The 54,735-nt window shown below is 67.0% G+C and carries 55 protein-coding genes and 2 pseudogenes (2 of these 57 only partly in view); 33 read left to right on the top strand and 24 right to left on the bottom strand.

Annotated elements, in window-relative coordinates:
• Window positions 1-170 carry the 3' portion of a hypothetical protein gene (locus tag ACP3TD_RS01845; RefSeq protein ID WP_426765083.1) on the top strand. Its footprint begins 283 nt before the window's first position, so only the last 170 of its 453 coding nucleotides appear in the window; the start codon falls outside the window, past its left edge; the stop codon is at window positions 168-170.
• Here ACP3TD_RS01845 and ACP3TD_RS01840 read toward each other — a convergent pair.
• The 3 genes from ACP3TD_RS01840 to ACP3TD_RS01830 form a co-directional block, all read right to left on the bottom strand.
• The gene (locus ACP3TD_RS01840; protein ID WP_426765082.1) at window positions 167-1,000 is read right to left on the bottom strand and encodes a glycerophosphodiester phosphodiesterase; all 834 of its coding nucleotides are present in this window, start codon (window positions 998-1,000) and stop codon (window positions 167-169) included. The genes ACP3TD_RS01845 and ACP3TD_RS01840 overlap by 4 nt on opposite strands.
• Window positions 1,001-1,046: 46 nt before the next feature.
• Window positions 1,047-1,295, bottom strand: coding sequence for a hypothetical protein (locus ACP3TD_RS01835; RefSeq protein ID WP_426765081.1), 249 nt, complete (start codon window positions 1,293-1,295; stop codon window positions 1,047-1,049).
• Window positions 1,296-1,420: 125 nt separating this feature from the next.
• Window positions 1,421-2,239 (bottom strand): HAD family hydrolase, encoded by an 819-nt coding sequence (locus ACP3TD_RS01830; protein WP_426765080.1) that lies wholly within the window; start codon window positions 2,237-2,239, stop codon window positions 1,421-1,423.
• A gap of 277 nt (window positions 2,240-2,516) precedes the next feature.
• On the opposite strand from ACP3TD_RS01830, the gene ACP3TD_RS01825 reads away from it, so the two are divergent.
• On the top strand, window positions 2,517-3,050 hold the full coding sequence (locus ACP3TD_RS01825; RefSeq protein WP_426765079.1) for a hypothetical protein: 534 nt from the start codon (window positions 2,517-2,519) through the stop codon (window positions 3,048-3,050).
• A gap of 42 nt (window positions 3,051-3,092) precedes the next feature.
• Here ACP3TD_RS01825 and ACP3TD_RS01820 read toward each other — a convergent pair whose 3' ends face one another.
• Complete coding sequence (locus tag ACP3TD_RS01820) at window positions 3,093-3,374, bottom strand: hypothetical protein (protein WP_426765078.1); 282 nt, start codon at window positions 3,372-3,374, stop codon at window positions 3,093-3,095.
• A gap of 58 nt (window positions 3,375-3,432) precedes the next feature.
• Here ACP3TD_RS01820 and ACP3TD_RS01815 point away from each other — a divergent pair, with 58 nt between their 5' ends.
• The 12 genes from ACP3TD_RS01815 (at window position 3,433) to ACP3TD_RS01760 (ending at window position 15,048) form a co-directional block, all read left to right on the top strand.
• Entirely contained in the window at window positions 3,433-3,864 is a 432-nt protein-coding gene (locus ACP3TD_RS01815) for a LexA family protein (RefSeq protein ID WP_426765077.1), read from the top strand.
• A gap of 26 nt (window positions 3,865-3,890) precedes the next feature.
• Complete coding sequence (locus ACP3TD_RS01810) at window positions 3,891-5,171, top strand: Y-family DNA polymerase (RefSeq protein WP_426767107.1); 1,281 nt, start codon at window positions 3,891-3,893, stop codon at window positions 5,169-5,171.
• Window positions 5,172-5,240: 69 nt separating this feature from the next.
• A complete protein-coding gene (locus tag ACP3TD_RS01805; protein ID WP_426765076.1) occupies window positions 5,241-6,293 on the top strand; it encodes a D-2-hydroxyacid dehydrogenase in 1,053 nt (350 codons plus the stop codon).
• 19 nt (window positions 6,294-6,312) lie between these two features.
• Window positions 6,313-7,050, top strand: a complete 738-nt coding sequence (locus tag ACP3TD_RS01800) for a fumarylacetoacetate hydrolase family protein (protein WP_426765075.1) — start codon at window positions 6,313-6,315, stop codon at window positions 7,048-7,050.
• Between the two features lie 111 nt (window positions 7,051-7,161).
• Complete coding sequence (locus ACP3TD_RS01795; protein WP_426765074.1) at window positions 7,162-7,959, top strand: IclR family transcriptional regulator; 798 nt, start codon at window positions 7,162-7,164, stop codon at window positions 7,957-7,959.
• A 171-nt stretch (window positions 7,960-8,130) separates the two neighbouring features.
• Window positions 8,131-9,480: an MFS transporter gene (locus ACP3TD_RS01790; protein ID WP_056077150.1), complete on the top strand. Its 1,350-nt coding sequence runs from the start codon at window positions 8,131-8,133 to the stop codon at window positions 9,478-9,480.
• Window positions 9,477-10,391 (top strand): NAD(P)-dependent oxidoreductase, encoded by a 915-nt coding sequence (locus tag ACP3TD_RS01785; RefSeq protein WP_426765073.1) that lies wholly within the window; start codon window positions 9,477-9,479, stop codon window positions 10,389-10,391. The genes ACP3TD_RS01790 and ACP3TD_RS01785 overlap by 4 nt, the downstream gene beginning before the upstream one ends.
• Window positions 10,388-11,158, top strand: coding sequence for an SDR family oxidoreductase (locus ACP3TD_RS01780; RefSeq protein WP_426765072.1), 771 nt, complete (start codon window positions 10,388-10,390; stop codon window positions 11,156-11,158). The genes ACP3TD_RS01785 and ACP3TD_RS01780 overlap by 4 nt, the downstream gene beginning before the upstream one ends.
• Before the next feature lie 179 nt (window positions 11,159-11,337).
• On the top strand, window positions 11,338-12,519 hold the full coding sequence (locus ACP3TD_RS01775; RefSeq protein ID WP_426765071.1) for an ABC transporter substrate-binding protein: 1,182 nt from the start codon (window positions 11,338-11,340) through the stop codon (window positions 12,517-12,519).
• A 164-nt stretch (window positions 12,520-12,683) separates the two neighbouring features.
• Entirely contained in the window at window positions 12,684-13,757 is a 1,074-nt protein-coding gene (locus ACP3TD_RS01770; protein WP_426765070.1) for a matrixin family metalloprotease, read from the top strand.
• A gap of 33 nt (window positions 13,758-13,790) precedes the next feature.
• Entirely contained in the window at window positions 13,791-14,513 is a 723-nt protein-coding gene (locus ACP3TD_RS01765; protein ID WP_426765069.1) for a VIT1/CCC1 transporter family protein, read from the top strand.
• Window positions 14,514-14,562: 49 nt separating this feature from the next.
• The gene (locus tag ACP3TD_RS01760; RefSeq protein WP_426765068.1) at window positions 14,563-15,048 is read left to right on the top strand and encodes a hypothetical protein; all 486 of its coding nucleotides are present in this window, start codon (window positions 14,563-14,565) and stop codon (window positions 15,046-15,048) included.
• Here the strand turns inward: ACP3TD_RS01760 and ACP3TD_RS01755 are convergent.
• The 7 genes and pseudogenes from ACP3TD_RS01755 to ACP3TD_RS01725 form a co-directional block, all read right to left on the bottom strand.
• Complete coding sequence (locus ACP3TD_RS01755) at window positions 15,045-16,346, bottom strand: MFS transporter (protein ID WP_426765067.1); 1,302 nt, start codon at window positions 16,344-16,346, stop codon at window positions 15,045-15,047. The two genes, ACP3TD_RS01760 and ACP3TD_RS01755, sit on opposite strands and share 4 nt — an antisense overlap.
• Before the next feature lie 143 nt (window positions 16,347-16,489).
• On the bottom strand, window positions 16,490-17,899 hold the full coding sequence (locus ACP3TD_RS01750) for an MBL fold metallo-hydrolase (protein ID WP_426765066.1): 1,410 nt from the start codon (window positions 17,897-17,899) through the stop codon (window positions 16,490-16,492).
• A 172-nt stretch (window positions 17,900-18,071) separates the two neighbouring features.
• Window positions 18,072-18,245, bottom strand: a pseudogene (locus tag ACP3TD_RS01745) (thiol reductase thioredoxin); the annotation flags it as partial.
• Window positions 18,246-18,301: 56 nt separating this feature from the next.
• Window positions 18,302-18,598 carry a rhodanese-like domain-containing protein gene (locus tag ACP3TD_RS01740; protein WP_175317772.1) on the bottom strand — a complete coding sequence of 99 codons (297 nt, stop codon included), beginning with the start codon at window positions 18,596-18,598 and terminating at the stop codon, window positions 18,302-18,304.
• A gap of 43 nt (window positions 18,599-18,641) precedes the next feature.
• Window positions 18,642-18,983 carry a rhodanese-like domain-containing protein gene (locus tag ACP3TD_RS01735; protein ID WP_426765065.1) on the bottom strand — a complete coding sequence of 114 codons (342 nt, stop codon included), beginning with the start codon at window positions 18,981-18,983 and terminating at the stop codon, window positions 18,642-18,644.
• A gap of 25 nt (window positions 18,984-19,008) precedes the next feature.
• Window positions 19,009-19,767, bottom strand: a complete 759-nt coding sequence (locus tag ACP3TD_RS01730) for a sulfite exporter TauE/SafE family protein (protein WP_426765064.1) — start codon at window positions 19,765-19,767, stop codon at window positions 19,009-19,011.
• The gene (locus tag ACP3TD_RS01725; protein ID WP_426765063.1) at window positions 19,764-20,381 is read right to left on the bottom strand and encodes a rhodanese-like domain-containing protein; all 618 of its coding nucleotides are present in this window, start codon (window positions 20,379-20,381) and stop codon (window positions 19,764-19,766) included. The genes ACP3TD_RS01730 and ACP3TD_RS01725 overlap by 4 nt, the downstream gene beginning before the upstream one ends.
• Window positions 20,382-20,505: 124 nt before the next feature.
• Here ACP3TD_RS01725 and ACP3TD_RS01720 point away from each other — a divergent pair, with 124 nt between their 5' ends.
• Together ACP3TD_RS01720 and ACP3TD_RS01715 are read left to right on the top strand one after the other, a co-directional pair.
• Entirely contained in the window at window positions 20,506-20,763 is a 258-nt protein-coding gene (locus tag ACP3TD_RS01720) for a metal-sensitive transcriptional regulator (RefSeq protein WP_012630939.1), read from the top strand.
• A gap of 44 nt (window positions 20,764-20,807) precedes the next feature.
• Window positions 20,808-21,218 (top strand): DUF302 domain-containing protein, encoded by a 411-nt coding sequence (locus ACP3TD_RS01715; protein WP_426765062.1) that lies wholly within the window; start codon window positions 20,808-20,810, stop codon window positions 21,216-21,218.
• Between the two features lie 39 nt (window positions 21,219-21,257).
• On the opposite strand, the gene ACP3TD_RS01710 is transcribed toward ACP3TD_RS01715, so the two are convergent.
• The 4 genes from ACP3TD_RS01710 to ACP3TD_RS01695 all read right to left on the bottom strand — a co-directional run bounded on the left by ACP3TD_RS01710 (window position 21,258) and on the right by ACP3TD_RS01695 (window position 24,132).
• The gene (locus tag ACP3TD_RS01710; protein WP_426765061.1) at window positions 21,258-21,683 is read right to left on the bottom strand and encodes a hypothetical protein; all 426 of its coding nucleotides are present in this window, start codon (window positions 21,681-21,683) and stop codon (window positions 21,258-21,260) included.
• Window positions 21,684-21,767: 84 nt separating this feature from the next.
• Window positions 21,768-22,265, bottom strand: a complete 498-nt coding sequence (locus tag ACP3TD_RS01705; RefSeq protein WP_426765060.1) for a MarR family winged helix-turn-helix transcriptional regulator — start codon at window positions 22,263-22,265, stop codon at window positions 21,768-21,770.
• A gap of 91 nt (window positions 22,266-22,356) precedes the next feature.
• Window positions 22,357-23,295: a carbohydrate kinase family protein gene (locus ACP3TD_RS01700; RefSeq protein WP_426765059.1), complete on the bottom strand. Its 939-nt coding sequence runs from the start codon at window positions 23,293-23,295 to the stop codon at window positions 22,357-22,359.
• A gap of 42 nt (window positions 23,296-23,337) precedes the next feature.
• Window positions 23,338-24,132 carry an alpha/beta hydrolase gene (locus ACP3TD_RS01695; protein ID WP_426765058.1) on the bottom strand — a complete coding sequence of 265 codons (795 nt, stop codon included), beginning with the start codon at window positions 24,130-24,132 and terminating at the stop codon, window positions 23,338-23,340.
• An 81-nt stretch (window positions 24,133-24,213) separates the two neighbouring features.
• Between ACP3TD_RS01695 and ACP3TD_RS01690 the strand changes: the two genes are divergently transcribed.
• From ACP3TD_RS01690 to ACP3TD_RS01680, 3 genes are all read left to right on the top strand, one after another.
• The gene (locus ACP3TD_RS01690; RefSeq protein WP_426765057.1) at window positions 24,214-24,870 is read left to right on the top strand and encodes a cyclodeaminase/cyclohydrolase family protein; all 657 of its coding nucleotides are present in this window, start codon (window positions 24,214-24,216) and stop codon (window positions 24,868-24,870) included.
• A gap of 94 nt (window positions 24,871-24,964) precedes the next feature.
• Entirely contained in the window at window positions 24,965-25,888 is a 924-nt protein-coding gene (locus tag ACP3TD_RS01685) for an AEC family transporter (protein ID WP_426765056.1), read from the top strand.
• Between the two features lie 68 nt (window positions 25,889-25,956).
• Window positions 25,957-26,697 (top strand): SDR family NAD(P)-dependent oxidoreductase, encoded by a 741-nt coding sequence (locus ACP3TD_RS01680; protein WP_426765055.1) that lies wholly within the window; start codon window positions 25,957-25,959, stop codon window positions 26,695-26,697.
• A gap of 118 nt (window positions 26,698-26,815) precedes the next feature.
• Here the strand turns inward: ACP3TD_RS01680 and ACP3TD_RS01675 are convergent, their stop codons facing one another.
• The 3 genes from ACP3TD_RS01675 to ACP3TD_RS01665 are packed head-to-tail and all read right to left on the bottom strand — an operon-like array spanning window position 26,816 to window position 30,291.
• The gene (locus tag ACP3TD_RS01675) at window positions 26,816-27,799 is read right to left on the bottom strand and encodes a ribokinase (RefSeq protein WP_426765054.1); all 984 of its coding nucleotides are present in this window, start codon (window positions 27,797-27,799) and stop codon (window positions 26,816-26,818) included.
• A complete protein-coding gene (locus tag ACP3TD_RS01670; RefSeq protein WP_426765053.1) occupies window positions 27,796-29,223 on the bottom strand; it encodes an MFS transporter in 1,428 nt (475 codons plus the stop codon). Before ACP3TD_RS01670 ends, ACP3TD_RS01675 begins: the two co-directional genes overlap by 4 nt.
• Complete coding sequence (locus tag ACP3TD_RS01665; protein WP_426765052.1) at window positions 29,224-30,291, bottom strand: nucleoside hydrolase; 1,068 nt, start codon at window positions 30,289-30,291, stop codon at window positions 29,224-29,226.
• 253 nt (window positions 30,292-30,544) lie between these two features.
• Here ACP3TD_RS01665 and ACP3TD_RS01660 point away from each other — a divergent pair, with 253 nt between their 5' ends.
• The 3 genes from ACP3TD_RS01660 to ACP3TD_RS01650 are packed head-to-tail and all read left to right on the top strand — an operon-like array spanning window position 30,545 to window position 33,116.
• Window positions 30,545-31,150, top strand: coding sequence for a helix-turn-helix domain-containing protein (locus tag ACP3TD_RS01660; protein ID WP_426765051.1), 606 nt, complete (start codon window positions 30,545-30,547; stop codon window positions 31,148-31,150).
• On the top strand, window positions 31,143-32,033 hold the full coding sequence (locus ACP3TD_RS01655; protein WP_426765049.1) for an EamA family transporter: 891 nt from the start codon (window positions 31,143-31,145) through the stop codon (window positions 32,031-32,033). Before ACP3TD_RS01660 ends, ACP3TD_RS01655 begins: the two co-directional genes overlap by 8 nt.
• A gap of 45 nt (window positions 32,034-32,078) precedes the next feature.
• Complete coding sequence (locus ACP3TD_RS01650; RefSeq protein WP_426765048.1) at window positions 32,079-33,116, top strand: LacI family DNA-binding transcriptional regulator; 1,038 nt, start codon at window positions 32,079-32,081, stop codon at window positions 33,114-33,116.
• On the opposite strand, the gene ACP3TD_RS01645 is transcribed toward ACP3TD_RS01650, so the two are convergent.
• Window positions 33,106-34,584, bottom strand: a complete 1,479-nt coding sequence (locus ACP3TD_RS01645; protein WP_426765046.1) for a M1 family metallopeptidase — start codon at window positions 34,582-34,584, stop codon at window positions 33,106-33,108. The genes ACP3TD_RS01650 and ACP3TD_RS01645 overlap by 11 nt on opposite strands.
• 323 nt (window positions 34,585-34,907) lie before the next feature.
• Between ACP3TD_RS01645 and ACP3TD_RS01640 the strand changes: the two genes are divergently transcribed.
• The 3 genes and pseudogenes from ACP3TD_RS01640 to ACP3TD_RS01630 form a co-directional block, all read left to right on the top strand.
• Window positions 34,908-36,014, top strand: coding sequence for a GTP pyrophosphokinase (locus tag ACP3TD_RS01640; RefSeq protein ID WP_056077185.1), 1,107 nt, complete (start codon window positions 34,908-34,910; stop codon window positions 36,012-36,014).
• 172 nt (window positions 36,015-36,186) lie between these two features.
• The gene (locus tag ACP3TD_RS01635) at window positions 36,187-36,333 is read left to right on the top strand and encodes a lmo0937 family membrane protein (protein WP_156368333.1); all 147 of its coding nucleotides are present in this window, start codon (window positions 36,187-36,189) and stop codon (window positions 36,331-36,333) included.
• Between the two features lie 49 nt (window positions 36,334-36,382).
• Window positions 36,383-36,451: pseudogene (locus tag ACP3TD_RS01630) on the top strand (nucleoside deaminase); the annotation flags it as partial.
• Window positions 36,452-36,547: 96 nt separating this feature from the next.
• On the opposite strand, the gene ACP3TD_RS01625 reads toward ACP3TD_RS01630, so the two are convergent.
• Complete coding sequence (locus tag ACP3TD_RS01625) at window positions 36,548-37,225, bottom strand: GntR family transcriptional regulator (RefSeq protein ID WP_426765045.1); 678 nt, start codon at window positions 37,223-37,225, stop codon at window positions 36,548-36,550.
• Window positions 37,226-37,332: 107 nt separating this feature from the next.
• Here ACP3TD_RS01625 and ACP3TD_RS01620 point away from each other — a divergent pair, with 107 nt between their 5' ends.
• The 4 genes from ACP3TD_RS01620 to ACP3TD_RS01605 all read left to right on the top strand — a co-directional run bounded on the left by ACP3TD_RS01620 (window position 37,333) and on the right by ACP3TD_RS01605 (window position 43,000).
• Window positions 37,333-38,091 carry a LamB/YcsF family protein gene (locus ACP3TD_RS01620; RefSeq protein ID WP_426765044.1) on the top strand — a complete coding sequence of 253 codons (759 nt, stop codon included), beginning with the start codon at window positions 37,333-37,335 and terminating at the stop codon, window positions 38,089-38,091.
• 73 nt (window positions 38,092-38,164) lie between these two features.
• Window positions 38,165-39,514 (top strand): MFS transporter, encoded by a 1,350-nt coding sequence (locus ACP3TD_RS01615; RefSeq protein WP_426765042.1) that lies wholly within the window; start codon window positions 38,165-38,167, stop codon window positions 39,512-39,514.
• 19 nt (window positions 39,515-39,533) lie between these two features.
• Complete coding sequence (locus ACP3TD_RS01610) at window positions 39,534-41,225, top strand: carboxyltransferase domain-containing protein (RefSeq protein WP_426765041.1); 1,692 nt, start codon at window positions 39,534-39,536, stop codon at window positions 41,223-41,225.
• The gene (locus ACP3TD_RS01605; RefSeq protein ID WP_426765040.1) at window positions 41,225-43,000 is read left to right on the top strand and encodes a biotin carboxylase N-terminal domain-containing protein; all 1,776 of its coding nucleotides are present in this window, start codon (window positions 41,225-41,227) and stop codon (window positions 42,998-43,000) included. The genes ACP3TD_RS01610 and ACP3TD_RS01605 overlap by 1 nt, the downstream gene beginning before the upstream one ends.
• 21 nt (window positions 43,001-43,021) lie before the next feature.
• On the opposite strand, the gene ACP3TD_RS01600 is transcribed toward ACP3TD_RS01605, so the two are convergent.
• Together ACP3TD_RS01600 and ACP3TD_RS01595 are read right to left on the bottom strand one after the other, a co-directional pair.
• Window positions 43,022-44,008, bottom strand: a complete 987-nt coding sequence (locus ACP3TD_RS01600; RefSeq protein WP_426765038.1) for an aldo/keto reductase — start codon at window positions 44,006-44,008, stop codon at window positions 43,022-43,024.
• Window positions 44,009-44,109: 101 nt separating this feature from the next.
• Window positions 44,110-44,631, bottom strand: coding sequence for a hypothetical protein (locus ACP3TD_RS01595; protein ID WP_426765037.1), 522 nt, complete (start codon window positions 44,629-44,631; stop codon window positions 44,110-44,112).
• Window positions 44,632-44,881: 250 nt separating this feature from the next.
• Here ACP3TD_RS01595 and ACP3TD_RS01590 point away from each other — a divergent pair, with 250 nt between their 5' ends.
• Window positions 44,882-46,615, top strand: coding sequence for a multicopper oxidase family protein (locus ACP3TD_RS01590; RefSeq protein ID WP_426765036.1), 1,734 nt, complete (start codon window positions 44,882-44,884; stop codon window positions 46,613-46,615).
• Window positions 46,612-47,433, top strand: a complete 822-nt coding sequence (locus tag ACP3TD_RS01585; RefSeq protein WP_426765035.1) for a hypothetical protein — start codon at window positions 46,612-46,614, stop codon at window positions 47,431-47,433. Before ACP3TD_RS01590 ends, ACP3TD_RS01585 begins: the two co-directional genes overlap by 4 nt.
• Before the next feature lie 29 nt (window positions 47,434-47,462).
• Here ACP3TD_RS01585 and ACP3TD_RS01580 read toward each other — a convergent pair whose 3' ends face one another.
• Together ACP3TD_RS01580 and ACP3TD_RS01575 are read right to left on the bottom strand one after the other, a co-directional pair.
• A complete protein-coding gene (locus tag ACP3TD_RS01580) occupies window positions 47,463-48,392 on the bottom strand; it encodes an aldose 1-epimerase family protein (RefSeq protein ID WP_426765034.1) in 930 nt (309 codons plus the stop codon).
• Window positions 48,389-50,011 (bottom strand): xylulokinase, encoded by a 1,623-nt coding sequence (locus ACP3TD_RS01575; RefSeq protein ID WP_426765033.1) that lies wholly within the window; start codon window positions 50,009-50,011, stop codon window positions 48,389-48,391. The genes ACP3TD_RS01580 and ACP3TD_RS01575 overlap by 4 nt, the downstream gene beginning before the upstream one ends.
• Window positions 50,012-50,708: 697 nt before the next feature.
• Between ACP3TD_RS01575 and ACP3TD_RS01570 the strand changes: the two genes are divergently transcribed.
• Both ACP3TD_RS01570 and ACP3TD_RS01565 read left to right on the top strand, forming a co-directional pair.
• Window positions 50,709-54,074 carry a TerB N-terminal domain-containing protein gene (locus tag ACP3TD_RS01570; protein WP_426765032.1) on the top strand — a complete coding sequence of 1,122 codons (3,366 nt, stop codon included), beginning with the start codon at window positions 50,709-50,711 and terminating at the stop codon, window positions 54,072-54,074.
• Window positions 54,071-54,735, top strand: partial view of an ATP-binding protein gene (locus ACP3TD_RS01565; protein WP_426765031.1) — the beginning only. The gene runs 730 nt beyond the window's last position; only the first 665 of its 1,395 coding nucleotides appear in the window; the start codon lies at window positions 54,071-54,073; its stop codon lies off the right edge, out of view. Before ACP3TD_RS01570 ends, ACP3TD_RS01565 begins: the two co-directional genes overlap by 4 nt.

The following is a 54,735-nucleotide window of genomic DNA, read 5'->3' as shown; positions in this document are numbered from 1 at the left end:
ACGACGACGGCGGGCCGGCCGGCGGCGCCACGGCACCGGCGGGCGCGGCTGGCGCAGCGGGCGGCAAGGTTGCGGGTCCGGCCGGGCTTCCGGAAGGCGACCCCGACGAACTGCGGGCCGACCCGTCCGAGGGCGACCAGGATCCGTCCACGAGCACCGGCCGGGATTAGCAGTACGGCCAGGGGCCTTCTCCGGCGCCTGGGCCGGGCCACTCGCCGCGCTCCATGAGCACCTGGCGCAGCAGGTCCGCCCGGTCTGTGACGATGCCTGCCACGCCGAGCTCCAGGAGCCGGCGCATCTCGGTGGGGTCATTGATGGTCCAGACGTGGACCACCAGCCCCAGGGCGTCCGCGCGCCGCAGGAACCCGGGCGTGACCACCGTCACCGCGCCGTAATGCACGGGCACCTGCAGGGCGTGCACGTCCCGCAACACCCTCCGCATCAGCCAGCGGAATGCCGGGCCGGGCACCACGGGGCCCAGCAGCGTGAACAGGGCATTGGAGACGACGCCCGCGGACGCGGCAACCGGGCGGCTGAGCTGCTTCAGCACGGCCCGCCGCCGGCGGTCTGAAAAGCTGGCGATCAGTACGCGGTCGTGGACACCGTGGCGTTCGATGGCGTCGACGGTGCTGCGGACCGAGCCCCAGTCCTTGACGTCCAGGTTCAGCCGCACGTCCGGCAGGGCGGTGACGAGTTCGTCGAAGGTGGGAATGGGTTCGCGTCCGCCGATCCGGGCACCGGCAACGTGGTCCGCCGGCAGGTCGGCGACGCGGCCGCTGCCGTCCGTCACGCGGTCCAGGGTGCCGTCGTGGAAGAGGAGGAGCACGCCGTCGGACGTGGTGTGGACGTCCGTTTCGAGGTATCGGCAGCCCAGCTCGGCGGCGGCGCGGAACGCCGCCATCGAGTTCTCGAGGCCGTCCACGGAAAAGCCGCGGTGGGCCATGGCAATGGGAAGCGGGGCACCATCGGCGCCGGCGTGGTCGAAGAACGGCAGGCTCACAGTGCGAGCGTACCGGAGCCGGCCGGTCCGTCATTGGCGGCTGGCGTCAGTCCCCGTACGGGAAGATTTCCACGCCGTCGCTGCAGTGCAGCAGCGTCCGGCCGCGGCCGCCATCAAGGTGGACCCACACGGCCGAATGGTCTGCCGTGATGGCATCCACCACGCCCGCCGCATCGAACCCCGGCGAGAGCTGGACGCGGACGCGGTCCCCCTGCCGGAGCTTCTTCCAGTGCGGCGCGGGCGTTGCCCGGCGCAGCGGTGCTTCAGCGGTCTGATGTTTTGCGCTTCGTGCCATGTTTGTCCCCTTAGCCGGCCGGAGAGGTGCCTTTCCTCCGCGTTTCACGCTACGGAACGAAGGTGAACGGCAAGTGAGCGCAGCCTGTGAAAACGGCGCAGGTGCACCCAGCGGGAGTTCCGGCGTCAGGAGTGCTGTACCCCAAGGGAAGCGAGGCGTTCCTCCAGGACCTGGGCCACGCCGTCGTCGTCAAAATGCGGCGCCTGCTGCCCCGCCGCCCGGATGGCCTCTGGGTGGCCGCTGGCCATGGCGTAGCCGTGCCCGGCCCAGCGGAGCATCTCGATGTCGTTGGGCATGTCCCCAAAGGCCACCACGTCCGCGGCGCCGATTCCCAAGGCGGCCGCGTACTCAGCGAGGGTGACGGCCTTGTTGACACCGGGCAGGGACAGTTCCAGCATGGCAACGCCGGGCGAGGAGTGCGTTGCGGCGGCCAGGTGCTCGACGGCGGGGGCCACCTCGGCGAGGAAGTCATCGGGGGTGCCGTCGCGGACGATGGCGAGGAATTTAACGACGGCGTCATCCGCCGTAAGCGTTTCGCGCAGCGGCGCCGGGGTGAACTGGGCGAGCAGTTCGCTCGATTCGTTCTCGATGAAGCCCGGCTCGAGGTGGAAACCGCCAAGGGTTTCGGCGGCGAACAGCGCGGCGGGGCGGAGGTCCTTGATGATACGGCGGATTTCGAGGACGGCGTCGATGGCCAGGGTGCGGGCGGACACCAGGCGGTCGGCCTCAAGGTCCCAGACCACGGCACCGTTGGAGCAGATCACGCGGCCGGTGTGGCCCAGCTGCTCCTCGAGCGGGTGCAGCCAGCGCGGCGGCCGGCCGGTGACGAAGACGAGCTCGACGCCTGCGGTGCGGCAGGCGTGGAACGCACGGACGGTGCGGGGGCTGATTTTCCCGTCGTGCCCGAGGATCGTTCCGTCAATATCGCTTGCCACCAACCGCATGCTGCCAGTCTACGTGGATTGCCGGGGGCGCCCGCGTTGGGGGCTTCGCCGGAGGGTTTGAGAGGTTCCCCTACTACCGGCCCGTAGCCTAGCGCCGCGTTTTGTGGCAGGAGCATACTGGAAACGCCGCCCAACAAGAGGACGCTCGGGCTTGCGGGCGGCACCGTCACCGGCACTCCCGGGAAATCTGCCGGCATCTGGCGAAGGCGGGACATCCCGTTCCCGCGCTGCGCATCCCTGAGGAAAACACAGGTCTCAGAGGGGCAGAGGATCAACCATGAACCGCATCAAAAATGGGGTACTTTCCGCAGCCGCAGCAGTGCTTGCGCTGGGGCTCGCACCGGGGACTGCCGTGGCACACGGCGGATCCGGGCACGGAGGGTCCGACAAGAGTGATGACTGGCGGAACAATGACGACCAGCGCCGGCTGGTCAGGGTACTGCGCCACGTCACGGACGACTACCGCTGGCTGGAGAACGCCGAGGCGGACGGCTACAAGAAGATCACCGAATGCATCGACATGCCTGGGGTGGGCGCGATGGGATTCCACTACGCCAAGCAGGAGCTGATCGACGACAAGACCCAGGCCCGCAAGCCCGAGGTCCTCGTCTACATGCCGGACCGGAACGGGCGGTACCGGCTGGTGGCCGCCGAGTTCATTTCGACCGCGAAGAACCGGCCCTCGATTGCCGGGCTGAAGTTCGAAGACGGCCCGTTCCCCGGTTCCTTCGCACTCCATGCCTGGGTCTGGCAGGACAACCCGGACGGCATGTTCGCTGCGTTCAACCCGGACCTGAGCTGCCCGAAGTAGGCACCTGACGCAAAGGCCGCAGCACAGTAGCGCCCGCGGTATTCACCAAATGCCGCGGGCGCCCTCTTGTCCGTGGGTGGAGAAGGAGACGGCGTCCAGTCCGAACATCAGGTTGGCGGCCACCGTACCGGCGAGCCCGCCCAGGACCTGGGCGCCGATCAGTGCCGCTGCGGTGCGGGTGCCAATCCTGCCCAGGGCCCGTTCGACCAGGGTTACCACGGGATTGAACGACGCCGATACGGGTTGCAGTGCTGCCGTGCGGGCCCGGTAATAGACCCAGACGCCGCGCTTCTCACCGTAACGCAAGACCCAGGGAAGGTGCATTGTCGGCGTGCGGCGCTACACTGAACTTATCGAACATATTTTCGAATAAGGGTGTGTTGTGGGCGTTATTGTCGGGCCTCGCGTGATAGATGCAGGCGCGTCGCTGTTCTCGGTATTGATCTCCCCCGTGGCAGTCGCTGCCGGCTTTCCATCGCCGGCACAGGACTACTTCGACGGTCGGATCGACCTGAACGCGCACCTGATCAGGGACATCACCAGCACTTTTGTTGTCCGGGTCACCGGCAACTCCATGGAGGGCGCCGGCATCAGCGACGGCGACGAACTGATCGTCAACCGGGCGCTGGAGCCCAAGGACGGATCCGTGGTGATCGCCGTGCTGGACGGCGAGCTCACCGTCAAACGCCTGCGCATCACGGCCACCGGGATCGTCCTGCAGGCAGAAAATCCCCGGTACCAGGACATCAAGGTGTCCGCGCTTTCCGAACTCACCATCTGGGGCGTCGCCACCAGGTGCCTGCACCACGTGTGAGGCCCGCCGTGGCTAAACCTGCCCTGATGCGCCACATGCCGCAGATCGCCCACGTGGACGTCAACTGCTTCTACGCTTCCGCGGAACGGGCCTTCGACCCCTCACTCGAGGGCCGCCCGCTGGTGGTCCTGTCCAATAACGACGGCTGCGCCGTCACCCGTTCCCCCGAGGCGAAGGCGCTCGGCATCACCACCGGCGAACCCTGGTTCAAGCTCGCGCCGCGGGCCAAGGAGTGGGGCCTCGTGGCGAAGTCCAGCAACTACGAACTGTACGGCGACATCAGCGCCCGGGTCATGGAACTGCTCGGCAGGTACTCCGCCTGGCTGGAGGTCTACAGCATCGACGAAGCATTCCTGGGGGTCAAAGGGGATGCCGGCCAGCTACTCCCCCTCGGACGGACCATCAAGGACGCCGTCCGCCGGCACGTGGGTGTCCCGGTGTGCGTGGGCATCGCACCCACCAAGACGCTCGCCAAGCTCTGCAACAAGTGGGCCAAGAACAACCCGGCCTTTGCCGGGGTCTGTTTATGGGAGGCTGTCCCGCACGACGTGCGGGACAGCCTCCTGGCCCGGCTGCCCGTTGATGAGATCTGGGGCATCGCCGGAAGGCTGACCAAGCGGCTCAACGCCCTGGGGATCTTCACCGTCCAGGACCTGATCCGCGCCGATCCGGTGATGATCCGGGACAAGTTTTCGGTGGTGCTGATGCGAACCGTCCTCGAGTTGCGGGGCACCCCGTGCATTCCCATGGAGGAGGAGCGCATCGGCCGGGATCAGCTGATCTTCTCGCGATCATTTGCCACGCCGGTAGCCAGCGCCGACGGCCTGCGTCAGGTACTGAGCATTTACGGGCAGCAGGCGAGCGCCAGGCTGTCCAAGCACGGCCTGCAGGCGAAAGTACTCACGGCGTTTGCCGCCACGTCACCCTTCCGCCAGCAGGAGCAGGCCCACCCGTCCGTGTGCGTTTCCCTGCCGATGCCGACGGCGGACCCGCTGCTGCTGACCAGGGCGGCATATGCCCTGCTCCCCCACATCCGGGACGGCCTCAAGTATGCGAAGGCGGGGATCATGCTGACCGACCTGCGGCCCAGCGGCAACCAGCCACCGCTGGAACCGTTCGAAAACCCACATGAGGAACGCGGCATCGGCCCGCTGCTGGAGGATGTCAGCCGGCGCTTCGGCCGCGGGGCCATCGGCCTGGGACATGCGGGCATCAAGTCCGGCCTCGACTGGACCATGAAACGTGATATGCGCTCACCGCGGTACACCACCCATTGGGACGAACTCCCGATGGTCAAGGCCGCATGACGGGCTTCCGGCACAGAAATACAAACCAAGTTGTTCAGCATGCTAGCCAGTAGACAGTATAGTGAACAGATGACTTCTCCCAAGACTGTGGCCATCGCCGTCCCGCTCGAAGCAGAGCTCGTGGACCAGATCCGTGCCGTCGATCCGTCCATCACTGTCCTTTACGAGCCCAGCCTCCTCCCGCCGGAGCGCTTCCCGGCAGACCACGCCGGCGATCCCGCTTTCCAGCGCACGCCCGAGCAGGAAGAACGCTACTGGGCCATGCTCGGCAGGGCCGAAGTGCTCTACGGCTTCCCCAATGAGAGTCCTGCGGGCCTGGCCCGCATCGCCCGGGACAATCCAGCACTGGAATGGATCCATGCCATGGCGGCGGGGGCAGGCGGAGCGGTCAAGGCATCCGGGCTCGGCCAGGACGTCCTCCAGAAATTCCGGATCACCACGTCTGCCGGAGTACACGCGCTTCCCCTCGCCGAATTTGCGGCGATGGGAATCCTGAACGGCTTCAAACGCAGCGCCGAGCTGGCCCAGGACCAGGCCGCCAAAGCCTGGCCCGGGCTGCGGGTACCCACCCGCCTGGTCAACGGCTCGAACCTGGTGATCAGCGGCCTGGGCGAAATCGGGCTGGAAACGGCCCGGATCGCCAGGGCGCTGGGCATGAACGTCAGCGGCACCAAGCGGACCGTCGAGCCCATAGGGGGCATCCACCAGGTGGTGGACAACGCCGGCCTGCCCGGGCTCCTGGCCACGGCAGACGCCGTCGTCAATACCCTGCCCGGAACCGAATATACGGAGAAACTCTTTAACCGGGAACTGTTCGCGGCCATGAAGCCCGGCACCACCTTCGTCAACGTTGGCCGGGGCACGGTGGTGGATGAGGATGCGCTGCTGGAGGCGCTGGAGGGCGGCCAGGTGGCCTACGCCTGCCTGGATGTCTTCGCCGTGGAGCCGCTGCCCCAGGACAGCCCCCTCTGGAGCCACCCCAGGGTTATGGTTTCGCCCCATACGTCAGCCCTCAGCGCCGCCGAAAACCGCCTGATCACCGAGCGGTTCTGCAGCAACCTCCGCGCTTTCCTCGACGGCGGCGATCTTCCCCATCTCGTGGACACCGTCCACTTCTACTAAGCCAGCACCGGGAGAACCAATGCGCATCGCCAGAATCAACACAGCATCCGGCGCCCGGCACGCGGTTGAGCGGGCCGGATCGTGGGACCACATCATCGACCCGTTCGAGGCGCCGGTCCGTTTCACCGGCGGCACCACCCCCGCTGGTGAGGCGGAGTTCCTCGCACCCGTGGCCCCGGCGGCAGTGGTGGGCATCGGCCACAACCTGACCCTCAACGATCACCCGCTGCCCATCCAGGCGTGGCATAAGTCCGTCCACACCGTGGCCGGACCTGGCGACCGGATCATCGCCGCACGCGGCCGCGGCACAGTGAACGTCGAAGGTGAACTCGCCGTGGTGATCGGCAAACAGGCAGCTGACCTGACCGCGGAGAACGCCCTGGACCACGTCCTGGGCTACACCTGCGTCAACGACGTCACCAACGTGGACCAGAACGCGGTGGACGAGCGGAACTTCCAGGGCAAGGCCGGCGTCAACTACACGCCCCTCGGACCGTGGATCGAGACTGCCCTTCCGAATCCCGAACGAGCCGGCATCGACGTCTACGTCAACGGTGTGGCCAAGGCCAACTCCGGAACGTTCAACCTGCCCTCCTCTGTGGTGGACTGCCTTGTCTACGTCACCTCATGGCTGACGCTTGAGCCTGGGGATGTGGTCATGACCGGCGCTCCCGGAACCGCGGTGCCCGTGGAGCCGGGCGACAGGGTGGACATTGTGGTGGAGGGCGTCGGTACGCTGACCAACGCGGTCGGCTGACGGGCGTTGTCCGCATTCACCGGGGCGCACCCCCGCCGGGGCCCTTATGATGGATAGCGTTCAGTTGACTGAACGGACACTGCAGTCAGGCCCGGCAACCTAAGGAGAATCATGGCCGATTCCCGCACCCCCGCTTCACCGGACAAGTCGGGAGCCGCCTCGCCGGCGCCCGCAGTCACCCGTGCAGCGGCCGTCCTGGATGCGCTGGCAGCTTCTGCAACGGGCCGGCTGACCCTTAGCGACCTTTCACGCGAGGTGGGGATTCCCAAGTCCTCCACGTCCAATCTCCTGCTCGCCCTCGAAGAAGCCCGGCTGATCACCCGGCAGGGAGCGGAATTCACCCTGGGCCGCAAGCTGGTGGAACTCGGCGCTGCCTACCTGGGCCGGATGGACGAGGTTCAGGAGTTCTACCGCTACTGCGAGCAGGCCTCCGTCCTCTCCGGGGAGACCGTCCGGATCGCCATGCTGGACGGAACCAACGTCATCTACCTCGCCCGCTACGAAGGCCACCCAGCAGTCCGCCTGACCTCCAACATCGGCGACAAGATGCCGGTATCCCTCTGTGCCGTGGGCAAGGCGCTGATCGCCCGGCTCAACGTCCATGACATCGAAGGCATGTTCCCTGATGACGCCGAACTGCCGATCCTTACGCCCAAGTCGCTGCGCACAGGGGCGGAACTGAAATCGCAGCTGCGCGAGATCCGCGAGCAGGGGTATGCCTTCGAGGACGAGGAAAGCACCACGGGCGTGGTGTGCCTGGCCGTGTCCGTTCCGACCCGCGGCGCCCACGGCCCCAGCCTGGGCCTGTCCGTCACGGCGCTAAAGGCCACCTACACCCCGGAGCAGGGCTCGCAGATGGTCAAGGAGCTCAAGGAGCTGGCCCACTCGCTGGGCAACCCCATGGGCTAGGCGCGGCAGCGGACTCCAAGCCGCAGCGGAACGCCGCTTCTCAACAAAACAAAAAACTGTTGCCAGTTGTTCAGCTTGCTGTATTGTGTTCAGCATAGTGATCGACACAATAGGTGTTGTCGCTATCCCACCAGGCCAACGGGGGCCTGGAGTGCATTAGAGGGAGTTCTTGTGACAACTCGTACTAAATCACCGCAGACTGATGCGGACGGCGCCGTCGTCGATCCGGAGCAGCTGCGAAGGGCAACTCTTGCCAGCTCCGTGGGTTCGGCCCTGGAGTACTACGACTTTTACATCTACGGCCTCGCATCGGCCCTGATCTTCGGCCCGCTGTTCTTCGCCCCGCTGGGCGAAAGCGGCGCCGTCATCGCCTCCTTCGCCACCTACGGCGTCGGCTTCGCGGCCCGGCCGTTCGGCGGCGTGGTCTTCGGGTACATCGGGGACCGCTTTGGCCGCAAAATGGTGCTGATCCTGACTATCGGCCTGATGGGCATGGCCAGTTTCGCCATCGGGCTCCTCCCCACCTTTGAGCAGGCGGGGATGCTCGGGGCGGTGCTGCTGGTTGCCCTGCGCATCCTCCAGGGCCTCGGTGCCGGAGCCGAGCAGGCAGGCGCCACAACGCTGATCTCCGAGGTGGCCCCGCGCCGCCGTCGCGGTTTCTTCGCCTCGCTGCCCTTCGTGGGCATCCAGCTGGGCACGCTCCTGGGCGCCGGAACCTTCGCCCTGATGGCCTTGGCGGACAAGGAAGTCCTGCAGGGCTGGCTCTGGCGCGTACCCTTCCTGGCCAGCGTCATCCTGATCATCATCGCCGTGTTCATCCGGCTCAAGCTCAAGGAGACCCCGGTCTTCCAGGAGCTCGAAAAGCACAAGGCCGTGGTCAAGAACCCGGTGGGCCAGATCTGGAAGCACTCCAAGAAGAACGTGCTGGTGGGCATCGGCCTGCGAATGGGCGAAAATGGAAACTCCTCGATCTACTCGGCGCTGCTGGTCTCCTTCATCAGCATGCCGGCCGGTGTCTTCGCCGGTGACAAGTTCATCGGCCCCACCGGTCTGCTGATCGCCGCCGGGTTCGCGGCGGTCCTGGTGGTCACCTTCGGTGCGCTGTCCGACCGCTTCGGGCGGGTTCCCGTCTACCGCTACGGCGCCCTTTTCCAGGCCGTCATCGCCCTCCCGGCCTTCTACCTGGTCACACTGGGCAACGTCACCCTGGTCTGGGTGGTCATGGTGGTGGGCATCGCCCTCGGCGTCCAGTCCATGCTCGGCCCGCAGTGCGCGCTGCTGCCGGAACTCTTCGGCTCCCAGCACCGCTTCACCGGCGTCGCCCTCAGCCGCGAAATCTCCGCGGTGCTGGCCGGCGGCTTTGCACCCATGATCGGTGTGGCACTGCTCGCCGCTACCGGCCACTCCTGGCTGGTTCCCGCGATCTACTCCCTGGTGCTGGCGTCAATCTCGTTCGCCACCACCTTCTTCACCCCCGAAACGAACGGCCGCGACCTGCTGGTCGTGGAAGACGCCAAATGACGCACGGTTCCATCGGCTTCGTGGGGCTCGGCCTCATGGGCGCCCCGATGGCCGCCAACCTGCTCGGTGCGGGGTGGCAGGTCAAGGGGTGGAACCGCTCCCCCGCAGCTGTCCGGGACCTTGAAGTCCTGGGCGGGTCCGGCGTCGGCAACGTCGCCGACCTGCGCGACGAGCCCGTCATCATCTTCATGCTCCCCGACCTTCCCTTCATCGAAGAGTCCGCGGCCGGCCTCCTGGCGGCATGGCGGACGGCGCCGCCCGCGCCGGGGACGCTCGTGGTGGTCATGAGCAGCGTGTCACCCGTGGGGGTGCAGGCGTTCGGCCTCGCGGTGGCTGAAGCGAGCGCCGGGAACGCCTCGGTGCTCGATGCACCGGTCAGCGGCGGCACGGATGGCGCGTGCCGGGGAACCCTGGCCATCATGGCAGGCGGCTCCGAGGCGGACTTCGAACGTGCGCTGCCGGTCCTGGAGGCCATGGGCGCGGCGGTCCGGCGGCTGGGCGGGCTGGGTGCCGGTTCACTCGCCAAGGCATGCAACCAGCTGGTGGTGGGAACCACGACGGCGGCACTCGCCGAAGCCGCGGAGCTGGCCGAACGCTCGGGCCTGGACGTTCACGCCCTTTTTGAGGTGCTGTCCGGCGGCTTGGCGGGCAGCCGGGTGCTGGACCAGGTGGGACCACGGCTCGCGGCCAAGGATTACACGCCCACAGGGCCGGCCAAGTTCATGCGCAAGGACCTGTCCTTCGTGCTGGACAGTGCACGCAGCGCGGGTACGGCCGCACCCACGGCGGCCGCCGGATTCGAGCTGTACACCCAGCTGGTGGCGCAGGGCCTGGGAGACCAGGACCTTGCGGTGGTGCGGCAGGCCGTCGCCAACCTCAGCGCCGCCGGCGCCGGGGAGGCCCGGGAATGAGCCAGCTGTTTGACCTGACCGGACGCACCGCCCTGGTCACAGGCTCCAGCCGCGGCATCGGGAATGCCCTCGCCAGGGCGCTGGCGGAAGCCGGCGCCACCGTGGTCCTGAACGGGATCAACGCGGAACGGCTCGCAGCGGCCGAGGCGTCGATGGCAGCGGATTTCGCCCCGGGCCGGATCCGCAGCTGCACATTCGACGTCACCCGGGACAGAGACGCTGCCCAAGGCGTTGCCTGGGTGGAGGAGAACGTTGGCCCCCTGGAAATCCTGGTCAACAACGCTGGAATCCAGCACCGCGTGGCCATGCTGGACCTCGACGTCAGGGACTGGGAACGGGTCATCAGCACCGACCTGACCAGCGCTTTCCTGGTGGGCCGCGCCGCAGCCCGCGTGATGGTCCCCCGGGGCCGCGGCAAGATCATCAACATCTGCTCCGTCCAGACGGACCTGGCCCGGCCCACCATCGCGCCCTACGTCGCCGCGAAGGGCGGGCTGCGGAACCTGACCCGTGCCATGACGGCGGAGTGGGCTTCATCAGGGCTGCAAATCAACGCCATCGCTCCCGGCTACATCCATACGGAGATGACGCAGAACCTGGTGGACGACGAGCAGTTCAACTCCTGGATCCTGGGCAGGACACCGGCCCGGCGCTGGGGAACCGCCAGCGACCTGGCCGGCCCTGCCGTCTGGCTGGCGTCGGACGGTTCGGCCTTCGTCAACGGGCAAACCATCTTCATCGATGGCGGCATGACGGTGGTGGTTTAACGGGAACCTGCACCCGGATTTCCGGGCGCGGGGAAGACGCCGTGCGACCTTCCGTGACGCTGCACGACGCCGCGTTGCGGCTGCGCGTCGTCCCGTTAACGCCTGCTACGGGAATCATTGTGGCCCCGCTGGGCGCTCCGTAATCTCGTCTCAGCACCCGCCCCAGCAAAGGAATCCCCATGGCAGACCCCCAAGACACCAGTCCGCAGAACCCCGGAAACTCCACCCGCATCGTCGCCGGCCAGGCCGCCCCCAAGCGCCCCCTGGGCCTGAAAATCGGCATCGCCGCCGCCATCCTCGCCCTCGTGGGAGGCGGCGCCGCCGTCGCCTCCGCCGTCAACGCAAACAACACCGCCACGGCACCCGCCGCCGAAGCGGCCCCCGCCGGGAACCCGGCCGCGGAACTTAAGCTCGGCTACTTCGGCAACGTCACCCACGCACCCGCACTGGTGGGCGTCAGCAAAGGCTTCATCAAGGGCGAGCTGGGCGACACCAAGCTCAGCACCCAGGTCTTCAACGCCGGTCCCGCCGCCATTGAGGCTCTCAACGCCGGAGCCATCGACGCCACCTACATCGGCCCCAACCCGGCGATCAACTCGTTCGTGAAGAGCCAGGGCGAATCCATCAACATCATTGCCGGCGCCGCCGCAGGTGGAGCGCAGCTCGTGGTGAAGCCGGAGATCAACTCCGCCGCGGACCTCAAGGGCAAGACCCTCGCCTCCCCGCAGCTCGGCGGCACCCAGGACGTAGCCCTCCGCGCCTGGCTGACAGCGCAGGGCTACAAGACCAACGTGGACGGCAGCGGCGACGTCGCCATCAACCCCACCGAGAACGCCCAGACCCTGAAATTGTTCCAGGACGGCAAGCTCGACGGCGCGTGGCTGCCCGAGCCCTGGGCCTCCCGTCTGGTGCTGACCGCCGGCGCTAAGGTGCTGGTGGACGAGAAGGACCTGTGGGACGGTTCGCTGTCCGGCAAACCCGGCGAATTCCCCACCACCATCCTGGTCGTCAACCAGAAGTTCGCCGCAGACCACCCGGACACCGTCAAGGCACTCCTTAAGGGCCATGCCAAGTCCGTTGAATGGCTGAACGGTGCCGCCACGGAGGAGAAGGCCACCGTCATCAACGCAGCACTCAAGGAAGCGGCCGGCGCCGAGCTCAAAGCCGATGTCATCGACCGGTCCCTCAAGAACATCGTATTCACGGTGGATCCGCTGGCCGGCACGTACCAGAAGCTGCTGGCCGACGGCGTCACGGCCGGAACCACCAAGCAGGCCGACATCAACGGCATCTTCGACCTGCGGGCCCTCAACGAGGTCACCGGCGAGAAGACCTCCGCCGCCAACCTCGGCAAGGAATAGCCACCAACCACCGAAGGGCTCCCGCCCGGCAGGAACGGCACCAGCCGTCCGGCCGGGCGGGCGCTTTTAACTTGTGGAAATCCTGCGCTTACCCGCCGGAACCGGGCGCCCGGCCGCCCCTAAGCTGGAGAGGATTCATCGGCAGGCGGCACAGGGGACGTTGGGTGGACGGTTCAGGCAGGGACGACGGCACTGGGCCGCGGGCGTCCGACGGCGGCCCGTTGCCAGGGGTGCGCCGGTCACCGAGCGGGAGGATCCCGCAGTGGGCCATCGACGAGGCGTTCGGCCGGCAGGCACAGCAGGCTCCCTGGCGTGCACCGGGGCCGGCGCACCCAGGACGCCCGGCGTTCGGCCGTGCGCGCCGGCCGTACCGGTCCCGGAAGCGGACACTGCGCCTGCTGCCCGCGCTGGGCGTGGCGCTGGTCATCTGCCTGTACTTCACGCCGTCGTTCCTTAACCGCGTTGTCCTTCCCTTCGCGGCACCGTACCTGCCCGAGGCAACGGTTCCGCCGCCCGGGTACGAGGCCGCGTCCTCACCCCTGGGGACTCCCCCGGCCAGCACCGGCTCCACGGCTTTCGTCCTGCAGGAGTCGCCCGATCCCGGCCAGCGGTTCGCCGCCTACGATCCATGCCGTCCGGTCCACTACGTGGTGCGGCCGGACTTCGCAGTGCCGGGTGGCGACGCCCTGATCAGGGAGGCAGTAGCCGCGACCTCGGCGGCCACCGGCCTGCAGTTCGTTTACGACGGCACCTCCACCGAAGCGCCCGCCGATGAACGGAAGGCCTTCCAGCCTGACCGCTACGGCAAGCGATGGGCGCCGGTGCTGATCGCCTGGTCCACCCCGCAGGAGTCCCCGGGCCTTGCCGGCGACATCGCAGGCGACGGCGGCAGCACGTTTATCCAGGCACCCGGCCAGCCGATGGTCCTCGCCGCCGGCCAGATCCGGCTGGACGCACCCGATCTCGCTGGCATCCTGGCCGGCCGCCCGGACGGAACGGACCAGATGCGGGCCATCATCATGCACGAACTCGGTCATGTTGTGGGCCTGGACCACGTCAACGATCCTGGCCAGCTGATGCACGCAGACAACATGGGCGTGGTGGATTTTGCCGCCGGAACCGCGCCGGCCTGGCCCTCCTGGGCAGCGGGCCGTGTGTTCCCCAGCTCTGACCGCCGGCGCGCCAGGGCCCGCCCGGGCCCGCCCGGGGCCGCGGATAGGGTATGCAAACCTGCGTAGCCGGGGGACGGCTGGCGGTGTTTTACTTTCCCCATGACTGAGTTGCTGAAGCAGCACCCCAACGAGCCGCATGACGACAGCATTGCAGCGCGCCTGAACTGGCTGCGCGCGGGTGTCCTTGGAGCCAATGACGGCATCGTGTCCGTGGCCGCAACGGTGGTGGGCGTCGCGGGTGTGACCAACGATGTCACCCCCATCCTGGTGGCCGGCGCGGCCGCCGTGGTGGGTGGCGCCGTCTCCATGGCGCTGGGCGAGTATGTGTCCGTCAGCAGCCAAAGCGACAGCCAACGGGCCCTGATAGAGAAGGAACGCCAGGAACTCCACGACGATCCCGACGGCGAACTGGAGGAGCTTGCCGCCATCTACCAGGCGAAGGGACTCACGGAAACAACCGCCCGGACGGTGGCCCTCGAGCTCACGGAGCACGATGCGCTGGGCGCGCACCTCGAGGCCGAACTGAAGATTGATGAGGCCAGCGTCGCCAGTGCCTGGCATGCTGCGTTTGCCTCGGCCATCGCCTTCACCGTCGGCGCGGTACTGCCGCTGCTGGCGATCCTGCTGCCACCGGCCGAAATCCGGATCCCCCTCACCTTTGTGGCCGTTGTGATCGCTTTGGCGGTTACCGGCACTGTCAGCGCCAGGATCGGCGGCAGCTCGAAGCGGAAAGCCACTTTGCGCCTGGTCATCGGCGGCGCCCTTGCCATGGCTTTCACCTATGGTGTTGGCCTGCTGCTGGGGACCACGGGGATAGCCTGAGTCCAGCACGCCTGATCCGGCGTTCCCGCCCCGTCCAAAGGAGCATTGCATGATGGAAATCGGCGGCCTTCCGGCCCACATCCTCCTGGTCCACGGAGTGGTTGTCCTTGCCCCGCTGGCAGGGTTGATGGCGGTGGTCTTTGCACTCTGGCGCCGGAGCAGGGCCTACCTGGCCTGGCCCCTCGGCGTCCTCGCCGTTGTGCTGGTACCGCTGTCCGTCCTCACCGCGGAAGCCGGCGAGCAGCTGGAAAAGGCGAAACCCGCATCGGACCTGATCAGGGAGCACGCCGAGCAGGGCAGCTTCTTCCGGTTCGTGACGGTGGTTTTCCTGCTGGTGGCGGCCGCGCAGATTCTGGCCGCGTTCCCCTCCGCCGTGAGCCGCTGGCAAGCACTCCGCGGAGCCGGGCGCCTGCTCGCGGCCCGCTGGCTTGTTCCCGCCACATCAGTCCTCGCAGTGCTTGCGGGGCTGTTCCTGATCTACGAGGCCGTGGTGACGGGCCATTCCGGTTCGGCGTCGGTCTGGAGCGGTGTCTAACCCAATAGCGCAGCGGGGCGGTGGTCGCCGCCGCGCATCCGCACCGCCACGACGATCCCGGACACCGCGGTGAGTCCGGCGACAGCGGCGACAGCCGCCGGAATTCCGTACAGGTCCGCGATGAGCCCGGCGAGCAGCGCACCTGCGGCGAACCCGGCGTCGCGCCACAGCCGGTAGATTCCGACGGCGCGTGCCCGCCACGCAGGGTGGGCGACGTCTCCGATGCTGGCCAGCAGGGTGGGATACACCATGGCGGTGCCGAATCCCAGGATGACGGCGGCCACGAGCCATGCCTCGAAGGTGTTGCCTGCCGCGACCATCGCCAGGGCCGCGGCCTGGACCAGCATGCCCGCCGCGATGAGCCACTTGCGGCCCCAGCGGTCCGACGCGGCACCCGTCACGAACTGCGCGGCCCCCCAAACGGCGGGGTAGGCGGCCGCAATGATGCCGATTTGGCCCAGGCTGAGGCCGGCGCCGGCGAACAGGACGGGAAAGAGGCCCCAGGCAAGCCCGTCGTTGAGGTTGTTGACCAGGCCCGCCTGGCTGGCCGCCGAGAGGGAGCGGTCTTTGAAGCTGGTGAGGGTGAACACCTGCCCGGTAGTCAGGTGGGCACTGTGCCCGGCGCCGGCCGTGCCGCGGGAGCCGGGGGTTCCGGCGGCCTCTGCCATGGCATGATCGCGGGTTTCCCGGACGGCCAGGACCGTCAGGCCCAGCCCCAAGGCGATATAGGCGGCCCCGAGCAGGAACGGTGCCGGCCGGAGTCCGTAGTTGGTGGCGAGGTAGCCGGTGGCCAGTGCCGTGGCGGCGACGCCGAGGTATCCGGCTGCTTCGTTAAGGCCCATGGCCAAGCCGCGTTGCCGGGGGCCTACGAGGTCCATTTTCATGATGACGGCGGTGGACCAGGTGAGGCCCTGGCTGATGCCGAGGAGCACGTTGGCGGCCACGATCCACCCCCAGGACGGGGCAAGGATCAGTAAGGCCGGCACGGGAACCGCGGCGAGCCAGCCGGCGATCAGCACAGGTTTGCGGCCGTACCTGTCGGAGAGTGTCCCGGCGAAGTAGTTCATCGCAGCCTTGGACAGTCCGAACGCGAGGATGTATGTCAGCGCGCCGGTGTAGAGGTCCAGGTGGAAGGCCTCTGTGGCCAGAAGGGGAAGGACGGTGCGTTCCTGGCCCAGGGTGCCGCCCACCAGCGCATTGACGGCAACCAGGAACATGAACTGGGCCAGGTTCTGCCGAAGGCCCAGCTCCGGGGGCCGCGTCGCTGCAGGGTTTTCGTGACGTGTGCTGCCGGGCATGCGGGGACTCCGTTCGGGTGGCATGAAGGAGCCCGGGCGCACTTTGGGGGAAGCGCACCCGGGCGTGCGCGCGCCCGTTCGGGGAAACGTGCGCGGGCTGGGCCCGGGCGGGAGGGGGGTCCTGTCCGGGCGGTCTGTGGGGTTTAGTGTGCTGCGGTGGCGGGCTGGGACTGCTTCCACATGGCCCAGGCGGCGTAGCTGCCGTCGAGTTCGACGACGTCGTATCCGGCGCGGCGCAGGGCGCTGGCGGCAACGGAGTTGCGGACGCCGGACTGGCAGTAGGTCACGATGGTGCCGTTGGCGGGAAGTTCGTCCAAGTGCCACATCACGCGGCCGCCGCTGAGCTGGTGGGAGCCCGGGATGTGGCCGGCCGTGTGCTCGGTCTTGTTACGGACGTCCAGGACCATGGCTGCGTCGAAGCCGTCCAGTTGTTCGGGCTGGATGAGCTCTGGGGTGGAGGTGGGCAGTCCCTCGATGCCGGTGACGTAACCGGCCACGTTGTCGATGCCCACGCGGACCAGGTGGTCCCACAGGTCCTGCGCCTGGTCCTGGTCCTTGGCCAGCAGCACCAGCGGGTTCTTGTCCGTCTCCGGGTTCACCACCCATGCGCCGTAGCTGGCCACGGACTTGCCGGCCGGAACGTTCAGGGACCGGGCCACTGTGCCCTGGTGGACTTCGTCGTTGGAGCGGGTGTCGATGAAGGTCAGGGTGTCCTCTGCGAGGGCCTTGGCGACGTCGGCGGTGTCCAGTTCCTGCAGCGGGGTGCGTTCGCCCATGACGGCCGGGCCTACGCGGTTTTCGCGCTTCATCCGGCCGAAGTAGGCGTGGGCGTCCGGCTGGCCGTCCAGGAGTTCGTCGATGAAGCCCTGCTCGTCGTCGGCCGCGAGGTAGGGGCCCCACCAGGCGTAGAGGCGTTCGTAGCCCACTGTGGAGGAAGGGATGGCACCCAGGGCCTTGCCGCAGGCGCTGCCGGCGCCGTGGGCGGGGTGGACCTGGACGTAGTCGGGCAGGGTGAGGAACTTGTCTCGCAGGCTGGCGAACAGCTGCTTGGCGCCTTCGAAGCGGGTGTCGATGCCACCGGCTGCTTCGTCCAGCAGGTCGGGCCGGCCCAGGTCGCCGGAGAAGACGAAGTCTCCGGAGAGCAGGTAGCCGGGCTGGTCGCTGAAGGCGCCGTCGGTGACCAGGAAGGACAGGTGCTCCGGGGTGTGCCCTGGGGTGTGGACTGCCTTGATGTTGATGTTGCCCAGGGTGATGGTGTCGCCGTCGTAGAGCCGCTCGCCCTCGAACTGGTACTGCCAGTCGGGTCCGCCTTCGCCGGAAACGTAGATCTTCGCTCCGGTGGCGGCGGCAAGTTCGCGGGTGCCGGAGAGGTAGTCGGCATGGATGTGGGTCTCGGTGACGGCCACGATCTTCATGCCGTTCTTGGCGGCGAGCTCCTGGTACACGGCGATGTCGCGGCGTCCGTCCACCACGATGGCTTCGCCCTTGGCCTGGCAGCCGATGACGTAGCTGGCTTGTGCGAGGTCTTCGTCGTAAATGCGCTCGATAAGCATCTGGTGCTCTCCTTCAGTTGAAAGGGGATTGGGAGGTTGTTCTGGATCCAGTATAGATACCCCTGGGGGTATCCAGCAAGTGCACTGGGGCCTATTCATTTGCCCTGTGGAAGAGCCTTGGCAGCAGGCGCAGGAGGCCTGGTGCGGTGCGGTTTTTTTGGCTGGTGCGGTATCAGGCGTGCTGGTGGCCGGCCTCGGCACGGAGCTTGTCCATGTCCAGGTTCTTCACGGCCTGGATGACTTCCTCCAGGCCGGTGGCATTGAGGGCGCCGGGCTGGGAGAAGACCAGGGTCTTGCCCTTGAAGGCCATCAGCGTGGGGATGGAGGTGATGTTCGCCGCGGCCGCCTTTCGTGTAAGCGTTTGGTTGCGGTGGGTTTGCCGGCGCCGCTACGGGGCAGGGCCTAGGTGGTGGGGAGTCCGGCGCGGGTCCAGGCGGTCATGCCGCCGGCCATGGTGTCCGCCTTGTAGCCAACGCCATTGAGGGCATCGGCCACGGCGGCGCTGCGGTTGCCGCTGCGGCAGACGGCAATCACGGGCACGGCGGGGTCGAGCTCGCCCAGGCGTGCCTGGAGCTGGCCCATGGGGATGTGCAGGGCGCCGGGGATCATGCCTTCGGCGACTTCGAAGTCCTCGCGGACGTCGAGGATGCGGGCGGTGGAGCGGCGCTGTTCGGTTTCGTTGATGGTGATTTCAGCCATGGTGGTTCTCCTTTGAAATGGTGGGTGGCTAAAGCTGGTGTTGCTAGCGGACGGGTTCGCCGGCCTGGCGCCAGGCGGCCATGCCGCCCCGCACCGAATAGGCGTCGTACCCTTTGGCGGCGAGGAGCCGGGCTGCGGAGGCGGAGCGGACGCCGGAGGCGCAGACGGCGATCACCGGACGGGTCTTCTGGATGCCTGCGGTGCTGCCCTGCAGCCGGTCCAGGGGAACGTGCTTGGCCTGCGGCGCCCGGCCGGTCCGCCATTCCTGGGCGGACCTGACGTCGATGAGCGTGGCCCCGGAACCCAGGAGTTCCTTTGCCTGGGCCACGGAAATGGTTTTGTAGGGCTTGCTGAAGGCCTTCTTGAGGGAATCGAAGAGTCCCATGGTGTTCTCCTCTGGGGGGGGTGGGTCAGGCGGTGACCGTGCCGGCGGTGACCCACGCCGCGACGGCGAAGATGAGTACCGCGAATGAAATGCGGATGTGTTTGTCGTGCAGGTGGCGGGCGAACCGGGCGGCAACGATGGATCCCACGATTGCCGGGATGGCGAACGCCAGGGTGGTGGCCCAGTCGATGGTGAAGCCGGCGGCGTGGGCGCTGAACCCGGCAGCCGAGTTGACCACGATGATGGCCAGGGACGTTCCCACGGCCCGCTTCATGCGCAGGCCCAGGAAGATGGTCAGCGCGGGGGTGATGAGGAAGCCGCCGCCCACGCCCAGCAATCCGGTGAGGAACCCGACCAGCAGGCCCACTCCCACGGCCTTGGGGGCGCAGGACCGGAATGCCCGGTTCGGCCCGGTGCTGCAGGACCCCTCGCTTTCGCGGGGCTTGCTGAGCATCCGGATGCCCGCGGCCACCATGATGACGGCGAAAGCCAGCATCAGGATGTTCGGGTCCAGCAGCTTGCCCACGGCCGCGCCGGCCCAGGCTGCCGGGATGCCGGCGCCCCCCACCAGGGCGATCACGGGCCAGTTCAAGCCTTCCCGCAATCTGGGGAGCAGGGCTGCTAGCGAGGAGATTCCCACCACCAGCAGCGAGGTGGGAATGGCCTGGGCGGGGCTCATGCCCACGCCGTACACCAGGGCGGGAACAGCGATGATGGACCCGCCGCCGCCCACTACGCCCAGTACGACGCCGACGACGAGCCCCAGACCCAGGGCCGGGATCATGCTGCCGCGCCCTCTTCAGCCTGCTGCACGGGAAGCTGCAGGATGGCGCTTTCGCGGGTGGGCTCCTTGGCGGCCTTGTTCCACGGCATGGCAGACAGGGCCTTGCCCATGGCGCAGGTGTTGGTCGCGGCCGAGAACGTCAGCCCGGTGCCGATGGCGCCGGCCAGCATGCGGACCTTGGGGGAGACGAACTTGCCCCCGGCCAGGCCCAGCATCACCAGGGAGCCTGCGGCCAGGCGGACCTGGCGCTCCAGGTCCCAGCGGTCCTTGCCCTTGACCACGTCGCCGCCGGCGGCGGCGAAGCCGGGAACCCCGCCGGTGAGCACGTAGGCGGTGTCCAGGCCAACACTGGCCATGCGCTGGCGGGCCTGTTCGGCGCGGACGCCGGACTGGCAGACCAGGACAACGCGGGAGCCCAGCCGGGCGGCGAGTTCGTCGGTGTGCTCGGAGAGCAGGGGAAGCGGCACGTTGTAGGAGCCGCGGATGTGCATGGACTCGAATTCAGCGGCCGAGCGAACATCGATCACCACGAGGTCCTGGTGTTCCTTGATCCAGGACTGGAGGGCCTCAGGGGCGAGTGCGGTAACGGCTGTTGCTCTGGAAGGGGATGCCATGGGTGGCCTCTCGGAAGGGGTCGGGTGGATACCCCACCGAGTATTACAGATACCCCCGGGGGTAGTCAAAACACCCATGGGGGTATATGGTTGGGGCGAGATCCCCCACTATTGGAGACCCGTTATGGAACTGAACCCCACCGAACTCACGCCCGTGATCAACCGCCTCAAGCGCGCCCAGGGCCAGCTCGCCGCCGTCACCCGGATGCTTGAAGAGGGGCGCGACTGCAAGGACGTCGTCACCCAGCTTGCCGCCGTCTCCAAAGCCCTGGACCGTGCCGGTTTCGCCATCATCGCCACCGGCCTGGAGCAGTGCATCGTCCAGAAGGACGAGACCATGGACCGGAAAGAGCTTGAGAAGCTTTTCCTCTCCCTGGCATAGGCCGACAAACCCCGGCGCCCATCCGCGCAACCACAAGGAGCACCATGACGTACACACTGGCCACCACTGTTCCCCTTCCCTGGTCCGAGGCGCTGGAGCGCACCCGCGAAGCCCTTGCCGCGCAGGGGTTCGGGATCCTGACCGAAATCAACATCCGGTCCACCTTCGAAGCCAAGCTCGGCACGGAGGCTGCGGACGCCGTCGGGGATTACGTCATCCTGGGCGCCTGCAACCCGTCCCTCGCCAGCCGCGCCCTGGCGGCCGAGCCGGAGATGGGTGCCCTGCTGCCCTGCAACGTAGTGGTGCGCCGGAACAGCTCAGCGGGCTCCACCACGGTCGAAGCGATCGATCCGCAGACCATGGTGCAGCTCAGCAGCAGCCCCGCCGTTAGGGAAGTGGCAGACGACGCCGGCACGCGCCTCCGGGAAGCACTCAAAAACCTGGCGGCAGGCTGATCACTGGCCGCATGGAAAGGGCCTGTACCCCTCCGGGATTCAGGCCTCTGCCTGCAGACCCAAGAAGGGCTGGTGGGCAGGACCGGCCAGCGCGGCCGCATGGGGAAGCCCCAGCCCATCCGGCAGTGCAGGAGCGGCCGCGAGCGCAGGACGCCGCAGGTACCCCTCGAGTTCACCCGCGGTGAGGCCGGCCGTCCGGGCCAGCGCCGATGCGCTGACGCTGGAGGCCGAGGCGCCGTGGAGAGCCGCACACAGGTCCTCTTCGGCGGCATCCAGCTCCCATTGCAGCTGTTCCAGCTTGGCGGAGGCCAAGGCAACCGCCTTCATCCATCCGCCAGCCTCCGAGGGAGCGTCGAACGCCTCCATGGGATCAGCATTGAAACCATAGCTGTCGGGCAGCGGCAGCGCGACGACATCGGCCAGGTGATCCTGGTTCCGACTCTGTGGTTCTGCTACCGCTGTCATGTCGCCCTCGATTGCTCGTTTACCTAATTGCTAGTTTGCCTAGTATTTAGTACCTCTAGACAATTGTCCAGCCGAAATGGCAGATCAGCCCCTTGCTACCTCGTCCATGGCGCGGCGCATGCGGACCAGGAAGGCGAAAACCGTGCCAAGCTCGTCGCGGTCAAGGGATTCGATGAGGTCAGCCATGGGGCGTCGGGCATCGTCCAGCGCCTGGACTTCCACCGCCTCGCTCAGGCCGGTGCTCCGCAGGAGGGAGGCCCGGCGGTCCGAGGGGTGGGGCTCCCGCACCACAACGCCTCCTGCCACCAGCCGGTCGATCAATGCGGTAATCGAGGCGGAGCTCAGTCCCAGCAATGCCGATAACTCCGTGGGGCGCATGCCATCGCCGCGACGCGTTGCCTCCCGGACGTAGCGCAGCGCGAGTACGTCGGTGGCACCGCGGTCCATGATGGGGCGGGTGCGGCGGAGCATGGCGGTTTCCGCGGCGCGGTACTCGCCCAGTGCATCGAGGACGTCGGTTGCGCCGATCCGCCCCACCGATTCCCGGGTGTCGACACTTCCCAATCCAATTGAAGGAGTCATGCGCCTTCCTCGATAGCCTAGTAACACGCCTGCCAAGCTAAAGATACTAAAGCATTCACCCTGAAGTGTCGATGTGGGAGCCAGCCCGGGGTCAGCCCTCCGGCAGCGCGTTCATCTCGGCCCGCGTGGGCGGGTTGGCTCCGGGCCGGGAAACCGTGACAGCAGCGGCGCGGGCAGCATGGGCCAGCAGTTCCGCCAGGGCTTCCGCGGGCAGTTCGCGCAGGTCCTTGCGATTCTGCGCGCCGTCCAGGCCGCGGTCCACGAGTCCGGAGAGCAGTGCCGCCATGAAGGAGTCGCCGGCGCCCACGGTGTCCGCCACCTCAACGCGCGGCGCCGCAACTGCGGCCTCGCCGGCGGCGGTGACGCCCCACGGACCCTCGCCACCCCGGGTCACCACCACCATCGCGGGACCCTCGGAGCCGCCGATGGCCAGCCACTGGCGCGCGGAGTCCAGGACGTCCCGCCCCGGGTACAGCCAGGCAAGGTCCTCATCCGAGGCCTTCACCACGTCGGCGAGGGAGACGAACTTTTCCGTGTGGCGGCGCGCGTAATCCACGTCGGTGATGATGCTCGGCCGGCAGTTGGGGTCGAAGCTGATGGTGGCATGCGGGTGGGCGTATTCGACGGCGGCCAGCACCTCGGTGGCACCGGGCGCCAGCATCGTGGCGATCGATCCGGTGTGCAGCAGCGTGGTGCCCTGGATCATGAAGCCGAGCCGGTCCGCTATGCCGGGAAGCTCCCAGGCGAGGTCGAACGTATAGGTGGCGGCGCCGTCGTCGTCGATTAAGGCGGTGGCAACGCTGGTGGGCAACTCATCCGGGCCCAGCGGGAGCATCACGGAGCTGGCGCGGAGGTGCGCGGCCACGGAATCGCCGTAGGCGTCGCGGCCGTAGCGGCCGATGAACTGCACCGGGTGGTCCAGGCGGGCCAGGCCCACCGCAACGTTGAGCGGGCTGCCGCCCATGTGGGCCTCGATTCCCGAGGCGCGCTGGACAACGTCAACAAGGCCTTCGCCGATCACTGTGAGCATGGTCATACTCTGCCAGAGAAGCGGGCGGGGCCGAATTCCGTGTCAGCGCAGCAGTTCACACACCAGTTCGCGGCACGCCAGGTAGGCCGGGGCGGTGACGTCGATCAGCGCGAAGTGGCCCCCGGGGACGCTGACGAACTGTGCGGGCACCACCGATCCGCGGGCCGCTTCCACGTAGCTGGTGGACATTTCCGGCGGCACGTCCTGGTCGGCTTCGGCGTGGACGGCGTATACGGGCACGTCCAGCGGCAGCGCCGCCATGGGGCTGGCCAACCGGTGCCGGCCGGGGAATTCCGACGACGGCCCGCCCAGCAGGTTGGCCACGGCACCGTTGCTGAGGTTGAGGCGTTCGGCGCCGGCCAGGTCAAGGACACCGGACTGGCTGACCACGCCGGTGAGCCGGACTCCGCGCTTGCCCGGAAGGCTGTCCGCTTGTCCGGTGCCCAGCTCCGCCACTTTTCCCCGCCCGGCGGCCCAGACGGCCAGGTGGCCTCCTGCGGAATGGCCCAGGGCCACCACCTTCCCCAGGTCCAGGGCGTGGGGTTCAGCGAGCGCTGCCAGCTGATCGATGCCCGCCAGGATGTCATCGAACGTGCCGGGCCAGCCGCCTCCGTTTCCGGCGCGCCGGTACTCCAGGTTCCAGGCGGCGATCCCGTGTTCCGCCAGGTCCCTGGCCAGGGGCTCGCCTAGCTCGGCGCCGTACTGAGCACGCCAGTAACCGCCGTGGATCACCACCACGACGCCCTGGTGCCGGGTCCCCGCGGGGAGAGCGGGGAGGAACAGTTCGCCCCACTGGCTGGGATCCGGGCCGTACTGGTAGCGGTGGCGTTGAATCATCTGCCGAGACTACAGGGGGGCGCAGGACGACACGGGCGGTTTCCCGTTTAGCCGGGCACTTTCCTGGGCACCCTTAAAACCATGGAAGAACGTGAAGTGACCACCCGGAATTCCACCGTTGAGGAGTGGACGCAGGCCCTGGCCGAATCCACCGGCTCACCTGGCGGCGGCGCCGGGACCGGCGTCATGCTGGCCGTTGCCGCGTCGCTGGCCTCGATGGTGGCCGGCTACACCGAACCCGGCGCGGACCAGCAGCAAACCGTGGACAAGCTCAGGGACCGTGCCCGGACACTGCGAAGCGAGGCACTCCAGCTGGCCGACGAGGATTCGACGGCGTCCCGGGCCTTCGGTGCCGCTTTCCGGCTGGAACCCGGCGAAGAACGGGACAACGCCATCCGCGAGGCCTCCGTTGACGCGGCGCACGCCTCCGCGGTGCTCGGCGCCCGTGCGGTGCAGGCCATTGACGATCTCGCCTGGCTGGCGGAGCACGGCAACAAGGCACTGATTGCCGACGTCGTTGTCGCCTTCGGCGCCCTCCGCGCGGCCGTGGCGGGAGCCCGGACCAACGTCAGCTTCGACCTCGGAACGCTGCGCTCCACCGGGGCCACCCTTGAGCAGATCCGTGAACAGCAGCCGGAACTGTGGGCTTCCGTGGAGCGCCTCACCGGCGCGCTGGAGCGGATCGACGCACTGACGGAGCAAATTGATTCCCGCGCCGCTCCTACGGATAGCATCTGACGGGGTCTGCTGCCATAGGCAGCGGCCAACGGCAGCAGTCAAAGGCTCCGCCAGGACCTGCCGCCCAAGGGGCGACGAGATTGAGGACAGCGGTGTGGACGGAGTCCTAAAGGGATTTTTTGTGGTGGGCGTGGTCATGTTCGTCGGCTACGTGCTGGGTAAGACGAATGCGCTGGGCCCGCAGGGCACCAAGGTGCTTTCCAGCCTCACGTTCCTGGTGGGACTGCCCAGCCTGATGTTCTCGATGATCGCCACCCGGCACATCTCCGAAGTCCTCAGCGAAACGGGCCTGATCTCCGTGGTCACCGCTGCGGCCATGATGGCGGTGTTCGCCTTGGTGGGTGCAATCGCCCGCTGGGGAGTCCGCCGCACCACCATCGGCGCCCTGGCCACGGGCATCGTAAACTCCACCAACCTCGGCGTTCCGCTGTCGCAATACGTCATGGGAAGTGCCACCTATGTCACACCCATCATGCTGTTCCAGCTCGCCGTGATCACCCCGATCGCGCTGACCATCCTGGACCTGACCAACCCGGACGGAACCAAGCCGTCCCTGCGGCGCATCCTCGCCACGCCCTTCCGCAACCCCGTGACCGTGGCGGCCATCCTGGGCATCATCGTCAGCGCCGTCGGCATCGAAATTCCGGCCCTGATGCTGGATCCGCTTAAGCTGATCGCCCAGGTGACGGTTCCGCTGATGCTGATCATCTTCGGCATGTCCCTCCATGGCCTCTCACCCCGGGCCAGCAGCAGCGACAGCGCGCCCACGTTCCTGGCCGTCGTCCTGAAATCAGCCATCCAGCCCGCCCTCGCGTGGGTCCTGGCCAGATACGTCTTCCACCTGGACGACTTCAACACCTTCGTGGTGACCGCCTGCGCCATCCTGCCCACCGGCCAGAACGTGGTCCTCTACGCTGTGCGGTACCGCGTGGGCCAAAGCCTCGCGCAGACGACGGCGGTCATCACCTCGGCGCTCGCCGTTCCGCTACTGCTCGGGGCGGCCTGGCTGCTGAACTGAGTTCCCGGCGGCGGACTTGGGCGCGGGTATAACTGGGTACCTGGAGCACAAACAACGGAGGTTTTTCCATGGCACGGATTCTGGTGACCGGTTCAACGGACGGGCTGGGCCTGGCAACGGTGGAAACACTGGCCCGTGAAGGCCACCACGTGCTGGTCCATGCCCGGTCCGCCCGGCGCGTGCCGGCGGTGCAGCACCTGGTGGACCAGGGTGCGCTATGCCTGGTGGGCGACCTTTCGGACGACGCCGAGGTCCGCCAGCTCGCTGACGAGGCCAACCGCATCGGCGGGATCGACGCCGTGGTCCACAACGCCGGAGTCCTGGACGGTGCCGCGCTCCTGCCCGTCAATGTGGTGGCGCCGTACCTGCTCACCGCGCTGATCCGCGGGCCGCGCCGGCTGATCTACCTGAGCAGCGGCATGCACCGCGGCGGCAACACCCGGCTCGACGGCCTGGACTGGTCAGGCCGCTCCGCCACGGCGTCGTACTCCACCACCAAGCTGCACATCACGGCCTTCTCCGCCGCGCTGGCCCGCCTGGTGCCCGGCGCCACCAGCAACGCCGTGGACCCGGGCTGGGTGCCCACCCGGATGGGCGGACGCTCCGCCCCGGACGATCTTGAGCTCGGCCACCGCACACAGGAGTGGCTGGCCACCGGTGATGACCCGGACGCCCAGGGCAGCGGCGGCTACTGGTACCACCAGCGCCGGCAGAGCCCGCACCCGGCCGCGGAAGATCACGGTTTCCAGGACGCCCTGCTGGCCCGCCTGGCAGAGTACACCGGCGTCACGCTGGACGCGCTCCACTGAACATCGGTTGCTCCGTAAACGCCGTTCTGCCGCCTGAAAAGGGCGTCGGACCCACACCGGCAGGGTTCCTTGGCCGAGCTTGCGAGGCTAGGGTGCCGGTGGGGAGCAATCGAGGGGGTTAAGAGACGCGCAGGCGCCGTTCGACGTCGGCCGTTTCCGGATACGCCGCCTGGGTGCCCCTGCGCGTGGTGGCCAGGGCCGCAGCAACGGAGGCAAACGCTGAAGCGTCGGCGAGGGCATCGCCGGCCGCAAGCCGTACCGCCACGGCACCGGTGAAGGCGTCCCCGGCACCGGTGGTATCCACCGCGTCCACCCTGGTGGGCTTCACAAACGCCACGGACCGGTTGGCGGGGGCGTCGGAATCCAGCACCACGGACCCGTGCGCCCCGAGGGTCACCAGCACCTGCCGGATCCCCCGTTCGGCAAAGCGTTCGCGGACGGCATCCCACTGCGCCGCGTGGGCGTCGGCACCCGGGACGGAGGCCCCGGGCCCGAGGAACAGCGCGGCTTCATGCGCGTTCACCAGCAGGACATCCACCAACCCAGCCAGCGCTGCGGGGATGTGGGCGTACGGCGAGAGGTTCAGCAGGACCTTTGCGCCGGCGTCGTGCCCAGCCTGCGCTGCCGCCAGGACCGTGGGCATGGCAACTTCCAGGCAGAGGCTGACGACGGCGGCGCCGTCCAGGACGTCCGCGGCCTCCGCCACGTCCGCCGGGGACAGCGTGCCGTTGGCGCCTGCGGAGATGATGATGTTGTTTTCGCCGCCGGCATCGACGGCGATCACGGCGACACCGGTGGGCTCGCTGGAGGTCCGCACCTGCCCTACGTCCACGCCGGCACCGGCCACCGAGGCCAGCAGCATGTGCCCGTTGGGGTCATCCCCCACGGCACCCACGAGGCTGACGTGCCCGCCGAGGCGGCCGGCGGCGACGGCCTGGTTGGCGCTCTTGCCGCCGGGGTTCACGGCGAAGCCGTAGCCGTGCACCGTTTCGCCGGGCTGCGGGAGCCGTTCGCAGTAGATGGTGAGGTCCGCATTGAGGGACCCGACGACGACAATCCGGCCACCGCCCGCGGAACCTGCGGTCTCGGCTTCGGTGCTCATTCGGCCACCTCGGCCTCAACCGGCTTGGGGATCAGCATCGATGCAGCGAACGCGGCCACCGTCAGCCCCAGGCCGACCACCACCACGGTGAGGTAGGAGGCCGTGGCATCGCCAAGGGACGCGGTTGCCACCAGCACGGCGGGCAGGATGAGGAAACTCAGGCCCGCACCCAGGTTGAAGGCGCCGGCGTTCATGCCGGGCAGGAAGCCGGGGTTGCCGGCGGGCGAGAGGACAACGCCGAGTCCGTTGAGCATGATGTTGACCGTACCGGCGTACATGATGCCCAGCAAGACCGTGCCGGCAATCATCATCGGCAGGCTGTGCAGGCCCAGGAACCCGATGACGGCGAGCGCTGCGATGCTGCCGAGCAGGCCGATGCGCAGCACCTTGGTGTAGCCGAGGACCGGTGCGAGCTTGCCGCTGAGCGGGCCCACCACCCAGCCCAGCAGGGCATACGGGGTGAGGATGATCAGTGACATCTCGGTGGGGCCCACCCCGAAGCCGGGCTCCGCGGCCTGGACATAGGCGGGGACGATGCCGTTGATGACGGCGAAGATGCCGGTCATGGTCAGGGTGGTGGTAAGCAGCGGAGCCCAGGTGGCGCGCTGGCGCAGGTGCACGGTTTCCACCATGGGCTGCGCGGCGCGCTGTTCGGTGCGCCAGAAGGCAAGGAACGCGGCGGCGGACACGGCCACCAGCGCCAGGCTCAGGATGAGCGTGCCGGAGTTGAAGCCGCCCACCAGCTTGGAACCTTCGTTCAGGGCGGTGAGCAGGGCACCGACGGCCACCACGATAAAGAACACGCCCACCCAGTCCATCCGGGTACCTGCGGCAGGCTTGCTTTCGGCGGCCAGGAACACGATGAGGGCGGTGGCAGCGACGGCCAGGACCACCATCAGCCAGAAGATGCTGCGGAAGCCGAAGTGCTCGGCGAAGTAGCCGCCCACGAAGGAGTCCACGCCCGCCACGCCGCCGTTGACGGCGGTGATCAGGCCCATGAGCGTGCCGTACTTGCGGGGGTTGCTGACGGCGGAGCGCAGCATGATGAGGCACAGCGGCACGGTGGGTCCGCTGACGCCCTGGATGATCCGGCCCACGAAGAGCCAGGTGATGTCCGGGGCGAGGGCGGCGATGACGGAGCCCACGGCCATCATCACCATCATGCCGACAAGCACCTTCTTGCGGCCCACGATGTCGCTCAGCCGCGGCAGGAACAGGGAGAACAGGGCGGCGGCGGTGAACAACCAGGTCTGCGAGAGCCCGATGACGGCCTGGTCCGCCTTGAGCTCCTCGCCCATGGTCACCAGGGCGGGGCTGAGCATGGAGGCGTTGAGCTGGAACGCCACGCAGGCGGCCAGCAGCGCGGTCATGAGGGCTGCGATGTTGCCGCGGCCGGTCCTGGTGTCAGTGAGGGTGGCGGCCATTTACTTGACCCCTCCGGCGGTGAGCTGGGCACTGGCCGGACGGACGACGTCGGACGCGGCGCCTTTGTTGTCCAGGCCGCCGGCGCCGGGCTCGCCGATGCGGACCAGCGCGTCGGTGACGAGGTCCCAGAACCGTGCGTGGTCCAGGTCCACGGCAACACTGGTGTGGCAGTCGGCGGGGGCCGGGGCGCGGAAATCGGCCACGGTCATGCCGAGGGTGAGGGTGCCCTGCAGTTCGATGTTGACCGGCACCTTGCGGGTGCTGACGATGCTGGGGTCGATGACGTAGGCGACAGCGCAGGGATCGTGGACGGGCGGGTAGTCGAAGCCCTGGGCGTCCTTGTACGTGTGGGCGAAGAAGTCCATGAGCTCGGTGACGAACTTCGCCGGCCCGGTGCCGATGGCGGCGATCTTCTCCACCACGTCCGGGGTGGCCAGCGCCTGGTGGGTGAGGTCCAGGCCCACCATCACCACGGGCCACTTCTCGTTGAAGACGATGTGCGCGGCCTCGGGGTCGATGATGATGTTGAATTCGGCCACGGCGCTCCAGTTGCCCACGTGATAGCCGCCGCCCATGAGGACCACTTCCTTGACGCGTTCCACGATGCGGGGTTCCTTGCGGGCGGCCAGGGCAATGTTGGTCAGGCCGGCGGTGGGGACCAGGGTGACGGTGCCGGGTTCGTGCGCCATCACGGTGTCAATGATGAGGTCGACGGCGTGGCGCGGGTCCAGCTCGATGGTGGACTCGGGCAGGGCGGGGCCGTCCATGCCGGACTCGCCGTGGATGTCCGGTGCGGTCTCGATGCTGCGGACCAGCGGGCGGTCGCAGCCGGCAGCGAAGGGAACGCCGGTGATGCCGGCGATGGTGCCCACGGCGAGCGCGTTGCGGGTGACTTTTTCGAGGGTCTGGTTGCCCACCACCGTAGTGACGGCCAGCAGGTCGATGTTGGGGTTGCCGTGTGCGAGCAGCAACGCCACAGCGTCGTCATGCCCTGGGTCGCAGTCCAGGATGATTTTCCTGCGCTCGGTGCCCTGGACCGGCTCAGGGTTCTGGAAGGTGGGTTCCATGGTGTTCTCCACGTCATTGGGGCCCGTGCCAGTTGCCTGGCGTCCGGGGAGTTGTAGCGTTCAGGAGTGATCATGGCAGCAGAATGTGGCCTACGTCAAACGCTTAACGTTGACGCAGGTCAAGCGCTTGACGTTCTGCGGTGCTTGGCGTCGTATTTTTATGACACGTCCGGGCTAAATCCGATGCAGCCACCCGCCGGCCAGACTAAAGGTTGAGCGCATGAGTGCACCAAAAGTGCAGTATGATGCACTCATGGATTCAAATACCTCTGCCCTCGCCGCCGCCATTGGAGGCCGGGTCCGGCTGGAGCGGCAGGCGCGCGGCTGGACCCTTGACCGGCTGGCCGACGCCGCCGGGGTCAGTCGCCGCATGCTGGTCAATGTGGAGCAGGGTGCAGCGAATCCCAGCGTGGGCACGCTGCTGCGGATCAGCGACGCACTGGGCATCGGCCTGCCGGCCCTCGTGGACTCCCCGCAGCCCAAACAGGTGACAGTGACCCCCAGCGGCGAGGGTGCAGCCCTTTGGACGTCCGCCGGCGGCGGCCGCGGCGTGCTGGTTGCCGGCACGGAATCGCCGGACGTGGTGGAGCTGTGGGACTGGACCATGGTTTCAGGGGACCGCCTGGACAGCGAGGCGCATGCAGCAGGGACCAAGGAACTGCTGCAGGTCCGCACGGGAACGCTCACCGTGGCGGTCGGGGACGAGGAGCACGTCCTCACGGGCGGGGACGCCATCTCCTTCCCCGGCGATGTGGCCCACTCCTACGCCAACCGCGGCCATGCGCCCGCGGTGTTTTCCATGGCCGTTTTCGAGCCCGGCGTGGGCTCCTCACCCCACCAGGAGGGCCCCGATGCGTGAGCTGAAAGCTCCGGTGCCGCCGTGGGGGCTGGCCGTCACCGCCATCCTGTCCGTCCAGCTGGGTTCGGCGCTGTCCGTAAACCTCATCGACACCGTGGGTCCGGCCGGAACCGCCTGGCTGCGCCTCAGCATGGGCGCCGTCATCCTCCTCATCATCGGCCGGCCGCCGCTGCGGTCCATCCGTCGCCGGGACGTGCTGCCGCTGCTGGGCCTCGGCATCACCACAGGCGTCATGACCATCGGGTTCCTGGCCGCCGTGGAGCACATCCCGCTGGGGACCGCCGTCGCCATCGAATTCCTGGGCCCGCTGACCGTGGCCGCCGTGCGAAGCCACAACCGCAAGGCCCTGGCCTGGCCCGCGTTGGCGCTGGCCGGCGTCGTGCTGCTCACCCAGCCGTGGCAGGGTGACTTCAACTTCACCGGAGTCGCCTGGGCCGCGATGGCCGCGTGCGGCTGGGGCGTGTACATCCTGCTGACGCAGCGTTTGGGTGATCGCTTTACCGGCATCGGATCGCTCACCATCACAGTGCCGATCGCCGCGCTGGCGGCTGCCGCCGTCGGGATTCCCCAGGCCGCCGGGCACCTGACCCTCGACGTCCTCGCGGCTGCCGCCGGCCTGGCCATCCTGCTGCCGGTACTGCCGTTCGCGCTGGAAATGCTGGCCCTGCGCCGGATGACTCCCGCCGCGTTCGGGACGCTGATGGCCCTCGAACCGGCCGTCGGCGTGCTGTTGGGGCTGCTCATCCTGCACCAGCAGCCTTCAGCCGTCCAGGTTGTTGGCATTGTGCTGGTGGTCCTGGCCGGAGCCGCTGCCCAGCGCGGCGGGCGCCGCCTGCGCAAGGAGGAACAGGCCAGCCCGGCGGACCTGGACTTCGTAGGCTGAGGCCTCCGGGCTGTGACTTCGCGGGCCGCCTACTACGATCAACATATGGAATCCGCGGAACAGAGGCAGCAGCACGCGCGCCCACGGCGGATCACGGCAGCCATGGTCGCCGCCCGGGCAGGCGTTTCGACGGCGACAGTATCCCTGGTGGCCAACGGCAAGACGGCGGGCCGCGTCTCCGAGGACAACGTGGCCCGGGTGCGTGACGCCATTGCCGAGCTCGGCTACGTGGTGGACGGAATCGGCAGCTCGCTGGCCAAGGGCGTGAGCTCCATCGTCATCCTGGTGGCGCCGGATATCTCCAACCCCTTCTTCGCCAAGGTCATCGACGGGGTACGGGAAGCACTCGGCCCGCAGTACCAGCTGCTGCTGTCCGTCACCGAAGCGGGTGAGTTTCCGCAGGCCAGCGACGTCCGGCGGCTCATGTCGCTGCGCCCGGCCGGGCTGCTGGTGGACGCACCCAACGCGGACTTCCTCGAGGACCTCGCTTCGCCGTCGCCCCTTGTCCTGCTGGACGCGCCCGGGCTGGAATCCTACGCACCGTCCGTCAACCTCGACGTGGCCAGCGGGGCACGCCAGCTGGCAGCACACCTGGCGTCCGCCGGGCACACGGAAGCGGCCTATGTGGACAGCGTGACCGGCACCGACACGTTTGCCGTGCGGCGTGCAGCGTTCCTGGAAGAGGCCGCGGCGCGCGGCATCTCCGTGAGCCCGGACCGGATCATCAGCACCACCATCGACGTCGGGACAGCGGCGACCGCGTTCGCCGCCGCCTGGCCGGAGTGGCAGCGCGCGGGGGTGACCGCCGTCGTCTGCGGAACCGATACGCACGGTTACGGCGTGCTGCAGGAGGCTCGGGTGGCCGGTGTGCGGATCCCGGAGGAACTCGCGGTGGCCGGCTTCGACGACCTTCCCTATTCGGCCACCAGCAATCCGGGCCTGACCAGCGTCCACTTGCCCGCCACGTCCCTGGGCCAGAAAGCGGGCGAGCAGCTGCGCCGGCTGATGGAGGGCAAGTTCCTGAAGCCGGGCGGCGTCACGCTGGAAACGTCGCTGGTGGTTCGCGGCTCCACTACGGCATAGCCGGGCGGTCCCCCTCCCGCAGCCAGTCATTGAAGAACGCGTCAAGCTGCTGGCCGGAGGCTTCCTCCATCACTGCCTCAAAATCCCCGGTTGTTGCCGAGGAATTGGCGTAGCGGTCCAGCCATTCGGTGGCCCCGGCAAAGAAGGCCGCGTCCCCGATCCTGGCCCGCAGTGCATGGAGCGTGGCGGCTCCCCGCCGGTACACCTGCTCGGCGAACAGGTTGTCCCGCCCCGGATTGGAGATGTCCAACGCCCAGAGGTTCTTGCTGTCCAGTTCAGCCACGGTATCCGTGAACTGCTTTGCCAGCGTCGCCTTGCCCTGGTGTTCGGCCCACAGCCACTCGACATAGGTGGCCCAGCCCTCGTTGAGCCAGATGTCCTTCCAGTCCGCCGGGCTTACGCTGTTACCGAACCACTGGTGACCCAGTTCGTGGACAACCGTGTCCTCATCGGCAGCCTCTGAATAGACCGGCCGGGTTTGCGTTTCCAGGGCATAGTCCACCGAGTCGTCGTCCACGATCGCCCCGAAGGCCTCGAACGGATACCGCCCGAACAGGTCCGAGAGGTAGCGGATCATCTGTGGCTGCAACGCAAGGGCCGCATTGGTTTTCACCAGCGCGGGGCCGGTCACACCGCTGTCCACCGCATTGATGATCGGCAGGCCGCGGGGTCCCTCGCCGTACGACAGGGTGAAGTCTCCGACGCTTGCCGTGGCGAGGTAGCTGGCCATCGGGTCCGCCGCCTCCCAGCTCCAGGTTGTCCAGCCGGAGTGTGTTTCCGGGTCGTCCCCGGGCAGGCCGTTGGCTATTGCGGTTTTTCCTTCCGGGACGGTGATGCGGAAGGAGTACGTGGCTTTGTCCTGGGGGTCGTCATTCACCGGAAACCAGGTGGGTGCGCCGTCGGGTTCGTTGACCACCATGGCCCCGTCAGGGGTGGTCACCCATCCGTACAGCGCCCCCGTGGTGTCTTGGGGCCGGCCGGTAGCACCCCCGTAGCTGATGGTGATGGTCGATGTCCGGCCTTCCTTCAGCTTTGGCCGCAGTCCGACGGTGAGTTCCCACCGGCGGTTCGCATCGTCCTGCACCTGGGTCCATTCCGAGGGGCCCGCGCCACGGTTGGCGTCCTGGCCGTCCACGTCCACGGCGGTGGCGGTGAGTCCGCGCAGGTCGAAGTTGAGCGCGTCCAGGTCCTGGGTGGCGCGCAGGGTGATGGTGGCCTCCGCGGTGAGGTTTCCCGCTGCGGCCGGGTCCGACGGCGGCGTGTAGCGGAGGTCGAGGCCGTAGTGCAGGACGTCGTACCCGCCATTGCCCGCGTACGGGAAGTAGGGATCGCCACTTCCCGCCGCACCTGGACCGTAGCGTGGGCTGCCTTGGGGTGCGGCCTGCGCCGGGGTAATCCAGGCGGCGGCGGCCGTCAAGAGTGCTAATGCTGCCGCGGCGATGCGGCGGGCCTTCGTCAGGTTGGTCATAATTGCAGTCCTGGAATGGTGCCGGGCGCCGGGCGGTTCCGGCCGTGGCAGTTCCGCCCGGGCCAGCCGGAGGTAACAGGTTGTGTGCCTTCGCGGCGACGAGACCGGTACCGGCGGCCCCTGGGCCGCTGTTGCCCCACCAGATGGAATGAAAGCTAGGCCAGCCTGCGGGGCGTGTCAATAATTCCGCACCCCCTTCATTCCCCTCTTCCGCCTCCGGGTTCGGGACAGGGGCGGATGTTCGGTGGCGCCCTGTGACGCGCTGCAATCCTGGGGGCGGGCTGCGCCGCCGTTCTGTCAGGGCCCCGCCGTAAGCTGGGACCATGCCGAGTAACTGGGAGAATTTGGACGAACCACTGCGCGAATCCGTGCAGCACAACGTGGAGCTGTACGAGCGCGTCCGCCCTGCCCTGAAGCTGGTTACGCGGGATGTGCTGCTGGTCCTGCGGGACATGCTCAAGGACAGCGAGGTCACCCCACTGTTCGTCACCGGCCGCACCAAGACGGTGGAGTCATTCAAAGAGAAGATCTCCCGCACCGAGGAGCCGCTGGAACCGGGCGGGCGGCGGCTGCTGAAGTTCCCGGACCCGTTCCGGACCCTCAATGACATGGTGGGGATCCGCGTCATCACCAAGCTGCCGGCCGAGAATGCGGCGGTGGCCAACATCATCAAGCGGCAGCGCCAGCTGTTCGACTGCCGCGGGGACCGCGAAAAGGACATCGGCTCCATAGAGTCCGGCACCTACGGGTATTCGAGCCGGCACCTGATCCTGCGAACCATCCAGAACGAAGCCGTCAAGGAGTACCAGCAGGTCTTCAACCCGGAAGTCACGCCCAACGGCAGCTATTTCTTCGAGTGCCAGATCCGCACCATCTTCGCCCACGCATGGAGCGAGATCGAGCACGATATCCGCTTCAAGGCCGAGGATCCCCGGGCCTGGACCCCGCATTTCGACCGTCAGTTCACGGCCACGGCCGCCATGCTGGAAACGGTGGAGACGGCGTTCGCGGACCTGCACGAACGCTACGAGGAAGTACGCAGCTTCTGGGACACCGACGGTGAGGGCGCGGCACCGCTCACACCCAACCGCGTCAGGGATGTGTGGCGCACGCTGCTTCCCCACGTGGACCGCAAGGTGGATGACGACTGGGGCTGGGCTTCGGAGCTGCTCGCAGCGCACGGACTCACCCGGACCATGGAACTGGCCGGGCTGCTCCGCGCAGAGCAGATCACCGAGGTCCGCAAGGCCCTGGACCACCGCTACTCCCCCGGACCGGACCGGCTGCTGGACGACCTCCTGCTGTGGCAATTCGGCACCAGGCACATTGACCTCACGGCAGAAGCGGCCGACGCCGTCCCGCACCCCCGGCGCGACAGCCTCCTGCGCCGCCTCCGGCAGATCGAACGGTACCGGGTCACCCAAAAGTAGGTCCCGGCGGTTGGCGAACGCCCCCGCATGGTGGCCGCGGATCGGCCCGCGGCGGGGTCTGGAAAATTAACAGCGCGGTGTTTGGCGTCCGGGGATTGCGCCGGGCGTAGTATGTGAAAATCCGCGGGCTAAAGCACAATTCCATCCGAAATTTACCCACAAGGAGAATTCCATGTTGCTTTGGATTGCCATCATCATCGCCGTTCTGTGGCTTCTCGGACTGCTCGCCAATATTGGCGGCGGCCTGATCCACATCCTGCTGGTTGTCGCCGTCGTCGTCCTGATCTTCCACTTCGTCCGCGGCAGGACCCGCGCCTGACGAAAACCCCGAGTCCGGCTTAACAGCAAGGAGGTCCCGGCTGCCCAGGGGCCACAACGAGCGGGTCCAGAACAGCGATCCGATAGCGCACGGGGAAATGTCGGCGCTCCGGGCAGCGTGGACATGATGCGCGATTTCCAGGACAACAACCCGGAACTCTGGGCAGAGGACATCGCCGAGTAAGCCCGGGATCCGGCGGCACCATGCCGCCGGCCTACTCTCCGTGCACTGCCGCCAGGTTGTCCTCGGAACGGTCCAGGTAGGCCAGCAGGAGATCGGCGGCCCGGTCCGGATCGCCGGCTTCCAACGCCTCACAGATTGCTTCGTTGTCCGGCAGGTAGCGCTGGTAGAACAGTGCATCAGCGGTGGCCTTGTGGAAGAACAGGCGCATCTCGGCCAGCACCTGGGCCATGACCGTGTTCAGCCGCGGGCTCCGGGCCATCGCCACGATGGCACCGTGGAAGTGCTGGTTGGCGGTCCCCCCGGCCTCATCGTCGCCGGCCGCCGCAGCGCGCTTGCCTTCCTCCACCGCGGCCCGGACAGCGGCCACATCCTCAGGGCTGCCCCCACCACGCATCGCGCTGACCTCGATAAACCGCCGGACCGTGTAGACGTCATGGATGTCCTCAGCCCCCAGGCTTGCGACGAAGACGCCGCGGTTGGGGTGCCGGACCACCAGACGCTCGCTGGCAAGTTCCGCAAACGCCTCCCGCACCGTGTTCCGGGAGACGCCCAGGTCCTCGGCAATGGTGGATTCGGTGAGCCTGGTCCCCGGGATCAACGCGCCTTCGGCCAGCTGCCGGCGGAGTTCCCGGGCCACGCGTTCAGCCACGGAGGGCACGGCCACCCGGAGGCGGCCTGCGGAAGCGGGAGCGGAATCGAGAGTGGCCATACCCGAGAATTTACACGATCGTCACATCGTTGAATCGAAGGATTGTTGAACAATCCGTAGATTTGGTGCATCCTAGATATGACCAACCAATGAGACGGGGATCACAAATGACTTCCATCGACCTCAACAGCGACGTCGGCGAGTCCTTCGGCCGCTGGACCCTCGGCGATGATGCCGCCATGTTCAGCTCGGTGTCCAGCGCCAACGTGGCCTGCGGATTCCATGCCGGGGACCCCACCGTGATCCGCCGGACCTGCCGGAACGCGGCGGACGCCGGCGTCGTCATCGGCGCCCACGTGGGCTACCGCGACCTCGCAGGCTTCGGACGCCGCTTCCTGGACATCAGCCCAGGCGAACTGGCCGACGACGTGGTGTACCAGATCGGTGCGCTGCAGGCATTGGCCGCTGCCGAAGGAACGAAAGTCCAGTACGTGAAGCCGCACGGCGGCCTGTACAACGCGATTGTGTCGCACACCGCCCAGGCGCGCGCCGTCGTCGACGCCGTGAAGTCCGTGGACCCCGGCCTGCCCATCATGGGGCTGCCAGGCTCGGAAGTCCTGCGGTTGGCAGAGGAAGCAGGCCTGCGGGCAGTGACCGAGGCCTTCGCGGACCGTGCCTACAACCCGGACGGGACCCTCGTGTCCCGTACCCAGCCGGGCGCAGTCCTCCACGATCCCGCCGAAGTGGCGGAGCATGTATTAAGGATGGCCACCGAACAGTCCGTCAGGACCATCGACGGGTCCATCCTTAAGATCCGCGCAGAAAGCATCTGCGTGCATGGTGACTCCCCAGGGGCGGTCGCAATGGCCACCGCCGTGAAGTCCGCACTCGCCGACGCCGGCATCAGCATCGGCGCGTTTGCCTAGCCAGTCCGCCCGGCTACCGCCCCCGTATCCATGGCCAACAGGCCCCGCACCACCCTCACCCCCGGAGGAACCCATGACCAGCACCAACAAGGCAGCAAAGACGGCGGCAAGGAAGCCGCCGGCCGGCGCGCTGAAGGCCTACGTCGCCAGCCTCACCGGCACCTCGCTCGAGTACTACGATTTCGCCATCTACTCGGTGGCCTCGGCCCTCGTCTTCCCCAAGATCTTCTTCCCCTCGGATGACGAATTCGTAGGGCTGCTCCTGTCCTTCTCGGCCTTCGCCGTGGGCTACCTGGCCCGCCCCATCGGCGGCGTGGTGTTCGGCCGGCTGGGCGACAAGGTGGGCCGCAAGTATGTCCTCGTCTTCACCCTGGTGCTGATCGGCGCCGCCACCGTCCTCATCGGCGCGCTGCCCGACTACTCAGCCATCGGCATCGCCGCCCCCATCATCCTGGTGCTCCTGCGCCTGGCCCAGGGCATCGGCGTAGGCGGCGAATGGGGCGGCGCGGTGCTGCTCTCCAGCGAGTTCGGCGATCCCAACAAGCGCGGCTTCTGGTCCTCCGCCGCCCAGATCGGCCCGCCCGCCGGCAACCTGATGGCCAACGGCGTCCTCGCCGTCCTGGCCGCCTCGCTCAGCAACGAAGCATTCCTGTCCTGGGGCTGGCGCGTCGCCTTCCTCGCCTCCGCGGTCCTGGTGGCCTTCGGCCTGCTGATCCGCCTCAAGCTTGAGGAAACCCCGGTCTTCAAAGCCATCCAGGCCCACGGCGACCGCCCCAAGGCACCCATCAAGGAAGTCTTCACCAAGGAGCCCAAGGCCCTCGTTTCGGCAGCCCTGTCCCGCCTGTGCCCGGACGTCCTGTACGCCCTCTTTACCGTGTTCGTGGCCGTCTACGCCACCAAGCAACTCGGCATGACCACCGGCAACGTCCTGGCGGCCATCCTCATCGGTTCCGCGTTCCAGCTCTTCCTTATCCCGGCCGCCGGCGCCCTCACCGACCGGTTCAACCGCCGCTGGGTTTACGGGATCGCCGCCGCCGCAACCGCCATCTACATTCCGCTGTTCTTCCTGATGATCCAGGGCAAGTCCGTGCTGATGCTCACCATCGGCGTGGTGATCGGGCTGGCCCTGCACGCCTTCATGTACGGCCCGCAGGCCGCGTTCATCACCGAGCAGTTCCCGGCCCGCCTCCGCTACGCCGGCAGCTCGCTCGCCTACACCCTGGCCGGCGTCATCGGCGGCGCCGTGGCCCCGCTGATCTTCACCGCCCTCTACGGCGCGGCCTCCGGCGGCTGGCACCTGATTGCCGGGTACCTCGCCCTGACCGCGGTCATCACCATCGTGGGCATGCGCCTGGGCCGCGATCCGCAGCCTGAGGAAGATGTCCGCCTGCTCGACAACAGCGCAAAGGAGAGCCACGCCTGAACGGCGCGGCCCGGTCCCCATGGAAACAGTCAGTAGCCCCACCACGGCATCCCGTGTTTTGGCCGTACGGCCGGTAGGCACCACGGCGGTGCTCGCCGAACTCTCCGGCCTCCACGATGTCCTGGCCCTGCAGTCCCTCCTGCTGGAGGCGCCGCTGCCCGGCCAGGTGGATGTCCTGGCCGCTGCCGAAACCGTGATGGTGAAGGCGGATTCGCCCGCGGCGGCACGCCGGATGGCTGCCCGTTTGCTGGCGATGGACCTGACGGTCCAGTCCCACACCGAAGGCGCGCTGGTCACCATCGACACCGTGTACGACGGCGAGGACCTCGCCGAGGTGGGAAGGCTCACCGGGCTGGGGGCTGACGGAGTGGTGGCCGCCCATACGGGGCAGGTCTGGACGGTGGCCTTCGGTGGCTTCGCCCCCGGGTTCGGCTACATGGTGGGCGAAAACCAGTCACTGGAGGTCCCGCGCCGGAGTTCACCCCGCACCGCTGTGCCTGCCGGGTCCGTGGCGCTGGCCGGCAACTATTCGGCCGTCTACCCCCGGCAGTCGCCGGGCGGCTGGCAACTGATCGGCCGCACCGCGGCACCCATGTGGGACCTCAGCCGGGAGCAGCCGGCCCTGGCCGCTCCGGGTGACCGCGTCCAGTTCCGTGCGGTGCGGGAACTCGTGGAGATCGCCGCCCCTGCGGCGCCTGCCGGAACCTCCGGGCATCCCGGCGTACAGTCTGGCCTCCGCATCCTTTCCCCCGGGCTCCAGAGCCTGGTCCAGGATCTGGGCCGGCCCGGACATGCTGGACTCGGCGTGTCATCAGCCGGTGCGCTGGACCGCGCCTCGGTGCGTCGCGCCAACCGGGTGCTGGGCAACGGCCCCTCCGCCGCCGTGATCGAAAGCGTTGCCGGCGGCCTGCGCGTCCAGGCCGTGGGCGACCAAGTGCTGGCCGTCACCGGGGCGCCGTCGGCACTGACTGTAGTGACGGCGTCGTCCGCTGCCGAAACCGACGACGCCGAAGACGGCAGCTGGCCCGAAGAGGTGCGCACCGTGCCCATGGCCACCGCCTTCGCACTGCTGGACGGCGAAACCCTGACTGTGGGCGCCCCGGTAAAGGGCTTCCGCACCTACCTGGCCATCCGCGGCGGCGTGGAAGCAGAAAGCGTGCTCGGCAGCCGGTCCACTGACACCATGTCCGGAATCGGGCCGGCGCCGCTGGCCGCCGGGCAACTGCTCGGCGCCGGAGCCACCACAACATCCAACGTGGTGGGCAACCCCGAGCTGCAGCCCGACTACCCCGATGCCGCGGTCACGGTGCTGGACATTGTGCCCGGTCCCCGTGACGACTGGTTTGATGCGGCGGCGCTGGAATCGTTGTGCAGCCAGGATTGGGCCGTGACTCCCCGGTCCAACCGGGTGGGCATGCGCCTGGCCGGCGAACCGCTTCGCCGCAGCCGGGACGGCGAGCTGCCCAGTGAGGGGACCATGGCCGGCGCACTGCAGATCCCGCCCGAAGGCCAACCCGTGCTGTTCCTGGCCGACCACCCCATCACAGGCGGCTACCCGGTGATCGGCGTGGTGGCGGACTACCACCTGGACCTCGCCGCGCAGGTCCCGGTGGGCGGCTCCATCCGGTTCCGCTGGGCGCCCGGGCTGCCAGCTTCCACTGATACCTCACACGACCATCCCCACGATTCCCTAGACGAAGTGAGCAACTGATGCGCAAGGTCCTCATCGCCAACCGAGGAGAAATCGCTGTCCGCATCGCCCGGGCCTGCGAGGACGCCGGGCTCGAATCTGTGGCGGTCTACGCGGACGTGGACGCCGATGCCATGCACGTAGGTGCCGCCACCGAGGCCTACAGCCTGGGCGGCAACGCGCCATCGGAGACCTACCTGGACGTCGCCAAGCTGCTGGGCGTTGCGGCCGCGTCCGGAGCGGACGCCGTGCACCCCGGCTACGGCTTCCTGTCCGAGAACGCCGGTTTCGCGGAAGCCGTCATCGGCGCCGGGCTGACCTGGATCGGCCCCAGCCCGGAGGCCATCCGGCAGCTGGGCAACAAGATCACGGCGCGGGAGATCGCCGTGCGCGCGGGGGCGCCGCTGGTGGCCGGCAGCGACGGTCCGGTGGACTCGGCCGCTGAGGCTCGTGCCTTCGCCGAGGAGCATGGCCTGCCCATGGCCATCAAGGCTGCCTTCGGCGGCGGCGGGCGCGGGCTGAAGGTGGTCCGGGAAATGGGCGAGGTGGAGGAGGCGTTCGACTCCGCAGTCCGCGAGGCCGTGGTGGCTTTCGGCCGCGGCGAATGCTTCGTGGAACGCTACCTGGACCGGCCACGGCACGTGGAGGCCCAGGTCCTGGCTGACCGGCACGGCAACGTGGTGGTGGTGGGGACCCGGGACTGCTCGCTGCAGCGCCGGCACCAGAAACTCGTGGAGGAGGCCCCCGCCCCGTTTCTCACCGAGGGCCAGACCCGCCAGATTTACGACGCCGCCAAGGCAGTCTGCCGCGAAGCCTCCTACGCGGGGGCCGGGACCGTCGAATTCCTGGTGGCCGCCGACGGCACCGTCGCCTTCCTCGAGGTGAACACCCGCCTGCAGGTGGAGCACCCCATCACCGAGGAAACCACGGGCATCGACCTGGTCCAGGAGCAGTTCAGGATTGCCGCGGGCGAACGGCTCCGCTGGGATGCCGATCCGTCGCCGCGGGGGCACGCTTTCGAATTCCGGCTGAACGCCGAGGACGTGGGGCGCGGCTTCCTGCCGTCGCCCGGTACCGTTACGGCCTTCAGCGGTCCCACCGGCCCGGGAATCCGCCTCGATTCCGGCGTCCGTGCCGGGTCCGTTGTGGCGCCGCAGTTCGATTCGCTGCTGGCCAAGCTGATTGTCACGGGCGCGGACCGGCAGCAGGCACTCCGCCGGGCACGCCGGGCCCTGGCCGAAATGCGGATCGGTGGCGTTGCCACCGTCCTGCCGTTCCACCGCGCCGTGGTGGAGGCCTCCGATTTCACGTCCGAAACGGGGCTCGGCATCCACACACGCTGGATCGAAACGGACTTTGCCGAGACCATCGGCGCGGACCCGGAGTTCGGCACGTCCGTCCCGGACGGTGCGCGGCGCACCATCACCGTTGACGTGGACGGCCGGCGCCTCGCAGTCGGGCTGCCCGCGGCGCTGCTGGACGGCTGGGCGCGTTCCGGCGGCCAGGTTCCCGCAGGCGTCACCCCGGCGGGCGGTCCCTCCGGCGCGGAGAACGACGGCGGCACTGCCGCAGGTGCCGCCGCCCCCGGTGAGTTGCGCGCGGACATGGCCGGGACTGTGGTGAAGTGGCTGGTCGAACCGGGCGCCGAGGTGGCGGCCGGGGATCCCGTCGTCGTCCTTGAAGCGATGAAGATGGAAACCCAAGTCACCGCCCAGCGCTCCGGCACCCTTGACGATGTGCGGGTGGACGCCGGAGGCGTGGTTGCCGCGGGAGGCGTGCTGGCGCTGATCTCCTGACGTCGCGGGTGGCCGGACGGGTCAGAGGTTGACCATCTTCATGCCGTTCTCGTCGTAGCGGTCCCCGGCGACGCCGAGCCTGCGGGCCAGGCCATTGAGGTCCGCGACGTCGTCGGCGGAGAGTGCCACGGCGGTGGCACCCGCGTTTTCGTCGATCCGTTCGCGGCGGCGGGTGCCCGGGATGGGGGCGATGAAGGGGTGCTGTGCCAGCAGCCATGCCAGGGCTACTTGGCCGGGGGTGGCCCCACGCGTTTCGGCGAGCGCGCGGACGTGGTCCACAAGGGCCTGGTTCGCGGCCAGGTTTTCGCCCTGGAACCGCGGGATGCGCGAGCGGATTTCGTCCGGGGCGAAGGCGCTGCCCGCCGTCACGGTTCCGGTGAGGAAGCCCTTGCCCAGCGGGCTGAACGGCACAAATCCGATTCCCAGCTCCGCCAGTGTGGGGAGGACCTCGGCTTCGGGATCGCGGGTCCACAGCGAGTACTCGGACTGGACAGCTGTCACCGGGAACTCCGCGTGCGCGCGGCGGATGGTTCCGGCTCCTGCTTCGGAAAGCCCGAAATGCTTGACCTTGCCCTCGGCAACCAGCTCGCCCACGGTGCCGGCCACGTCCTCGATGGGCACCGCGGGGTCCACGCGGTGCTGGTAGAACAGGTCGATGGATTCGATGCCCAGGCGGCGCAGCGATCCTTCGGCGACCCGCCGGATCTGCTCGGGCCGGGAGTCGGTTCCCTGCATCCGCCCGTCCACGATATTCCAGCCGAACTTCGTGGCCACCTGCACCTTGTCGCGGATCGGTGCGATCGCTTCGCCCACGAGTTCCTCGTTGACGTAGGGGCCATAGACCTCGGCGGTGTCGATGAACGTGACGCCCTGGTCCACGGCGTACCGGATCACGTCGACCATGTCGGCGCGGTCCCCCGGATTGGGGCCGTAGCTCTGGGACATCCCCATCGCGCCGAAGCCGATTGCGGATACCTCGAAGCCCTGCCCAAGTGTCCTGGTGTGCATGGTGGTTCCTTTCGTTGCCGGTGATGTCCTCAATGCAACACCGGTTCTGTGCTGGCCGGCAGTGACGGCCGTTCAGGGTACTACCAGTACCTCCCTGGGATTCACCGTGGCCGGCGTTTGCCGGGGATCAGGCCGGCCAGTGATGACAGGCCAAAGATGGAGCACAGCATCCCCGCAAACCCGGCGAACCCGTCGCCGGCGGATCCCGTCAGAAGCAGGACGCCGAGGGTAAGCCCGGCGGCTCCCCCTCCGAGGCGCCATGCACGCCGTGCCTTGATATTCGGCTGATATCTCGAGACCCCGTATTTCCGCGGCGTTCCCGTGCGATTCGCCGGCGGGCCCGGGTCGGTGGCTTCGGGGCCCTCCACCACGCGGCCGGCCTCGTCCACCCATTGGCCCGTTCCAACCTCGGGGCAATTGGCGTGCACGCTCTCATCCACGCCGGCGAAGTCTGCGGGATGGCCCCGGTACATCACTTTGGGAAGGTCCACGCCGAAATCCACGTGCCCATCCGCCCAGTAGGCGTCGTAGCGAACCAGGCGCCGGGGGCGGTGCAGCCACCTCGAGGGCCGAATGAATGCGGTCGCCCGGACGGCTACCGGATGATTTGTGGGTTGGGGCATGGCTCGATAGTTGCACAACCGGCCCTCCGTATTCGCGATCCCGGCCCTGCGCGTCATAGCCGCTGCAGCCAGGACGAAGCTTTCACGAAGCTGCACGCCGTGCTTCCTGACCAGTAGACAACCGCCGCCCACCGCCTGCCTGTTGGAAGCTTGGGGTGCCTCCAAGTTTTTCCCAGCATGGAGGCCACATTGTTGTCCCGGGGCAACAATAAACGGCTTTCGGTCTTACCACGACGAGGTGGAGGAACCCATGGAATCAACACGCAGGAATGTTCTGAAGTTCGGCGTTCTGGGCGGCGTTGTGGCCGCGGCAGGCCTGCAGGCCACTGGGCTGGCAGGGGCCCAGGCGAAGGGCGGGTCCGATGACGTGTCCTCGTCCTCGGGTTCTACGCCGAGCCGGTTGGCGTCGAATAACATGCCCGTCCCGTTCCGTGCGGTGTTCAAGCGGCCGCCGGAGCTCGTCCCGTACTCCACCGGCTATGATCCGGACGGGCAGCCGTTCGCGAAATACTCGCTGTCCCAGCGTCTGGGCCAGGCCCAGATCGCCCCCGGACTGATGACCACGCTCGCCGGTTACAACGGGATCTTCCCGGGCCCCACTGTCCGGGTGGAACAGGGCACCCGCAGCGAATTGCGGATCAGCAACAGGATGCCGGCCAAGGGAATACTGTATCCGGACACCCCCAACACAGTGACGCACCTCCACGGCTCGGCCTCGCTCCCCCAGTACGACGGCTATGCAAACGACCGCACCGCCCCCGGAAACGTGAAGAACTACCAGTACCCGAACTGGCAGGCGGCCCGGACTCTCTGGTACCACGATCACAACCACATGCTGACAGCCCAGGGCGTGTACTCGGGCCTCGCTGCCACGTACTCCATCACCAACCAGCACGAGCGCGAGCAGCTGCCACAGGGCGAGTTTGACGTGCCGATCCTTGTTTCGGACGTGATGCTCAACGCCGATGGGTCCCTGGGCTACAACGACAATGGCCACTCCGGGCTGTGGGGAGACATCATCATGGTCAACGGCGTGCCGTGGCCAACCATGAAAGTCAAGCCGCGGATCTACCGGTTCCGGTTCCTGGTGGGCTCCATCACCCGGTCCTACCGCTTCGCCCTATCCACCGGGGACCCGTTCTACGTTGTGGGCACCGACGCGGGGATCACACCCACCGTCCAGGCAGTGTCCTCCTGGCGGCAGGGTACCGCCGAACGCTACGAGGTCCTGGTCGATTTCCGTAAGTACAAGCCCGGCCAGAGCGTGGAGCTGCGGAACCTCAGCAACAAGAACAACATCGACTTTGCCAACACCGGCAAAGTTATGAAGTTTGAGGTCGTGGCCGATTCCCCCTCCCTGCTGCCTGGGTCCCGATCGATCACTGCCATTCCAAAAACCCTCGATCCCGGCGAACACCCCACCAAGGCCAGCGGCGGCCTGGACACCATGTCGCTCACCCCGGACATGGCGGTCGCCAAGAGGACTCTGCGGGTCCAGCGCAAGAGCGGCGAATGGACCATCAACGGCGAGACATGGGATGACGTGGAGAAATCCAACTTCACCCGGGTCTTCGCCAACCCGCAGCGCAACCAGGTGGAGCAGTGGACCATCGTCAATGAATCCGGCGGCTGGTTCCACCCGGTGCATATCCACCTGATCGACGGAAAAATCATTGGCCGCAACACCAACGGAGGCAAACCCTTTGCCTGGGAAAACGGCCCCAAAGGACGTCTTCTACGCCGGAGAGAACGAATCCGTCACGGTACTGATGCAGTTCGATACCGGCAAACACGAGGGCGGACGCTACATGGTCCATTGCCACAACCTCGTTCACGAAGACCACGACATGATGGTCCAGTTCGCCGTCGGGGATCTCAAAAACAACGATCCCATCAATGCCGACAAGCCCATCCTCGAGAACATCCCGGAAGGAAGTTTCTCTTCAACCTACAAGCCCTCCTACCCGGCCGGCACCTGAGATGAAAACCAAGGTCCTGCTCACGACGACGGCCCTGCTCTCCCTGGCGTTGGCCGGATGTACCGGCGCGGATGTCAGCCCGAACAGTCCCCCGGCCCAGGATGCGGTGGTGGCCCCACCGGATAACAGCACTGCCGATACCGTGGGCGCGTCAGCGGAAGAAGGCCTGGACGTCGGCAACAGCAGGCCAGTGGTCAGTTATGACGGGCTCATGGTCCGGCGCCGGGTGGTCATCGCCGTCAACTCCGAAATGGACGCCGACCTTGCAGGGCTCCGCGCAAAGCTGGAAGCCGCAGCCGCGCCGCTGGGCCTCGCCTTGACCGACATCTCCCCCGACGTACTGGAGCCCGCGGTCCTCGACGAAGTAATGCCCGAACTGATTGTGGCGCTACCGGCCGCGGCAACCCTTGAGGAGGGCCGGGCCGTGGCCGGCCAGGCTGCCGGGGAGGACACGGTCAAGCTGGGGGCGGAGGGCTTCCACGTCCTCCAGACCCTGGTCCACGACCTGTGCTTCACCATCCCGGCCGACGACCCCGCTGCACTCGCGGCAGCGGTCGAGACGGAAGGAATCCTCTCAGACGCGCTCGGGAGCTACGGGGTAACGGCGGACCACGGCAAACTCAGCGTCAACTACACCGGCCCCCTGCTCGCCGACAACATCGTGGAAAGCGTGCGTGAAGGACTCGCCCGCCCGGCTCACACGTCGGCGTCCGCCGTCACCGTCGAACCGGAATCCACGGGCGGGACCGGAGTGGACATGGAAACGGAACCACCGTGGACGGCGGAGGCACAACGCGGGGCACACACCACCGCCCACGGCTGAGCAGGCGGGGAAACCATCGTTAACCAGGATCAGACCGCGAAGATGCCCCACGACGCTGTGCAGGTCGCTCCCGGCTCCAGCCGGATCAGGTCCACACCGCTGTTGAAGGCATCGGGCGGGCAGGTCATGGGTTCCACAGCGAGGCCCAGGCGGTTCGGGAACGGAGGCTTTTTGTCCGCGGTGTGAATCTGGAGCCACCGGCACGTACGGTCCCAGGACATTCCGACGCCGGTGCCGATTGGGTCGTGTACAAGGACGCGGGCCCGTCCGCCGTCGTCGAATTTTATGTCCGTGAACGCGTGGTCGATCTCCGTCGCGCCAATGGTGCGGGAGGCGCGGAAATCGAACTCATGGCCATCAACGCCGCGCACTTCTTTCGGCAGGAGCCGGTCCGGCGTAACCTCCAGGAAGGATCCCGCGGGGACTTCCAACGTCCAGTCATTGAGTGGTGACGGCCCTGCCAGCAGGTAGGGGTGCGGGCAAACTCCATACGGTGCCGTCGTACTGCCGAGGTTCTCAGCTGAGACCGTACTGTGGAGCCCGTCTTCCCCGAGCCGGTATTCGACGACAATACGCAGCTCATGCGGGTACCCCGCCGTCCGCCCTAGCGAGCAGGAGAGTGTTACGGAGGCTTCATCGTGTGACTCCAGTGCCCATTCGAGTGGGTACACCAATCCGTGCAGGGCACACACACGGTCGGTTTCGTTGACCGGCACCTCGTACTCTGCACCATCAAACGAGTACCGGCCGTCGGCGATCCGATTGGGCCACGGGGCAGCGACAACGCCGCGGTAATCAGGGATGGGACCGCCCTCCGGGAACGGGACAATCAGGTCCCGCTTCCCGTGGCGAAGCTCCCGCAGGGCGCCCGCCCGTGCAGTGACTGAGGCGGTGTACTCACCTGCCCGGATCCTGTACTCGGTCACAGTCGCCCGGCCGGTTTGTAGATGGCCGGTCATAGGGTGGCTCCTTTGAGCCCGAGGCTGTCGATGGCTGTCCGCTGCACCACCAGGCCCGCGCTGTATCGGTCGAGGTAGGTGCTGAACCCGGCTGCGTCGTCGGGACGGGGGTCCGTCGTCTCGAATTCGGCGCCGCCGAAGACAGATGTGCGGAGGAAGTGGTCGAGGTCGTCCGATGGGTCGGTGACGAAGGCAGAGAGTACGGCTATCCCCCACGCCCCGCCTTCGGAAGCGGATTCAGCCACTGAAACGGGCGCGTTCAGCGCGCCGGCCAGGAAGCGCTGGGCGATGCCAGCCGTTCGGAACACGCCTCCGTGGGCGAACATTCGGTCTATGGTGACATTTTCGCTGGCGAGAACCCGCATCCCGAGAGCCAGTGTGGCGAACACTCCGTAGACCTGCGCACGCATGAAATTCGCGAGCGTGAAGTCGCTGTCAGGGGCGCGGACAACAAGGGGACGCCCCTCGCTGAGGCCTGCGATGGGTTCGCCCGCAAGGTGGTTGTACGCAAGAAGCCCGCCGGCATCCGCCTCTCCTTCCAGGGCCTCACGCAGGAGCGCACTGAACGCGGCGTCCGTGTCCACTGGAACACCGGCCGCCGCAGCAAAGCGGGTGAAAAGCTGGACCCACGCCGCGAGTTCACTGGCGCCGTTGTTGCAGTGGACCATTGCCACCGGGGCACCCGCAGGCGTGGTGACGAGGTCGAGTTCGTGGTGCAGTCCGGCGAGTGGGCGCTCGAGCACCACCATGGCAAAGATGCTGGTCCCGGCACTGACATTGCCCGTCCGCGGCGCTACCGAGCAGGTGGCAACCATTCCCGTTCCCGCGTCTCCCTCGGGCGGACAGAACGCGGCCCCCGCCCGCAACACCCCTGTTGGGTCCAGCAGTGCGGCACCAGCTTCGGTCAGCAGCCCGGCGTTGGTCCCCGCAACCAGGGGTTCAGGTAGCAGCCGCCCAACCTCCAGTCCGGGCGCGGTCCGCGCCACGAGTGTGTCGTAGCGTTTCAGTAGTTCCGCATCATACGTGTTGGTGGCCGAATCAATGGGGAACATGCCCGACGCATCACCGATTCCAAGGACTTTCCGGCCGGTAAGACGCCAATGCACGTAGCCGGCGAGGGTGGTCATGAAGTCGATTTGGGAAACGTGCGGTTCCTGGTCAAGAACGGCCTGGTGCAGGTGGGCTATGGACCATCGCAGGGGAATGTTTGTCTCGAAAAGGGTGGTGAGTTCCTGGGCTGCCGGTCCGGTATTCGTGTTCCGCCACGTCCGGAAAGGCACGAGCAGTTCACCGTCGGCGCCGAAGGCGAGATACCCGTGCATCATTGCAGAGATGCCGATCGATGCCAGTACCTGCGGCCGCACGCCGTGCCTGCTCTCGGCGTCGTCCAGTAGATCCGCGTAGGCCGCCTGCAGACCGGACCACACATCCTCGAGGGAGTAGGTCCACAAGCCGTCCTCCAAGGCGTTCTCCCAGGTGAAACTCCCGAGGGCAAGCACCGTTCGGGGATCATCGCCAATCAGGCAAGCTTTGATGCGGGTGGAGCCAAGCTCGATCCCAAGACGGCCACGTCCGGAACGGATGACTTCGGCCGCGGTATCGGCACCGGGAGTACTCACAGAGGGTCCTTCGCTTTGTTAGCGCTAACAGCATGTACGCATCAAAACTACTCGATCTGGAAACTAACGTCTAGAGGCAACCCGATCGGGGCAATGCCGGCCGGCCGAGTCGAATAGGGTGGCTGCGGACCGGTTGAACATCGTCGTGGGGTGGGGCCAGGCATGGACGGGCCTTCGCAACGCATTCATTCCATCTTTCGTTGGAGTAGCGCCGATAACCGACGTTATGTAAGGTAAACCTCTCCGTATTGCATCAGATGCATCTTTCGCAACCCCGGAAACTGGTGTCGCGGGCTAGTTGTGTGCCGCAGCGGCAGCTGTCAACTTTCGCACTCGATACAGTACGACTGGCCTGTGCTTTCGCGCGCGAGCTGGGACAGCAAACCCCTGTCGGCGGCCCGACGGGAACGTGCGTTCGGCCAGAGCCGCTAGCTCGGCTGACGAATATGCGGTCATGATGAGGACTATGGAGGACCGGTCCGACCGAATGGCGGCCATCGTCGCATGCCCTCGACACCTCATTGCAACATTTAGGCTCTCTGTCTGCAGGGCTGGCTTTGACTTGCGGAGCGACTCAGATTTTGGCAGAAGCATGCAAACGGTCGTGTTCTGTTGAAGGAACAACCCACGCTGCTGCAACAATGTCACTCATTGATTGAATTGCGATGCGGGCCCAGTGCCTGGCGTGGGGGGAATAGTGGGTTTTTACGTTCGGAAAAGTCTGAAGGCGGGCCCGTTCAGGTTCAACTTGAGTAAGTCCGGGCTGGGCGTAAGTGCAGGCGTCCCTGGTTTTAGGGTGCGTTCCGGCCCCCGCGGCAATTATGTGCGAATGGGCGCCGGGGGCGTCTACTACCAAACATCGCTTAGTGCGGGATCACGCACCAATCAGCCCGCCCAGATTCCTGGGCCCGAGTCGTTTTCGCTTCCCGCATCTTCTGAGGTGGTTTTCGAGGACCAAAGAGGGGCTGATGTCCAGTCGCTCGCACCCACGTCTTCCGATGATCTCGTCCAGCAACTCAACGATGCGGCCCGTCGCCGGCCGCTAACCCGATGGGTGGTCATTGCTTTACTGGTACTCGGCTTGGTGACCATGCCCTTCGGCCTCTTCGTATGGCTCCTGGGCGTTCCTGTCGCTTGGTGGGTGGTATTGCGCGACCGTGCAAGCCGTTCCGTCGTTATTTTCTATGACGTCAACGACGAACACGCTAGCCAGTTTCAGTCCTTGGTCGATGCCGGGCACGCTTTGGGTAAGTCACAGAAGCTTTGGCGAATCAACCAATCTGGCGTACTGCAAACAGGACACCAGCAGAAATTGAATGCCGGAGCCGGCGCTCTGGTTAAGCGCTCAGTCGCCAGCCTCACGCACAGCGGGCCGAAAGAACTGGTGACAAACATTGCCGTGCCGGGTGTCGCTGCTGATGGCACGGCCATGTATTTTCTGCCTGATCGTGTTCTGCTCGCCGACAAGGGCGCGTTCACCGACATCGGATACGACTCACTACGCGTCCATGACCGACAGACCACCTTCGTTGAGTCTCCAGGCAAGCCACCCTCCGACGCCGTTCAGGTCGGGACGACTTGGCAATACGTGAACAAGAAGGGCGGCCCTGACCGCCGATTTAAGAACAACCCCGTGCTTCCGATCATGAAGTACACAGAACTAGAACTCGACACTCCTCACGGCTTCCGCTGGGTTCTCCAGGTATCAAATGCAGAGTCTGCCGCTCACTTTGCCGGAGAACTGCGTTCCGGAACTGCTATTAGACCAGGTTCTGCGATTCCCGTCGCTCCCCCGGTCAGCCCGGTGCCGGAACTTCCGCCTTCCCCGCCAGCGCTACGCCCCGTACCCGAGCCTGTTGCCCAACCGATCGCCCCTGCCTCGGCCAACGTCAGTGATCACCGCGCCGTCGCCCGCGCTGGTCGTAAGGACGCCCGGTGGTATGGACCCGACGAAGCCGTGGATGTCGGGCAAGGCTTCCGCGTGCCCGGCATGGTTTATGTTGGCAAAGGCCTGACCTCGCCTAAGGGAGGCACGGAGCCTTCGTTGATTGACCCCACTCTTCGTATCGATTCCCGCAATCCAGATTGGTCCGGTCAGTGCCTTGACTATTGGCCGTCGTATGCGGAAATCACTCCTACAGGCAGGGCTGCCTATTTGTCCTGGCTCGGGCAAGGTCGGCGGGTTCCGGACATGCCGATCGGTTATGTCTTTCTCTTCATGTACGGACTTGAAAGGCGTGTCTTCGTCGAAATCGCGGAGAAAGCCGAGCTGACTCACGAACTGGCCGTGATCAGGGCAGAGATGGTGGCGTTACTTGAGCTGTACGGCGACTCCGGCGCCTCGTTCAGCCACTACGCATCGCAGTTCATTAATGCCATCGATTTCATCATGCTCCAGACTGACGATGACAATCCAGCACTCCCCTCCCTGACTGAAGCACGATGGGAGGTTCCTCTTGCCCTTCGAGTACATCTCGGCGCCTTCGCCGCCGACGGCAAACCCATCCCCGCGGATTGGGCTTTGGCATGGGGCTGGTTTCATCCGGAAGTCTCTGTCCGGACCCCGGCAACCCGCTGCGCAGAGGAATTCAAGAGCCTGTTCCGCCTCCGCTATGAGCAACGGTTCGCGGACGGGTTCACCGTCCGGCCCGGCGCAACCAAGATCAAGCTCAGCTACACCTCAGCGAGCTCCCAAATCGGCACAGTAAACATGACTCTTGGTGAACTACCCGATGTCTTCGACCAGCGGGCCCCGCAAAAGAAACTCGCTGCCCTGTTCGACGACGTCACCGCGGAACTTGATGCCTACAGCAGGTGGCTCGGTCGCCATCCCGACAAAGCCGGAACTCTCGCAGCAGCCGCCCTCCTCCCACGTGACCTGCTTGTAGACGCCGAGGGTGCCGTCGGCGATTTCCGCAGCTGGGTTCAGGGAAGACTTGGCGAAGCTGAAACCGTGGAGATACCGGGCCAAGAGCTCCTTGAGCACTGGCCGTCCAACGGCCCGGAGAAGCTGAGCAAGCCTGAAACCGTCACTCTTGCGGGACTTCTGCAGACTTTTAACGTCGGCCTTGAACCGGACGTCCGTTTCGGCGGGACGGCCATCACCTCCAGCACACCGGTCGTACTGTTCCAATCCCCGTCAGAGGGCCCACACTCGGCAACACCGTCCTACAACACCGCATTGACCATGACCCATCTTGCCGCGGCTGTGATTGCCGCCGACGGGGACGTCTCCGCTGCAGAGCTGGACCATCTGACGTCACACATGGAAGCTTCCTTGCAACTGACACAGCCCGAACGCGTCCGCCTTCATGCACACCTTCAATGGCTTGCTGCCTCCTCGGTGAAGCTCACGGGATTGACGAAGCGACTCAGCACCCTGACCAGTGCACAGAAGGCCTCACTGGGCGACATGTTGGTCACCGTTGCAGCCGCCGACGGGCATATCGCACCGGCCGAGGTGAGTACCTTGCAAAAGATCTACAAGCTTCTCGAGCTGGACCCGGGTCTCGTCACGAGCCGGCTGCACAACGCCTTCACAGAACCGAACGCTGCCGCAGCAAGGCCTGTCACGGTTCGCCCTGCTGGGACGCCGGCTCCTGGTTACACCGTACCCGCGCCCCCTGCCGAGTCCTCCCCCAAAACGACTGCTGCCAGCCATGCACTCAACCCCTCGGCAATTCAAGCAAAGCTGGCGGAAACAGCCGAAGTGTCAGCTCTCCTGGGGGATATTTTCAGTGATGAAGCGCCAGGTGGCAAAGAACCGTCGGCACCCCAGCCCACGCCACCAGGACCGAGCAAAGGTGAACCCAGGGATGAACCGTCAACCCCTCCCGTAGGTGACCTGGACCCGCCCCACTCCAGGCTCGTCCGGGCACTGGCCGGACGAGAACAGATGCTGTGGACAGAATTTGAAGACCTCTCCGCACTGCACGGGCTGCTGCCGGAAGGCGCCAGAGACACGGTCAACGAAGCCGCACTGGATGCCTCCGACGAGCCACTGCTCGAAGGCGACGAAACCCTGACCATCAATTCCTACGCCCTGCAGGAGCTCCTCGCATGACCCCCTCCCCTCACACCGTCATTCGTCCCCGTGAACGCGACGCCCTGCTGCAGTCGCTCCGCGCCGGCGTCGTTCCCCGCACTGGACAACAACACGTCCAAGTGGGGCGCGTTAACGAAGTTAAAGCCCTGCTGTCCGACATCAACAGGATCAACGACGGCGGGTCAGGGAGCCGCTTCATCATCGGAGACTACGGCTCAGGCAAGACCTTCTTCCTCCACGTTGTACGCTCCATCGCTCTCCAGCAGAAACTTGTCACAGTCCACGCCGACCTCTCCCCTGACCGGAGACTCCACGCCACCGGCGGGCAAGCCCGGAGCCTCTACGCCGAACTCATGCGCAACATGTCCACCAGGGCAAAACCTGACGGCGGCGCGATGTCCAGCGTCGTCGAACGATTCGTCACCCAGGCACTGACTACGTCCCGCGAAACCGGTGAACCAGTAGAAGCCATCATCCGCCAAAAACTAAACGAACTATCCGAACTCACCGGTGGTTACGACTTCGCAGAAGTCATCGCCAAGTACTGGCAAGGACACGACACCGGCAACGAGCAGCTCAAGTCCGACGCTGTTCGCTGGCTGCGGGGAGAATTCTCAACCCGCACGGATGCCCGCACTGCGCTGGGTGTCAGGACGATCATTGACGACTCCAACTTTTA

The sequence above is a fragment of the Pseudarthrobacter sp. 1G09 genome (genome assembly GCF_050038305.1).
GTDB lineage: Bacteria > Actinomycetota > Actinomycetes > Actinomycetales > Micrococcaceae > Arthrobacter > Arthrobacter equi.
Note: the sequence above shows the minus strand (reverse complement) of the source record. Positions and strands in the feature narration are given on the sequence as shown.

Excerpts from the sequence above, each read along its gene's own strand:
- ACP3TD_RS01835 (WP_426765081.1), bottom strand. The coding sequence starts at position 1,295 with ATGGCACGAAGCGCAAAACATCAGACCGCTGAAGCACCGCTGCGCCGG.
- ACP3TD_RS01830 (WP_426765080.1), bottom strand. The coding sequence starts at position 2,239 with ATGCGGTTGGTGGCAAGCGATATTGACGGAACGATCCTCGGGCACGAC.
- ACP3TD_RS01825 (WP_426765079.1), top strand. The coding sequence starts at position 2,517 with ATGAACCGCATCAAAAATGGGGTACTTTCCGCAGCCGCAGCAGTGCTT.
- ACP3TD_RS01820 (WP_426765078.1), bottom strand. The coding sequence starts at position 3,374 with ATGCACCTTCCCTGGGTCTTGCGTTACGGTGAGAAGCGCGGCGTCTGG.
- ACP3TD_RS01810 (WP_426767107.1), top strand. The coding sequence starts at position 3,891 with ATGCGCCACATGCCGCAGATCGCCCACGTGGACGTCAACTGCTTCTAC.
- ACP3TD_RS01805 (WP_426765076.1), top strand. The coding sequence starts at position 5,241 with ATGACTTCTCCCAAGACTGTGGCCATCGCCGTCCCGCTCGAAGCAGAG.
- ACP3TD_RS01800 (WP_426765075.1), top strand. The coding sequence starts at position 6,313 with ATGCGCATCGCCAGAATCAACACAGCATCCGGCGCCCGGCACGCGGTT.
- ACP3TD_RS01795 (WP_426765074.1), top strand. The coding sequence starts at position 7,162 with ATGGCCGATTCCCGCACCCCCGCTTCACCGGACAAGTCGGGAGCCGCC.
- ACP3TD_RS01785 (WP_426765073.1), top strand. The coding sequence starts at position 9,477 with ATGACGCACGGTTCCATCGGCTTCGTGGGGCTCGGCCTCATGGGCGCC.
- ACP3TD_RS01780 (WP_426765072.1), top strand. The coding sequence starts at position 10,388 with ATGAGCCAGCTGTTTGACCTGACCGGACGCACCGCCCTGGTCACAGGC.
- ACP3TD_RS01775 (WP_426765071.1), top strand. The coding sequence starts at position 11,338 with ATGGCAGACCCCCAAGACACCAGTCCGCAGAACCCCGGAAACTCCACC.
- ACP3TD_RS01765 (WP_426765069.1), top strand. The coding sequence starts at position 13,791 with ATGACTGAGTTGCTGAAGCAGCACCCCAACGAGCCGCATGACGACAGC.
- ACP3TD_RS01760 (WP_426765068.1), top strand. The coding sequence starts at position 14,563 with ATGATGGAAATCGGCGGCCTTCCGGCCCACATCCTCCTGGTCCACGGA.
- ACP3TD_RS01755 (WP_426765067.1), bottom strand. The coding sequence starts at position 16,346 with ATGCCCGGCAGCACACGTCACGAAAACCCTGCAGCGACGCGGCCCCCG.
- ACP3TD_RS01750 (WP_426765066.1), bottom strand. The coding sequence starts at position 17,899 with ATGCTTATCGAGCGCATTTACGACGAAGACCTCGCACAAGCCAGCTAC.
- ACP3TD_RS01740 (WP_175317772.1), bottom strand. The coding sequence starts at position 18,598 with ATGGCTGAAATCACCATCAACGAAACCGAACAGCGCCGCTCCACCGCC.
- ACP3TD_RS01735 (WP_426765065.1), bottom strand. The coding sequence starts at position 18,983 with ATGGGACTCTTCGATTCCCTCAAGAAGGCCTTCAGCAAGCCCTACAAA.
- ACP3TD_RS01730 (WP_426765064.1), bottom strand. The coding sequence starts at position 19,767 with ATGATCCCGGCCCTGGGTCTGGGGCTCGTCGTCGGCGTCGTACTGGGC.
- ACP3TD_RS01725 (WP_426765063.1), bottom strand. The coding sequence starts at position 20,381 with ATGGCATCCCCTTCCAGAGCAACAGCCGTTACCGCACTCGCCCCTGAG.
- ACP3TD_RS01720 (WP_012630939.1), top strand. The coding sequence starts at position 20,506 with ATGGAACTGAACCCCACCGAACTCACGCCCGTGATCAACCGCCTCAAG.
- ACP3TD_RS01715 (WP_426765062.1), top strand. The coding sequence starts at position 20,808 with ATGACGTACACACTGGCCACCACTGTTCCCCTTCCCTGGTCCGAGGCG.
- ACP3TD_RS01710 (WP_426765061.1), bottom strand. The coding sequence starts at position 21,683 with ATGACAGCGGTAGCAGAACCACAGAGTCGGAACCAGGATCACCTGGCC.
- ACP3TD_RS01705 (WP_426765060.1), bottom strand. The coding sequence starts at position 22,265 with ATGACTCCTTCAATTGGATTGGGAAGTGTCGACACCCGGGAATCGGTG.
- ACP3TD_RS01700 (WP_426765059.1), bottom strand. The coding sequence starts at position 23,295 with ATGCTCACAGTGATCGGCGAAGGCCTTGTTGACGTTGTCCAGCGCGCC.
- ACP3TD_RS01695 (WP_426765058.1), bottom strand. The coding sequence starts at position 24,132 with ATGATTCAACGCCACCGCTACCAGTACGGCCCGGATCCCAGCCAGTGG.
- ACP3TD_RS01690 (WP_426765057.1), top strand. The coding sequence starts at position 24,214 with ATGGAAGAACGTGAAGTGACCACCCGGAATTCCACCGTTGAGGAGTGG.
- ACP3TD_RS01680 (WP_426765055.1), top strand. The coding sequence starts at position 25,957 with ATGGCACGGATTCTGGTGACCGGTTCAACGGACGGGCTGGGCCTGGCA.
- ACP3TD_RS01675 (WP_426765054.1), bottom strand. The coding sequence starts at position 27,799 with ATGAGCACCGAAGCCGAGACCGCAGGTTCCGCGGGCGGTGGCCGGATT.
- ACP3TD_RS01670 (WP_426765053.1), bottom strand. The coding sequence starts at position 29,223 with ATGGCCGCCACCCTCACTGACACCAGGACCGGCCGCGGCAACATCGCA.
- ACP3TD_RS01665 (WP_426765052.1), bottom strand. The coding sequence starts at position 30,291 with ATGGAACCCACCTTCCAGAACCCTGAGCCGGTCCAGGGCACCGAGCGC.
- ACP3TD_RS01660 (WP_426765051.1), top strand. The coding sequence starts at position 30,545 with ATGGATTCAAATACCTCTGCCCTCGCCGCCGCCATTGGAGGCCGGGTC.
- ACP3TD_RS01655 (WP_426765049.1), top strand. The coding sequence starts at position 31,143 with ATGCGTGAGCTGAAAGCTCCGGTGCCGCCGTGGGGGCTGGCCGTCACC.
- ACP3TD_RS01650 (WP_426765048.1), top strand. The coding sequence starts at position 32,079 with ATGGAATCCGCGGAACAGAGGCAGCAGCACGCGCGCCCACGGCGGATC.
- ACP3TD_RS01645 (WP_426765046.1), bottom strand. The coding sequence starts at position 34,584 with ATGACCAACCTGACGAAGGCCCGCCGCATCGCCGCGGCAGCATTAGCA.
- ACP3TD_RS01640 (WP_056077185.1), top strand. The coding sequence starts at position 34,908 with ATGCCGAGTAACTGGGAGAATTTGGACGAACCACTGCGCGAATCCGTG.
- ACP3TD_RS01635 (WP_156368333.1), top strand. The coding sequence starts at position 36,187 with ATGTTGCTTTGGATTGCCATCATCATCGCCGTTCTGTGGCTTCTCGGA.
- ACP3TD_RS01625 (WP_426765045.1), bottom strand. The coding sequence starts at position 37,225 with ATGGCCACTCTCGATTCCGCTCCCGCTTCCGCAGGCCGCCTCCGGGTG.
- ACP3TD_RS01620 (WP_426765044.1), top strand. The coding sequence starts at position 37,333 with ATGACTTCCATCGACCTCAACAGCGACGTCGGCGAGTCCTTCGGCCGC.
- ACP3TD_RS01615 (WP_426765042.1), top strand. The coding sequence starts at position 38,165 with ATGACCAGCACCAACAAGGCAGCAAAGACGGCGGCAAGGAAGCCGCCG.
- ACP3TD_RS01610 (WP_426765041.1), top strand. The coding sequence starts at position 39,534 with ATGGAAACAGTCAGTAGCCCCACCACGGCATCCCGTGTTTTGGCCGTA.
- ACP3TD_RS01605 (WP_426765040.1), top strand. The coding sequence starts at position 41,225 with ATGCGCAAGGTCCTCATCGCCAACCGAGGAGAAATCGCTGTCCGCATC.
- ACP3TD_RS01600 (WP_426765038.1), bottom strand. The coding sequence starts at position 44,008 with ATGCACACCAGGACACTTGGGCAGGGCTTCGAGGTATCCGCAATCGGC.
- ACP3TD_RS01595 (WP_426765037.1), bottom strand. The coding sequence starts at position 44,631 with ATGCCCCAACCCACAAATCATCCGGTAGCCGTCCGGGCGACCGCATTC.
- ACP3TD_RS01590 (WP_426765036.1), top strand. The coding sequence starts at position 44,882 with ATGGAATCAACACGCAGGAATGTTCTGAAGTTCGGCGTTCTGGGCGGC.
- ACP3TD_RS01585 (WP_426765035.1), top strand. The coding sequence starts at position 46,612 with ATGAAAACCAAGGTCCTGCTCACGACGACGGCCCTGCTCTCCCTGGCG.
- ACP3TD_RS01580 (WP_426765034.1), bottom strand. The coding sequence starts at position 48,392 with ATGACCGGCCATCTACAAACCGGCCGGGCGACTGTGACCGAGTACAGG.